The organism is Klebsiella sp. 1SOBk10mer (assembly GCF_046602535.1).
GTDB lineage: Bacteria > Pseudomonadota > Gammaproteobacteria > Enterobacterales > Enterobacteriaceae > Klebsiella > Klebsiella quasipneumoniae.
On sequence record NZ_JBKIUP010000007.1, the window covers coordinates 115344 to 171106 of the forward strand.

Consider the following 55763-nt stretch of genomic DNA (forward strand, 5'->3'; position numbering starts at 1 on the left):
GCGTCCGCCGCCGGGAATGGTCCATGCCAGCCCGGACAGGGTGTCATACACCGGGTGGTTAATCGGAATCGACTCCTCTGACACCAGATAGCTCACGCCGCGCAGGAAGAACATGCCGGCGAGGGTGATGATAAAGGCCGGGATCTTCAGGGCGTCAATCAGCAGCCCCATAAACGCGCCGAAGGCGCAGCCCATCACCAGCACCAGCGGAAACGCCACCAGCGGTGATATTCCCCAAAAGCCAATCGCTTTGGCGAGAAAGACGCCGGTAAAGGCGATCACCGACCCGACAGACAGATCGATCCCGCCGGAGAGGATCACGAAGGTCATGCCCACGGCGATGATCCCGAGGAAGGCGTTATCCGTCAGGATATTGCAGATCACCCGCGTCGAGGCAAAGCCGGGGAATTGCGTCAGGCAGTAGAGATAGCCCAGCACAAACACCGCGAGGGTGATCATCAACGGTAAATTACGTTTTATCATGGCCGCGTACCCCTTTCAGTAAACCGATAAAGCGCGGCGACTGGACAATCAGTACGCACAGCACCACCACCGCTTTCACCACCTGGTTGAGCTCCGGCGGGAAGCCGGAGAGCAAAATCCCGGTGTTCATGCCCTGGATAATCAGCGCCCCCACCACCGACAGCAGCAGGTTGAATCGCCCGCCCATCAGCGAAGCGCCGCCGATGACCACCGCCAGAATGGCGTCCAGCTCCAGCCATAGCCCGGCGTTATTGGCATCCGCGCCGCGAATGTCCGCCGCCACGATGATCCCGGCGATCGCCGCGCAGACGCCGCTCAGGACATAGGCCAGCATCACCACGATGCGGGTATTAACGCCGGCGTTTTTCGCCGCGCGGATATTGATCCCCACCGCTTCGATAAACATGCCCAGCGCCGTTTTACGGGTAAACAGCCAGAACAGCAGCAGCGTAGCAGCGGCGACGATCACTGGCGTCGGAAACAGCAGAAACGATCCGCTGCCAAGCCACGCCAGCGCAGGGGAATCAAAGGTGACGATCTGCCCGGCGGTGATCAACTGCGCTACCCCGCGTCCGGCCACCATCAGGATCAACGTCGCCACAAAGGGCTGGATCTTAAGGACCGCCACGAGGATGCCGTTCCACAGCCCGGCCAGCGCGCCCGCCGCCAGCGAGGCCAGCAGCACCACCGCCAGGCTGTGTCCGGCGACGGTCATCGAGGCGGCCGTCGCGCCGGCAATCGCCATCACCGCCCCCACCGACAGGTCGATTCCGCCGGTGGCGATCACCAGCGTCATGCCGATGGCCAGCAGCGCCACCGGAGCGGCGCGGTTGAGAATATCGATTGGGCTGCCAAACAGGCGGCCATCCTGGAGCACCACCTGATAAAAATGGGGCGCCACCAGGCTGTCGACCAGCAGAACCAGCAGCAGAGCAATGATCTGCGGGGTGCCCTTCGGCCAGGTGAAGCGTCGCTTCTCCGGGCCGGTTTGCGAAAGAGATCGAGGCATCATGAGTTACTCCTTATGCCGCAATAGCGTTCATGATCGCCGGTACAGAGAGCTCGGCGAGCGGGATCTCGGCCACCTGCCGGCGATCGCGCATGATAATGACCCGATCGGCGTAACCCACCAGCTCCTCCAGTTCAGAGGAGATGACCAGCAGCGCCAGACCATCGGCGCAGAGGGTTTCAATCAGGCGAATAATTTCCGCGTGGGCGCCGACGTCAATGCCGCGGGTCGGTTCATCGAGGATCAGGAACTGCGGTTTGGTCAGCAGCCAGCGAGAAAGTAATACCTTCTGCTGGTTGCCGCCGGAGAGAAACTCGATCGGCTGCTCCGCGCTGGGGGTACGGATCCCCAGCTGGCGAATAAAGCGCTCGGCGATCTCGTTCTGTTCACGCCGGGGTATCGGCCGCAGCCAGCCGCGCTGCGCCTGCAGGGCGAGGACGATATTTTCCCGCACCGAAGCGGCGGCGATAATGCCGTCGGTTTTGCGATCCTCCGGACAGAAGCCGATCCCGAGGCAGGAGGCCTGATGCGGAGAGCGCAGGGTTTGCGGTTTGCCTTTGATCCATGCCTTCCCGCTGTCCGCCGTTTTAATGCCGAAGATCACCTCGGCGGTTTCAGTGCGTCCGGAACCCAACAGGCCGGCGAGGCCGACAATTTCGCCCGGACGGACCTGCAGGTCGAACGGGGCGATGGTGCCTTTCTTGCCGTAGCCTTCGAACGCCGCCACCGGCTTATCGCTCAGCAGGGTTCGGCCCGCCCGCTGCAGGGCGTTGTGGTCCAGTTCGCGGCCCAGCATCATTTTCACCAGCTCAATCTGCGGCAGCTCGCGGGTCTCTCGGCAGCCGACGAAGCTGCCGTTGCGCAGCACGGTAATGCGGTCGCTGACCGCATAGACCTGGTCAAGAAAGTGGGTGACGAAGATCAGGCTGACGCCGTTATCCCTGAGCTGGCGCATCAGGGTAAACAGCATCTCCACCTCCTGGGTATCGAGGCTGGCGGTGGGCTCGTCGAGGATCAGCACCTTGGCCGACAGGTCGATAGCCCGACAGATAGCGACGATCTGCTGCATCGCTACTGAAAAGCGGTTCAGCGGCTCGCGCACATCGAGGGAAAAGCCATAGGAGGCCATCAGCGCCGTCGCCCTGGCCTCCATCTCTTTACGCCGCAGCAGGCCAAACCGCCGCGGCTCACGGCCGATAAACAGGTTGTCCGCCACCGACATATTCGGCAGCAGGTTCACTTCCTGATAAACGGTGCCGATCCCCAGCTGCTGGGCATGGGCGGTATTTTTCGGGGAAATGGCCTGGCCTTCCAGCCAGATGGTGCCGCGATCGGCATGGTAAACGCCGGTAAGCGCTTTGATCAGCGTCGATTTTCCGGCGCCGTTTTCGCCCAACAGGGCCATGATTTCGCCGCGCCGCAGGCTAAAGTTGACGTTATCCAGCGCCTTAACGCCGGGGAAGAATTTACTGAGTCCTTCGGTGCGAAGGATCTCCTGGTGTGCCTCGGCGCTCATAATCGATATCACCTTCAAATGATGTCAGGTTGCCCCGGTTCGCGCTCTGCTTGCCGGGGTTACTGGAACGCTGCCTGTTACCCTCTCCGCTTGCGGAGAGGGCCGGGATGAGGGGCTAGCCACTCAGTAGCCCATATTTTTCTTCTTCTCTAACTCTTCTTTCGCCGTATCCGGCAGATACAGCGTCGATTTGGTAATGGTCAGCTTCTCCGGCAGGGTGCCGTCTTTTTTGTATTTCTCCAGCGCATCAAACGCCGGGCCGGCCATATTCGGCGTCAGCTCGACGCTGGCGTTGGCTTCGCCGGCGATCATCGCTTTATAGATATCCGGCACGCCGTCGATGGAGCCGGTCAGAATATCTTTGCCCGGCTTCAGACCGGCTTCTTTAATGGCCTGGATGGCGCCGATGGCCATATCGTCGTTATGAGCGAATACCATGCAGATGTTTTTGCCGTTATTCTCAGCCTTGATAAAGCTCTCCATAACCTCTTTCCCTTTGCTGCGGGTGAAGTCGCCGGACTGAGAGCGGATGATTTTGATATTCGACGCTTTGGCGATGGCGTCAGCGAAGCCTTTCTTACGGTCGATGGCCACGCTGGCCCCGACGGTGCCCTGCAGTTCCACGACGTTACACGGCTTACCGTCGACGGTTTTCACCAGCCAGTCGCCAATCAGCTGGCCTTCCAGCACGTTGTTGGCGGTCACGGTGGTCATGTAGAGATCTTTATCTTTCACATCAATGGAACGGTCGAGGAGGAAGACCGGTATCTTGGCCTCTTTCGCCTCTTTCAGCACCGGCTCCCAGCCGGTGGCCACCACCGGCGCAATGAAGATCGCGTCAACCCCCTGGGCGATAAAGGAGCGCACCGCTTTGATCTGGTTTTCCTGTTTTTGCTGACCATCAGCGATCTTCAGCGTAATACCGCGCTTGGCGGCTTCCTCTTTCGCGACGCTGGTTTCCGCCGCACGCCAGCCGGATTCAGAACCGACCTGCGAAAAACCTACGGTTAGCGGGGCAGCTATCGCCATAGACGACATAGCTGCGGAAACTGCTGTGACAAGAAGTAAGCGCTTCCACATAAGGGTATCCTCGTAGGGTTATTGTTGGTTAAAGTCTCACCTGCGGACAAACTATAGACAATCGGTGATGTAACTGAATGCGTTACATCACACTTCAAAAAAGTAAATGAGATGTTAATGACAGCCCAATAGCCCAGCGGAGAGCGGATAAGGCTTAGCGGGGAGCGCGGCAGCGGCGGTTTGTGACGTTTTTTTGAGCAGTTTGATAAATCAATCACATGCAATGAAAACGGTTACATAAATTTATTCATGATGTGGCTATGTTTATGGATTTTCATGTCATTATGGCGTGCAAAATTCAGAGCACTCCGCGGCGAGATCGGAAAAAAGAAGCGAAGACATTCGATGTGAGTTGGCTATAATACCGAGCACTTGTTTGCCATACATTTTAAAGGAAACAGACATGAGCTTACTCAACGTACCTGCGGGCAAAGATCTGCCGGAAGACATCTACGTCGTGATCGAGATCCCGGCGAACGCAGATCCCATCAAATACGAAGTCGACAAAGAGAGCGGTGCACTGTTTGTTGACCGTTTCATGTCCACAGCGATGTTCTATCCGTGCAACTACGGCTACATCAACCACACCCTCTCCCTGGACGGCGACCCGGTTGACGTGCTGGTCCCGACTCCGTACCCGCTGCAGCCGGGCTCCGTGATCCGCTGCCGTCCGGTTGGCGTTCTGAAGATGACCGACGAATCCGGTGAAGATGCGAAACTGGTTGCCGTACCGCACACCAAGCTGAGCAAAGAATACGATCACATCAATGATGTGAACGACCTGCCGGAACTGCTGAAAGCCCAGATCACTCACTTCTTTGAGCACTACAAAGATCTGGAAAAAGGCAAATGGGTTAAAGTCGACGGTTGGGACAACGCGGAAGCGGCGAAAGCCGAAATCGTTGCCTCTTTCGAGCGCGCTAAGCAGAAGTAATTCTGTCTCAGGCAGGGTCATCCCCTGCCTGATTGCGGCACGGATTGCCGCGATAACACCATGGAGGGTGTCCCGTGAAAAGCGTTCGCTATTTCACTCTTAACTTTTCTGGCTTCACGACCGCCGCCTCTGAAAAACAGGGGTATCTGCGCCTTATCGCCGGCGAGCATGTCTTTTATACCGATAAACGCTATTTTAACGACCCCGCACTTTTTGACCGTCTGAAGATCAATCAGCCCCTGCATCTTGGCGCCCGCCGCCTGGACAACGGCAGTTACTGGATCCACTGGCTCAGCGATGGCGAAACGCTCCTTGAGCCCAGTCAACACGTAAAGCGCTGGGCCCGGCCACTGCTGTTTATCAGCCTGCTGACGCTCATCGTCACCCTTATCCCGCTCCTGGTGAGCGCCTCGGAATGGGGTAGGTTCGGCTGCGGCATTATCGCGATACTGGCCTTCATCGCGCTGTTAACCGGGCTCTACGAGCGACTGTTCCACCCGGCGCTAAAACGGCACCCCGCCATGCGCGATCTGCTGGCGAAGATGGCGCTGGCCCGCCGACGCGACGTCTCCTTTTGCCAGCCGCTACCCGCCACGACGCAAGCCCTCCGCCAGTCGGCAATGCCTTTTACGCAAGTCCTGCCGGAACGCTATGCCGCTCAGGCAGACATCATCATCGACGCCCACTTTAAGAAGTGGTATGCAGGCAATCCAACCCGGGAATATCACGGCCTCGGGATACAATGCGGTTCCCTGCCGCTGGCCTTCTGGTGGCAGGCAGGCTGCGCTAATTTCGCGCTGCATCCGGTGTTTTACCGTTGTCAGCCGCCGTTTCTTGCCACCGGCGCTCGCATCCTCGCCGTATACGAGCGCGACAGCCGGGCGATCCATGCGCTATACAATGCCAGCGACGGCGCGGCTTATATAAAAAACCATCCGCTCTATCCTGGACGCCGACAGCTGTCGCTGCTCTATTACCTGTTTTACGGCCTCGCGCTGGTGATGTATCTGTTATTTCTCGGAGTAGAACTCGTCAGCGCCCTTCAGTTAGGCCGGCGCGTCTGGTGGCAGGTTCAGGATTCGCTGGACATGCTGTCCTTATTGTTACTCTGTTTTGGTGGGGTACTGGCGGTGCTGGAGCTGATAGGCCCAACGGCCTGGTTATTGTCACACCGGGTGGCTGACTGGCTGAAGCTGCGATCGGCGATGCGGCGTTACCTGCGGGGGGCTGCCCCTCCTACCACGCTCGAGGAGGTCATGTAATGTTTAGCACCCCAACACGACGATTATTATTCCTCGCGCTGACGACGCTGGCTTCCACAGCGTGGCTGGCGAAGGATTATCTTCCGCTCTGGTAAGAGGTAGGCGCAGAAAAAAACAACGCCACCCGAAGGTGGCGCTGTCATGGTTAATACTGGTCGCGATCCAACCAGTTGCCGTTCGCTATCAACGTACAACCCTCAACGGAACGTTGATAGACATACATCCATGCGCTGCCGTAAGGCGTCTGAATCAGGTGGCGCGCATACTCGCCCCCCTTGGTGCGGAGCGCATCCAGTTCGGCCAGCGTCGATGCATCAATACGATAAACTTCACCATGTACTGTGCCTTCGCCGGGCACCGCGCCTGGATAGTGGCCCAGGCTGTACAGCTGATAATCGTCGACACTATGAGCGCCCAGCCACTGGGCGTTGGTCATCCAGTGGCTGTTGCCTTGTTTGCGTCGTAAACTGCCGTAAACAAATATTCGCATTGCTAAAACTCAAACTGATAGAGCAAATCGAGCGCCTGGTCGATGCCAGACACCGCTTCCACATATAGCTTAGGCATCAGGCGATAACGTAAAGTCAGCGTCGCCAGGGAATCGAAGATACCGACCCCGTATTTTACCTGCAGACCCGGCAGTACATAGCCGCTGACCACCACCTGGGAAGAGTCGCCTACCCCTTCGGTGTCCAACGCCAAATTGCTTACGCCAAACGTCTCGCCGATTTTACCCACAACCTGACCACTTTGTGCAACCCCCATACCAATAAGCATTGAGGTCATCGCGGCGCTATCGCTCTGTCCGCTGCTCAAACCCTGGCCGCGCAGCAGATAAGACAGCGCTTCCTGCTGGGACATAACCGGGTCAGAGAAGATCTCCGCTTTCGGCTGATCGGCGGAGCCGGTGACGCGAACGCCGGCGATCACGTCGTCTTCGGTGGCATCCGGGTTACGAATTGCTTCGATATTCAGTAATGGCTGATCCGGCGGACCGGAGAACAGCAGCTCCCCTTTGCGCACAATCAAATCCTGGCCATAGGCGTGGAAGCGGCCGTCCGGAATATTGATCTGCCCGTTGAGTCCCAGCCCCTGCTTGTCCTGCGCCACTTTCAGATCGCCGGTCAGACGCGCTTTCAGACCGAAGGCTTCCAGACGAACGTTGTTGCCGACGTGAATGGTCAGGTTGCTGTTGATCGGGATCCCGGCGCTCTGCTGATTAATCGGCTTGAGGTTTTTGTCGAGCATCACTTCATCAGAAGACACGCCAACCGCGCTCTCCGGCACTTCGTTGACCACGATCCGCGCCCAGGGCACATCCACCTTGCCATCGAGGTTGAACAGGCTTGGCGTGGCGGTAAACACCACGTCCGGCGATACATCGAGACGGACCATCGGCGGCACCGTGATCCGCACCCGGCTGCCTTTCGCCGCAATTTGCGCCCGCCAGTTATCGATCTGCGTCCAGTCGGCGTTGCCGCTGAGGGCGATTTGCCCCTGACGGGTGTTCACCGTCCCCTGCAGGGTCGAGCGCGTGCCGTTGAAGTTCATCGCCAGCTGGCTCGGCTGCATATCAAACGGCATAAAGTTGCCGTCGATATCCACCCCGCTTAACTGCATCTGGCCGAACAGCTGCGGACTTTTCACGTTGCCGCCCAGGCGCAGACGGGCGTTGAGCCTTCCCTCCGCCTTTTCACCGCGGGCGAAAATCGGGTTGATCATCGCCAGCGAGAAGTTGCTGATATTGACGTTGCCGCCGAGGTTACGCCGCCCCTGCGGGTCGGTGACCTGCACCTGCCCATCCAGCTGGCCATTGTTGGTCAGGCGGATAAGCCAGCCCAGCTCCGCGCGATTGTTGTGCAGATCGGCGCTGAGGTTCAGCGTATCGAACGCCACCGGCAGCGGGGCGTCATTGACCACCTGGGTCACTTTGACGTTGCGCCCGCTGAGGGTCACTTTACCCTGCGGCAGCCCCTCCTTGGTGGTGTCCCAGCTGACATCGGCATTACCGGTAAAGACGCCGCTGGCCTGGGTCGCCTCCGGCATAAACGGCTTGAGCATCGCCAGGTCGAAGCGGTTGAGATTCACCCGCGCCCGCCCGCTGGCGCCTGCGTCAATGGTCTCAGGCACGCAGAGCTCGGCGTTCGGGTTGGTCCAGCAGTGTGGCCCGATGCTGATTTTCTGCTCCTGGTTGCGGTAGTCCAGCGCGATACTGCGCGTCAGCGCCACCGGCCCCACCGGCGTCTGGAAGCGGGTATCGCTTAGCGCGCCTCTCCAGCGCTCGGCCTGACGATCGAAGCTGCCCGCCAGCGCCAGCTGGCCGGAAACCGGATCGCCCTGCACCCGCAGCCGCAGCTCATGCTGCTTCTCAGTACCTTTGGCATTGAGCTGCACCAGGCGGATATTCACCCCCGGCTGGCTGATGCGATCCACCCGTACGTCCAGGTTGCCGCCAATCTGATCGGTGGATTTCACATCCCCTTTGACGTTGACCTGGGCGATGGTCAGCTCCTGCCAGCGCAGCGCTCGGGCGGTGATGTCCGCCAGCAGTTGCGGCGCATCGACAGTGCCGCGCACTTTCACCAGCCCCTTCGCCGTCCCGCCGAGCCCCGGCAGCGCATTATCCAGGTGCGGCGCATCGATGGTGGCGTCGAGATTCAGATCCTTCACCCCCAGCTCGCCTTTGATATCGGCGCTGTTCGGGCCTAACGCCAGATGCAGCCCCGGGATTTTCCACTGCAGATAGCTGTTGCCCTGCAGCGAGCCCGAAACATCCACCTTGTTCTGTTTCACGTTGCCGGTAATTTTCAGCTCCGGCACCGACATCTGCCAGCTGCCGCCGTACAGGCTGCCCTGGGTCTTGATCCTGCCATTGAGCTTCGATGGCCAGTCCGGCACCTCTTTGGCGGTGTTGATGCCGTCGAGGGTCAGCTCGCCGCGCCAGCTGATCGCCTGCTGCCAGTCGAGGAGCGCTTTCAGCTCGGTTTTCCCTTCCAGGGCATTGACCGTCAGCTTGTCGAGATTGATCTGCCGCTCATTGCCTTTGGCGTTGAGGGCGATTTTCGCCGGCGGCAGCGACTGGCCTTTCACCGCGGTGGAGAAGGCCAGCGCATAGTCGGTCATTTTGCCGCTGAACTTCAGCTGGACGTCGTCGGCCTGGAACTGCTTCTCGCCGCTGAACGGCCAGGCGAGCTGCTTACTCTTCAGCTCCATATTGAGCGGCAGCCCGGCCTCCGCCAGCTGCGCGTCCGCCCGCAGCGTGGCCGCGACCGGCCCGCTTAAGTCCACTCCGACCTTAAGCGTTTTACGTATCTCGCCGCCCACCTTCAGCTGCACCTTCTCCCCTTTCATCGGGTCGACGTTCAGCGTTCCGGCGAGGGTGATGTCTACCGGCCAGTTATCCTGTAGCTGGGCGCTGCCCGAAGCGCTGACCTTGCCCTGATCGGAGTCGATGTCGAGGGCGTCGAGCTTCATCTGCCCGTCGATACTGCTGACTTTCAGCAGCAGGTTGTACACCGTGATATCGGTATCGCCGGTGAGACGCAGCTGCTCGCCGCGGAACGCCTGAATGTTGAGGTTCAGCGGCAGGTGCACATCGGTCATTGCCGGCAGTACCGGCTGCGAGAAGAGGTCGGTCATCGTCTCGCCGAGCGGTTTCTCCTGCGGTCGCGGGTTGTCGATTTTCGGCTCGACCACCTGCTCCTGCGCCACTTTCGCCACCTTCGGCAGAGCGATCAGCAGCCCCTGCAGCGAGGTCGGCGTCAGGGTCAGGTTTTTCTCCTGCCAGTTCAGGCCGGTGGAAAAATCGCGCACGGAGACCGCGGTATCGTCGATTTTGACGTTGACGTTATGCAGCGCGACGCGGCTGAGGGCGATCGGATAAGGGGTGGAGAGATTCAGCGGCCCGCTGTCCTCTTCCTCGACCGGCGCAGAGGGCGGCATCTTCTTCGTATCGACGGCGACGTAAATATCGCGCAGCGAGATGTCGTTTACGCACAGACTGCTGTCCCACAGACAGCGCAGCCTGACGCTGAGATGAAACTGGCCGGCGGTCACCGCCACGCCGGGCTGCTCATAGCGGACATTATCAAGGGTTAAATCACGCCAGCCGCCGGTCACTTTGCCGATTTCCAGCCCCGGCACCCAGCGATCCGCCGCTTTGAACACCAGATGCAAGCCGGTGGTGGTGCCCACCAGGAACCCGACGGTGCCCAGCAGGAGAACCAACACGATTAATACGCCGAGGCTTATCTTCTTCCATAAACTCATAATTCAGGCCCCAGACCGATGTAAAACTGTAAACCATGCTCTTCTTTGTCGCCGATTGGCCGGGCGATATCCAGCTTGATCGGCCCCACCGGCGACTGCCAGCGCACGCCTACCCCGGCGCCGGTTTTGAAATCACTCTCGCGAATATCGCTGACCGCTTCGCCGCTATCGACAAACACGGCGCCCCACCACTTGCCACTGACGTTGTACTGATATTCCAGCGAGCCGGTGGCCAGCTTCGAGGCCCCGATCAGCTTGCCGTCATCGTCCTTCGGCGAGATGGATTTGTATTTATAGCCGCGAATACTGCGATCGCCCCCGGCGAAAAAACGCAGGTCCGGCGGCACCTTGTCAAAGTTGTCCGCTTCGATCCAGCCCAGGTTGCCACGCACCACAAAGCGGTGGCGGTCATAGAGGGTACGGATCCAGACGTCCTGAGCCTGCATCACGATAAAGTTGATGTCCGAGCCCCACATGGTGTTGGAGTAGTCCACCGAGTAGCGCTGCGAATCGCCCCAGGTAGGCATCAGGCCGCCGCGGGAGCGAGTGCGGTTCACCGAGACCCCCGGGTAAATCAGCATGGTGGTGTTGGTGACGTTCGCCTGGGTAAAGTGGTCCAGGCTCCAGCGCAGGTTAATCGCCCGCTGCCAGCCGCTCGACATCTCCCAGAAACGCGACAACCCCAAGGTGGTGGAGTCGGCCTGGGTGTCATTGAGATCGGTACGCTTAAAGCCGCCCTGCATCAGATAGTACTGCTCGAGCGGGCTCTTGAGCAGCGGGACTTTATAGGTGAAGTCAAACTGCTGCTCCGGGGCGGAGAGGCTGACGCTGGAGGTCAGGCTGTGGCCATAGGAGTTCATCCACGGTTTTTTCCACGTGGCTTTCACCCGCGGACCGACGTCTGTGGAGTACCCTACCCCGGTTTCCACGGTGTTCTCTTTGCGTGGCGAGACAACGCCCTGCAGAGGCAGCACCTTGGTTTTCCGTGACTTAGCAAAATCAGGCGCCACCACCACCGAACTGAACCACCCGGTCGCCGCCAGGCGGCGGTTTAGCTCGGCCAGGTCCTGCGAGGTGTAGTAGTCGCCCTCTTTAAACGGCACGAGGTTTTGCAGGTATTCATCGCGAATTTGCGATCCGGAGAAGGTGACGTGGCCAAAGCGATAGCGTTCTCCGCTGTCGTAATCGATATCCCAGAACGCCTGATGACGGTCGAGGGAGACCCCAAGCTGGCTTTTATTGAACTCGCTGTCAAAGTAGCCTTTGCGCAGGGCGACACGGGTCAATGAGCTCTTGAAACCGTCGTAATCGCCGTGGTTGAGCACCGTCCCGATGGCCGGGCGGGTTTTCAACAGCGCCAGATAGTCGCTGTCGGTGCGGGCGCCGCCGCGCAGAATCACCTCGGTTCCGCCAATGCGTACCGGCTCACCTGGGGTCACTTTGGCGATCAGCACCTGACGGCCCCTTTTCGGCGGCGGACGCAGATCAAATTCAATCGTCGGCTCGTAATATCCCAGCGCTTTCAGACCTTCGCGAATGGCGTCATCGACGCGCGCGCGAAAGCGACGATCCGGCGTGACCTCATCACTCTGGATGGTGGAAAGCTGGGCGCGAACGTTTTTCTCCAGCTCTCCGGATAATCCCTCAACCTGCAAACGCACATTCGCTGCGCTGGCGACCCCGCTGACCAGCAAAAGGCTGGTGACACATAACTGGCGGATTTTTAGCACATTTTCTCCTGAATATCCCTGTTTCCCCCTACAGGAAACACTGGCGCCGCTCCACGGCTTAACAAAACCCTAACAACTTAGGGTTGAAAAAGTGGCAATAACCCAAATAATTCTTATGTATTAATCTAGACGTATTACGCGTATTTATTGTGTTAAAAGACACGCTTCGTTACAACCTTAACGACGATTTCTGTATTGAGAGGCCCACCGTGAGTCTATTTGATAAAACGCATCTTGTCGCCCAGGCGGATGCGCTGCCTGGACGCAATACCCCGATGCCAGTGGCGACGCTCCACGCAGTTAACGGCCACTCGATGACCAACGTCCCGGCGGGGATGGAAGTGGCACTGTTCGCCATGGGCTGCTTCTGGGGAGTTGAACGTCTGTTCTGGCAATTGCCGGGGGTTTACAGCACCGCCGCCGGCTACACTGGCGGCTATACGCCCAATCCGACCTATCGCGAAGTGTGCAGCGGCCAGACCGGTCACGCGGAAGCGGTGCGCGTGGTCTACGATCCACAGGTCATCAGCTATGAGCAGTTATTGCAGGTGTTCTGGGAAAATCACGACCCCGCGCAGGGCATGCGACAGGGTAACGACCTCGGCACCCAGTACCGTTCGGCGATCTATCCGTTGACGCCGGAACAGACGGAAGCGGCAAAGGCCAGCCTCGCGCGCTTCCAGGCGGCGATGAACGACGCGCACGATACCCGTCACATCACCACCGAGATCGCCACCGCCAAACCGTTCTACTATGCCGAGGACGATCACCAGCAGTATCTGTATAAGAACCCGCATGGCTATTGCGGCATTGGCGGCATTGGCGTCTGCCTGCCGCCTCAGGCGTAATTCTGATTTCCGCCTCAACAGCGAGGCGGTTAATGAACGCTCTGGCGGCTTTACATTCCCTTACGCTATACTACCCAGTGTGACAGCCGGTCCAGCGCCTTCGGACCGGTTTTTTATGTATTCCACATTTAAGTTATCAACTTCCCTTCCGAGGATCTGACCTCAACGGTCAGAAAAGATATGTTAAACAGTATTTTAGTAATACTCTGTCTGATAGCCGTCAGTGCGTTTTTTTCGATATCGGAAATCTCACTGGCCGCCTCACGTAAAATCAAACTGAAACTGCTGGCCGATGAAGGCAACGTCAACGCACAGCGGGTGCTGAAGATGCAGGAGAACCCGGGCACCTTCTTTACCGTCGTGCAGATTGGCCTCAACGCCGTCGCCATTCTTGGCGGTATTGTGGGCGACGCGGCTTTCTCACCGGCGTTTCATAGCCTGCTCAGCGGGTATTTGTCACCGGAGCTCTCCGAGCAACTGAGCTTCATCATCTCTTTTACCCTGGTCACCAGCTTGTTCATCCTGTTTGCTGACCTGACTCCGAAACGCATCGGTATGATTGCGCCCGAAACTGTGGCCCTGCGCATCATCAACCCGATGCGCTTCTGCCTGTTAGTCTTCCGCCCGCTGGTGTGGTTGTTTAACGGCATGGCCAACATGATCTTCCGCATCTTTAAACTGCCGATGGTGCGGAAAGACGATATCACCTCCGACGATATCTATGCCGTGGTCGAAGCCGGCGCGCTGGCCGGGGTGCTGCGCAAGCAGGAGCATGAGCTGATTGAGAACGTGTTCGAGCTGGAGTCCCGCACCGTTCCTTCCTCCATGACCCCGCGTGAAAGCGTCATTTGGTTTGATTTGCATGAAGACGAGCAGAGCCTGAAGAATAAAGTGGCCGAACACCCTCACTCGAAGTTCCTCGTCTGTAATGAAGATATCGACCACATTATCGGCTACGTCGATTCAAAAGATCTGCTGAACCGCGTGCTGGCGAACCAGAGCCTGGTGCTGACCGGCGGCGTGCAGATCCGCAACACGTTGATCGTCCCGGATACCCTGACCCTGTCCGAAGCGCTGGAAAGCTTCAAAACCGCCGGGGAAGACTTTGCGGTGATCATGAATGAATATGCGCTGGTGGTCGGGATCATCACCCTTAACGACGTGATGACAACTCTGATGGGCGACCTCGTCGGCCAGGGGCTGGAAGAGCAGATCGTCGCCCGCGATGAAAACTCGTGGCTAATCGATGGCGGTACGCCGATTGATGACGTGATGCGCGTGCTGGATATCGACGAGTTTCCGCAGTCCGGGAACTACGAGACCATCGGCGGCTTTATGATGTTTATGCTGCGTAAAATCCCCAAACGCACCGACGCGGTGAAGTTCTCCGGCTATAAGTTCGAGGTCGTGGATATCGATAACTACCGTATCGACCAGTTGCTGGTGACCCGCATCGATAACAAGCCCACGGTGCTGGTGCCCAAGCAGGCGGAAGCGGCGGAAAGCCAGAACGCCTGAGCGTAATCCTTTCTCTCTCTTAAGGGCGGATGATCATCCGCCCTTTTTATTGCCCGAATGTGAAGCGGCTCACGCCCCTCTGCCGATAGCAGATTATTACTGCTCGATAGCGAAACGTTTATGACTCCCCCGTGCGCAAAAAGGTAACGTTGCTCGCGTCTACACGATCATATTCCTGAATAAAGGAAGCGAGGGTTACCATGATAACGTCGAATAAAAATTACTTTATCAGCTGTCTGTTTTTCCTGTTTTTCTTTATAGGCTGGGGATGCTGCTACCCCTATTTATCACTGTGGTTAACGGAAACCATCGGTATTAACTACACGGACGTCGGTCTGGTTTATTCTTTCACCGCCATTGTGGCCGTCTGCGTTCAGCCATTATTCGGTTTTATATCGGATAAGCTGGTGTATCGTAAGAATCTGATGTGGATGCTGGCGATCATTATCACCTTATTCGCTCCATACTGGATCTATGTCTTCGCGCCTCTGTTAAAAATAAATGTGTTCCTCGGCGCGCTGGCTGGCGGTCTCTATATTGGCATGGCCTACGGCGCAGGCTGCGGGATTTGCGAAGCCTACATCGATAAGGTCAGCCGCGCCTCCGGCTTCGAATTTGGTCGGGCGCGGATGTTCGGCGGCATCGGCGCCGCGATCGGCACCTTTGCGGCAGGAAAGCTCTACGGCATCGATCAGAACATGATTTTCTGGTTGGCCAGCGCAGCAGGCGTCTGCCTGCTGGTGATTGTCTGGAAAATGCAGATCAGCACCCATCAAAAGCAGGGGCTGCTGTCCGGCAAAACGTCGCCGGTTACCCTCCGCGATGCCGTCTCGTTGTTAAAAATTAAAAAATTCTGGTTCTTCGCCCTCTATGTCATTGGCGTCGGGGCGGTCTATGAAACCTATGACCAGCAGTTCGCTATCTACTACAGCCATTTCTTTGAGAGTAAAGCCCGGGGTGCAGAAGTCTTCGGTTATTTAACCACGGGTCAGATTTTCCTTGATGCCATCGTGATGTTCTTTGCACCATGGTTTGTGAATAAAATCGGCCCGAAAAATGCGCTGTTATACTGCGGGCTGATTATGAGCTTGCGCATTATCGGTTCCGCGTGGGCTATTGGCCCGGTATCCATCAGCCTGATTAAACTACTCCATGGATTTGAAAGCTCGGTGTTACTCGTCGCGGCGCTTAAATACATTACCGCTAACTTTAACCCCCTGCTTTCCGCGACGGTTTACTTAATTGGCTTCCAGTTTTCAAAAAGCTTTAGCTCTATTTTTCTCTCCACCGGCATCGGCCATATGTACCAGAGCATGGGCTTTACCAGCAGCTATATCGTGCTCGGTAGTATCGCCCTGTGCTTCACGCTCATTTCGTTTATCACGCTGGATAAAGCACGCGTGTTCTCTTCACAACCTGTGCCCGCGAATTAATGTCAGGAGGTAGTCTGCATGTCTCAGTTATTTTATGGCGTGGCGTATTACGATGAATATATGCCGGAAGATCGGCTGGCCAGCGATATCGCCTTAATGCGCGAAACCGGCATTAACGTGGTGCGTATCGCCGAGTCCACCTGGAGTACGCTGGAGCCCGAAGAGGGCCAGTACAATTTCTACCATATCGACCGGGTGCTCGAGGCGATGCATGAGGCCAGCATTGCGGTCATCGTCGGGACGCCCACCTACGCGGTCCCGGCCTGGCTGGCGGCGAAACATCCCGATATTCTGGTCACCACCGTCGCGGGGCAGCAAAAATATGGTCCGCGGCAGATCATGGATATCGTCAACCCGACCTTTCGCCGCTATGCCGAAAAAATTATCCGCACGCTGATGGCCCATGTGCAACACCATCCGGCGATTATCGGCTGGCAACTGGATAACGAAACCAAGCATTACGACAATATTGGCCGCTATATGCAGGAGGGCTTCGTGCGCAGCCTGCAGGAGAAATATCCAGACCTCCGACAACTGAATCACGATTTCGGTCTGGATTACTGGAGCAACCGCATTGACCGCTGGCAGGATTTTCCGCCGGTGGAAAACACCATCAACGCCAGCCTCGCCTGCGCCTTCTCCCGCTATCAGCGCCAGCAGGTCACCGAGTATCTGGCCTGGCAGGCGGAGATTGTGCGCGAGTACGCCCAACCGCACCAGTTCGTCACCCACAACTTCGATTTTGAATGGCGCGGTTACTCTTACGGCGTGCAGCCGCGAGTCGACCATTTTGCGGCGGCGCAGGCGCTGGATATCGCCGGCGTCGATATCTATCACCCGAGCCAGGCACACCTGACCGGGCGGGAAATCGCCTTTGGCGGCGCCATCACCCGCTCGCTTAAGCCGGGCCAGAACTACTTCGTGCTGGAAACCCAGGCGCAGGGCTTCGCCCAGTGGACTCCCTACCCGGGCCAGCTGCGCCTGCAGGCGTTCAGCCATATCGCCTCCGGCGCCGCCATGGTCTCCTACTGGCACTGGCATTCGATTCATAACGCCTTCGAAACCTACTGGAAGGGGCTGCTCAGCCACGACTTCTCGCGTAACCCGACCTGGCAGGAGGCCACCACTATCGGGGCTGACTTTGCCCGCCTGTCGCCGCAGCTGGCGGAGCTGAAGGCCGAAAACGACGTTGCGCTGCTGATAAGCAATGAGGCAATGGACGCCCTCAATCACTTCCGTCCTGGCGATGCCGAGGGCAACATTTATAACGATATCTTTCGCCGCTTCCACGATGCGCTGTATGACCACAATATCAGCCTCGACATCATCCACGATGTAAACGAGGAAACCTCGCGCTACCGAGTGCTGATCGTTCCCGGCCTGTACGCTGCCGATGATGGCCTGCTGGCGCGGATCAATCACTATATCGCCGAGGGCGGCAGAGCGCTTATCGGCTTTAAATCGGGCTTTAGCGATGAAAACGTCAAGGTACGCCGCAGCGCGCAGCCTGGGATCCTGCGGCAGAGCTGCGGCGTCAGCTACAGCCAGTTCACCCTGCCGGAAGGGACGACGGTAAGCTCTTGCTGTGCAGAGATTGATTGCCGCAATGACAATCAGGCTGAGCTGTGGATGGAATTGCTGACGCCCGATGATGGGACCCGCACCTTGCTGCGCTATCAGCATCCGGCATGGGGCGAATACGCCGCCGCCACCGAAGCGGATTATGGCCGGGGACGAGCGATGTATGTTGGCTTCCTGCCGCAGAAGGGATTGATTAGCCAGCTGTTTGATGTACTAACCGCCGATATCGCATTGCGCTCGCGCACTTCCGCCTATCGCTTCCCATTAGTGGTCAAAAAAATGCGTAATCGCGCCGGGAAAACCACCCACTTCCTGTTCAATTACTCCGGCGAGACGCTGGAATTTGTCAGCGAGACCGCGGGTAGCGCGCTGCTGAGCGGGGAGACAGTATACGTCGGCCAGCCGTTGCGCCTCAGGGCCTGGGAATTTACTATCATCGAAAGCTAACGACGCGGCGGCGCTCAGGTGGGAGAGAGAATGGAACTGGATATCAATGAGCTACTCAATTTCTCTCCATTGATGAAGACCTTTACCTTCAATGCCTGGGTCGTCGCAGGCTTCACGCCGATTACCCGCGGCTCCACGCTGGACTACTACATTAACCGCCCGCAGGGGATGAAAGGTTACATCATTAATCTGACCCTGCGCGGCCAGGCGCGGGCGAAGGCGGGCGATGGCTTCCTTCTGTGCCGGGAAAACGATCTGCTGCTGTTTCCTCCCGGGGTGCCCCATCACTACGGCAGGGACGAGCACAGCGAGTATTGGGACCATCTGTGGATCTACTTTATCCCCCGCCCCTACTGGATAGACTGGCTAAAGTGGGACCAAACTACTCACGGTATCGGCAAAACAACCATTAACGATCCCGAACAGCTCCAGCAGCTGCGCGATCTGTTCTACGAAGTGATACGCCATCACTCGGCATCCGCGCCGCTGTCGGAAGCGCTGGCGATGAACGCCCTGGAAAGATTGATCCTTCACTGTTTTCAGCGACAGCCCATCAGCAACCGTCACGCCCACGACCCACGGATTAACGCCGTCTGCGACTACCTCAACGCCCATATTGCGCAGGAGGTAAAAATCGAGACCCTGGCGGCGATGGTATTTATCTCCCCTTCACGTCTGGCGCACCTTTTCAAAAATGAACTGGGGCAAACGGTTTATGCATGGCGGGAAACGCAACGCATCAACCGCGCCAGGTGGCTTATTCAGAGCACCTCGCTCCCGCTTAACAAAATTGCTTTATCGGTAGGCTACAGCGATCCGGTCTATTTCACCCGCTTGTTTCGTAAACATAACGGTATTCCACCGGGCGAATATCGCAAACGCTATGCGGAAATGAAGGGCTAAAAACATCAACGGCTCCCATCGGGAGCCGTCTTTTACCTACTACGTACTGCTACGTTTCAGGTTATGCCATCTCAGTTTGCAGACGCAACACCTGACGATTGACTTCGGACATCACTGACAGATGCAGCTTGTCCTTGACCTTCGGGATAAGGATTTTGCCCTTATCAAATTCAAATGCGCCAACGTCCTTGATGTACAACCGTCCACGAAACAGGATCTTCACGTACTTCGCCACTTGCAGCGGATTGTAGCGTTGGAAAATTTTCATTCTTCTCTCCTGCCAGGGTTACGCTCCTGTGGTGCCACAGTTAGCCCACGTATCGGGAGCGCAAATTTTAATGCCCTAAAACTATAGTCCAGAATCTCAGAGGGACCCAGTATGTATAAGTTTATTTACCCTTTGATGACAATAATTCAGAATTTTCGTTTCAGACATACGATGAAGTAAGTATAAGTCGCCGTTTTTCGACTAATTTGTGCGTCAACACGCAAACTGGCATCCTCATTGCGGGTAATCACCACCAATCGCACTTATGATTAAACGAGACCAAGTGGTCGGATCACCTGCACAAAAAATGATTAAGGAAACCGTATGACCCTACGTAGCATACTGGCCGCCTCGTTACTCCTCGTGCCGCTGCTGGCCTCAGCGCATAACTTTGTCGATGGCCAGCGCGTGGCGCCGGTCGGCGTCGCGGATCGGGGCGAATTAATTCTGGATAATGATAAGTTTAGCTATAAAAACTGGAATAGCTCGCAGCTGGCGGGAAAAGTGCGCGTCGTCCAGCACATCGCCGGACGCTCGTCAGCAAAAGAGAAAAATGCCAATCTGATCGAGGCGATTAAAGCGGCGGGCTTCCCGCACGATCGCTATCAGACCACCACCATCGTCAATACCGACGATGCCATCCCGGGCACCGGTATGTTTGTGCGCAACAGTATCGAAAGCAATAAAAAGCTCTTCCCATGGTCGCAATTTATCGTCGACAGCAATGGATTGGTGCGAAAAGCCTGGCAGCTGGACGAGAAGAGCTCGGCGATTGTGGTGCTGGATAAGAGCGGGCGCATCCAGTGGGCCAAAGACGGCGCGCTCACTCAGCAAGAGGTGCAGCAGGTGATCGACCTGCTGCATAAATTGCTTAATAAATAGAGACCCGGAAGCCGGGATTGAGGAAGGATTCACGCGGCGTGTAGTCGAGGGTTTTGCCCTGCCAGTCGTGAACATGCGCCCCGGCGGCGACCGCGACGGCATGGCCGGCGGCAGTGTCCCAGGTGCTGGTCGGCCCGAAGCGCGGATAGAGCTGGGCCTGGCCTTCCGCCACCAGGCAGAACTTCAGCGAGGAGCCGATGGAAGTGGTCTGGTGCTCGCCCAGCTGCTCAAGGTACTCCTGCAGCTCCGGATCGTTGCCATGGGAGCGGCTGATCACCACCAGCGGTGGACGGGCATCGCGGACCTGGATCTGCTTGCGCACGCCGCACTCTTCTTTCCAGGCTTTGCCTTTTTCCGCGCTGTACATCACCTTCATCACCGGCGCATAGACCACGCCCAGCGTCGGCTTGCCGTTTTCAATCAGCGCGATATTAACGGTGAACTCGCCGTTACGCTTAATAAATTCTTTGGTGCCGTCCAGCGGGTCGACCAGCCAGTAGCGCTGCCAGTGCTGGCGCACTTCCCAGGCCGGCGGGTCCTCTTCCGACAGAATGGGAATGGTGGCATCCAGCGCCTGCAGGCCGCTGACAATGACTTTATGCGCCGCGAGATCCGCCGCCGTGACCGGAGAATCATCTTTCTTGCTGGCGACGTTGATCGGCTGGTTTCCATCGTAAACTTCCATGATGGCATCGCCCGCGTTCCGTGCAAGCTGACATACTTGTTCTAACATTCTCCACCTCGTCTGGTTACAGTGGCGTTAACTTGTTGTTTTATTTATATCGCATCACCGCAAGTTCCGCTATCTGTGATAACGATGGCGGTTTCTCTGCCCGCTTTTCTGGCAAGATTCACATTTCTGTAAGCAACAGAATATAAATACATTTTCTTCTGTGCTATCGCTCATAAAAAAGGACGCCTCTGATGATTAAGTTTAGCGCAACGCTCCTGGCCACGCTGATCGCCGCCAGCGTCAACGCCGCAACGGTCGACCTGCGGATCATGGAAACCACCGATCTGCACAGCAATATGATGGACTTTGACTATTACAAAGATGCCGCCACGGAGAAATTCGGCCTGGTGCGTACCGCCACCCTGATTGAACAGGCGCGGGCAGAAGCGAAAAACAGCGTACTGGTGGATAACGGGGATGTCATCCAGGGGAGCCCGCTGGGCGACTACATGGCCGCCAAGGGACTGAAAGAGGGCGATGTTCATCCGGTGTATAAGGCGATGAATACCCTGAATTATGCCGTCGGCAACCTGGGCAACCATGAATTCAACTACGGCCTCGACTTCCTGCACAAGGCGCTAGCCGGGGCGAAATTCCCCTACGTGAACGCCAATATCATCGATGCCAAAACCGGCAAACCGCTGTTCACCCCGTACCTGATCAAGGATACCCCGGTTCAGGACAGCGAAGGTCAATCCCACACCCTGCGCATCGGCTATATCGGCTTTGTGCCGCCGCAGATCATGACCTGGGATAAAGCCAATCTTAGCGGCAAAGTGACGGTCAACGACATTACCGAAACCGCGCGCAAATATATCCCGGAGATGCGGGCGAAAGGGGCTGATGTGGTGGTAGTGGTCGCTCACTCCGGCCTCTCCGCCGACCCGTATCAGGCGATGGCCGAGAACTCAGTCTACTACTTAAGCCAGGTGCCCGGCGTTGACGCCATCATGTTCGGCCACGCCCACGCGGTATTCCCAGGCAAAGACTTCGCCAACATTAAAGGCGCGGATATCGCCAGAGGGACGCTGAACGGCGTACCGGCGGTGATGCCGGGAATGTGGGGCGATCATCTCGGGGTGGTCGATCTGGTGCTGAACAACGACAGCGGCAAATGGCAGGTGACTCAGAGTAAAGCGGAAGCACGGCCAATCTACGACGCGGTGGCGAAGAAATCGCTGGCGGACGAAGACGGTAAGCTGGTGGCGGTGCTGAAAGCCGATCACGACGCTACTCGCGAGTTCGTCAGTAAGCCGATCGGCAAGTCCGCCGACAACATGTACAGCTATCTGGCGCTGGTGCAGGACGACCCGACGGTGCAGGTGGTCAACATGGCGCAGAAAGCCTACGTTGAACACTACATTCAGGGCGACCCGGATCTGGCGAAACTACCGGTACTCTCCGCTGCCGCGCCGTTTAAAGTCGGCGGGCGTAAAAACGATCCGGCGAGCTTCGTGGAAGTGGAAAAAGGCCAGCTTACCTTCCGCAACGCCGCCGACCTCTATCTCTACCCGAACACCCTGGTGGTGATGAAGGTCAGCGGGAAGGAGGTCAAGGAGTGGCTGGAGTGCTCCGCCGGGCAGTTTAACCAGATCGATCCCGCCAGCAGCAAGCCGCAGTCGCTGATCAACTGGGACGGCTTCCGCACCTATAACTTCGACGTGATTGACGGGGTGAACTACCAGATCGACGTCACTCAGCCGGCCCGCTACGACGGCGAATGTCAGATGATCCATCCGCAGGCAGAGCGTATTAAGCACCTGACCTTCAACGGCAAACCGGTCGATCCGCAGGCCACTTTCCTGGTCGCCACCAATAACTATCGCGCGTACGGCGGTAAATTCGCTGGCACCGGCGAAAGCCATATCGCCTTCGCCTCACCGGATGAAAACCGTTCAGTGCTGGCGGCATGGATTGGCGCGCAATCGAAGAAGGATGGCGCGATCCATCCGGCGGCGGATAACAACTGGCGTCTGGCGCCGATCCACAGTAAGACGCCGCTGGATATTCGTTTTGAGACCTCGCCTGGCGACAAAGCCGCGGCGTTTATCAAAGAGAAAGCCCAATATCCGATGCGCCAGGTGACCACCGATGATATCGGCTTCGCCATTTATCAGCTGGATTTGAGTCAGTAATCCCTGTTCCCCGGTGGCGCTGCGCTTACCGGGGCTACAAACCGGAGCTGACGGGTAGCCCGGATAAGGCGCCAGCCGCTATCCGGGAATATCTCCCCGGTGGCGCTGCGCTTACCGGGGCTACAGGGAGTGATACATTTTCACTCCTCGTGGCTAGCCAGCACCGCCGGCAGATTAACCTCGATCCAGTCCGCCAGGGCCGCCACCTTCTCGCTCACCTGCAGGCCGAGCGGCGTCAGGCTATATTCAACGTGCGGCGGCACCACCGGATAAGAGACGCGGTCGATAAAACCATCCTGCTCCAGGGCCTGCAGCGACTGCGCCAGCATCTTTTCGCTGACCCCGCCCATTTTGCGCCGCAGATCGCTGAAGCGATGGGTTCCTTCGCGCAGCGCCACCAGAATCAACACGCCCCAGCGGCTGGTGACATGTTTAAGCACATCGCGCGACGGGCACTGTTCCGCAAACAAATTGCCATTGCGCAGTTTCTCGCTCAGCGTCGGTTCGGCCATTTTCACACTTACCTTTTTGTACGTACTTACTAAAAGTTAGTTAAGGTGTTAGCTTACCACAACTGCCACTAAACACGAAGGAGAAGACTAATGATCGCTCTTACCGGTGCCACCGGCCAGCTTGGCCACTACGTTCTGCAAGATCTGCTTAAAACCGTCCCTGCCGGCCAGATTGTGGCGATTGTCCGCAACCCGGCCAAAGCCCAGACTCTCAGCCAGCAGGGCGTTGTCGTCCGCCAGGCCGACTATAGCGACGAAGCGGCGCTGACCGCCGCGCTGCAGGGCGTGGATAAACTGCTGTTAATCTCCTCCAGCGAAGTCGGCCAGCGCGCCGTACAGCACCGCAACGTCATCAACGCCGCCAAAGCCGCTGGGGTGAAGTTCATCGCCTACACCAGCCTGCTGCACGCCGACACTTCGCCGCTGGGCCTGGCCGCAGAGCATATTGCAACTGAGCAGATGCTGGCCGACTCGGGTATCGCTTACGCCCTGCTGCGTAACGGCTGGTATACTGAAAACTATCTGGCCAGCGCGCCGCCGGCGCTGGAGCACGGCGTGTTTATCGGCGCCGCCGGCGAAGGTAAAATTGCCTCCGCTACCCGCGCAGATTATGCCGCCGCGGCCGCCCGCGTTATCGCCGGTGAAGGCCATGCAGGGAAAGTTTATGAACTGGCGGGTGATAACGCCTGGACGCTGAGCGACCTGGCTGCTGAGCTGAGCAAGCAAAGCGGTAAAAACGTGGTCTACCAAAACCTCAGCGAAGCCGACTTTGCCGCCGCGCTGAAAAGCGTCGGCCTGCCGGCGGGTCTGGCCGATATGCTGGCAGACTCCGACGTCGGCGCCTCGAAAGGCGGGCTGTTTGACGACAGCCGCACCCTGAGTACGTTGATCGGCCGTCCGACCACCTCCCTTGCCGAAAGCGTGAAAGGCATTCTGTAACCGCCCCTCTCAGCTTTTGCGGTTGCGTCCCGGCGGTTCCTCTCTCATATTGAAGAGATTAATCGTCGGGAGGCAGGCATGCAGGGCGTACCACCCCAATTTAGTGATGAAAAAGATCGCGCGCGCTTTCGCCATCTCGAACAGCTGCCCGGGGTAGAGCTTTACCACGCCCATATCTCCCGCTACGCCTTTGAACCCCATACCCACGAAGCTTTCGGCATTGGCGTGATTGAGCAGGGCGCCGAGCGCTTTCGCTACCGCGGCAGTCAGCACATTGCCGCCGCCAATGCCATTGTCACCATGAATCCCGACGAGTTGCACACCGGCGAAGCGGAAACCGCTGACGGCTGGCGCTACCGGATGATTTATCTGGAGCCGGACCGTCTGGAAGCCATCACCGGGGTGCGCGACTGGTGGTTCAGCGAGGTGGTCCGCGAGGATCCCCTGCGGTCCCGGCGGATTGGCCAGCTGATTTACGGTCTGTGGCACAGCGAAGATGCGCTGGCCCAGCAGGGAATGCTGCTCGACCTCATCGACACCTTCCGCCCTCTGGCCCACCATGCCTCGGCGCAGGGTGAGGCCGGGCATCGCTTCGACCGCGTGCGCGACTACCTGCATGATAACTATATGCGCTCCATCACCCTCGACGAGCTGGCGCAGGTGGCGGCGCTGAGCCCGTACCACTTTCAGCGCCAGTTTAAAGCCCACTATCACGTAACGCCCCATCAGATGCTGATGGCCATCCGCCTGTGGCGCGCCAAAGCATTTCTCACCCACGGCATGCCCGCCGCCGAAGTGGCGATAGCCGTCGGCCTCACCGACCAGTCTCACCTGACCCGCACCTTCACCCAGCGTTACGGCATTACGCCGGTACGCTATCAGAAGCAGGTCGCCAGGCGCTGATGCGCAATCTCATACAATATTCCCGCCCGGCCTCCTTCTACACTGCAGACAACAGTGATGACAATGGATGCAATGATGATTAGTGGTGTGTTGTATGCCCTGCTGGCGGGGCTGATGTGGGGTTTAATTTTCGTCGGGCCTTTGCTGGTGCCAGAGTATCCGGCGATGCTGCAGTCGATGGGACGCTATCTGGCGCTGGGTCTGATCGCCCTGCCGCTGGCATGGCTCGGGCGCGCGCGTTTGCGCCAGCTGAGCCGGAACGACTGGTGGACCGCGCTGGGTCTGACGATGATGGGAAATCTTATCTATTACGTCTGCCTGGCCAGCGCCATTCAGCGTACCGGGGCGCCGGTCTCCACCATGATTATCGGCACGCTGCCGGTGGTATTGCCGGTCTTCGCCAATCTGCTCTACAGCCAGCGCGACGGAAAGCTGCCATGGCGGCGCCTGTTTCCGGCGCTGGTCTGCATTGCCGTCGGCCTGATCTGCGTTAACGTCGCGGAACTGCGCCAGGGGCTGCCTGATTTTAGCCCGTGGCGCTACGGCTCCGGCATTGCGCTGGCGCTGGGGTCGGTGGTCTGCTGGGCCTGGTATGCCCTGCGCAACGCCCGCTGGCTTCGGGAGAACCCGCATCAACCGCCGATGATGTGGGCTACCGCTCAGGCGCTGGTGACGCTTCCGGTTTCGCTGGCCGGCTATCTCGCCGCCTGCGCCTGGCTGCACGGTCAGCAGGCCGGGTTCCCCCTGCCCTTCGGCCCGCGCCCGGCGGTGTTTATTACGCTGATGCTGGCCATCGCGGTGCTCTGCTCATGGGTAGGCGCGCTGTGCTGGAATATTGCCAGTCAACGATTACCGACGGTGATCCTCGGGCCGCTTATCGTTTTCGAAACCCTGGCCGGGCTTCTGTATACCTTTCTGTTGCGGCAAAGTTTACCGCCGCTGCTGACCCTGAGCGGTATCCTGCTGCTGGTGCTCGGCGTGGTCTCCGCCGTCCGCGCCAGGCCGGAAAAACCAACGTTGCAACCGCTGACGAACGAAAAAAAGTAGCCGGGCCCTATTAAGGGGTATTCCCTCGCCAAAAAGATGCATTTAAAATACATCTTATATTCCTGATGACGAGGTAACTGCTATGGCTTTCCGTGACCAACCTTTAGGCGAGCTGGCGCTGACCATCCCGCGCGCCTCCGCCCTGTTCCGTCAATACGATATGGATTACTGCTGCGGCGGCAAACAGACGCTGGCGCGCGCCGCATCGCGCAAAGCGCTGGATGTCGCGGTGATTGAGGCCGAGCTGGAGAAACTGGCCGGGGAGCCTATCATCCGCGACTGGCGCGCGGCGCCTCTGGCGGAGATCATCGACCATATCATCGTTCGCTATCATGACCGGCACCGCGAACAGCTGCCGGAGCTGATCCTGCAAGCCACCAAGGTTGAACGGGTCCACGCCGATAAACCGAATGTGCCGAAAGGGCTGACGAAGTACCTGACCATGCTGCAGCAGGAGCTCTCCAGCCACATGATGAAAGAGGAGCAGATCCTGTTTCCGATGATCAAACAGGGGATGGGCGCCCAGGCCGGGGGCCCGATCGGCGTAATGGAAAGCGAGCATGATGAAGCGGGCGAACTGCTCGAGGTAATCAAACATATCACCCATAACGTGACGCCGCCGCCGGAAGCCTGCACCACCTGGAAGGCAATGTATAACGGTATCAACGAGATGATCGACGATCTGATGGAGCATATCAGTCTGGAAAATAACGTGCTGTTCCCGCGTGCGCTCGCCGGTCAGTAAAGAAAAAGGCGCCCGCAGGCGCCCTCGACATTGTCCGTCTTATTTGGCCACTTTGAGTGGCCTTTTTTATGACGATCCGTTGCAAGCAACGTTAAAATTTTCGTTTATTTCGCCAGACGTTTTTTGCCGGCAAACAGCCAGCCCGCACCCAGCAGAACAAACCACAGCGGGGTGACCATCAGCGCTTCACGGGTATCATCTTCGAGGGTCAACAGCACCAGTACGAAGACGAAGAAGGCCATGCACACCCAGCACATTAATTTGCCCAGCGGCATCTTATACTTGGACTTCTCGTGCAGCTGCGGACGCTTTTTACGATAGACCAGGTAAGAGCAAAGGATAATCGTCCAGACGAACATGAACAGGATCGCCGACACCGTGGTGATCATGGTGAACGCGGCGATCACGCTCGGGTTGACCATCAGCATCACCACACCGCCCAGCAGGCACATGCAGGAGAAGGTTAAGCCCTTCGCCGGCACCGCACGCTTCGACAGTTTGGCGAACATCTTCGGCGCCTGACCATCCTGCGCCAGACCGAACAGCATACGGCTGGTGGAGAACACGCCGCTGTTGGCTGAGGAGGCTGCGGAAGTCAGCACCACGAAGTTAATCAGGCTCGCTGCCGCCGGCAGACCGACCAGCACGAACAGCTCAACGAACGGGCTCTTGCTCGGCACCACGGAGCTCCACGGCGTCACCGACATAATCACAATCAATGCGAAGACGTAGAACATAATGATACGCAGCGGGATGGAGTTAATCGCCCGCGGCAGGGATTTTTCCGGGTCTTTGGTCTCAGCCGCAGTGGTACCGACCAGCTCAATCCCCACGAAGGCGAATACCGCAATCTGGAAGCCGGCGAAGAAGCCGCTCAGCCCTTTAGGGAACCAGCCGCCGTCATTCCACAGATGCGCGAAAGAGGCTTCGACGCCGGTCGGCGATTTAAAATGCATCATGACCATCACCAGGCCGACCACGATCAGCGCCACGATGGCGACGATTTTGATCATCGCGAACCAGAACTCCATTTCGCCAAACATTTTGACGGTGGCAAGGTTCAGGCCCAGCAGCAGCAGGATCACCGCCAGCGACGCGACCCAGTCGGAGAGTCCGGGAAACCAGAACTGCGCGTAGGCGGTGATCGCCACCACGTCCGCCATCCCCGTCACCACCCAGCAGAACCAATAGGTCCAGCCGGTAAAGTAGCCCGCCCAGGGGCCCAGCAGATCGGCCGCGAAGTCGCTGAAGGATTTATATTCGAGGTTCGACAGCAGTAATTCGCCCATGGCTCGCATAACGAAAAACAGCATAAAACCGATAATCATATAAACAAAAATAATGGATGGCCCGGCAAGGCTGATGGTTTTGCCAGAACCCATAAATAATCCAGTGCCGATCGCCCCGCCAATTGCAATCAGCTGAATATGTCGGTTTGTGAGATTTCGCCGTAGCGATTGTTCAGTCGGCTCCTGCTCGATAGCAGCGACTTTAACCTGATCTACCATGTGATTTCTTCCTGTTGTACCTGTCTGTGTTGTTCAGGCTCTGATGGCCTGTCGTCTGTCATTAACCCCAGCAAGGGCTAGTCGATATTAGGTAAGAATCGGAGGGATGAATACTATGATTTAGATATAATGTTAATTTTATGTTTAAAGTGAGTGTTATATCACTCATCTAACGCGAAATAGCTCACAAAAATACACCCATATGCGATGAATGCAAAACATAATTCCAATTAATTTTTAACTTAAGGATTTTACGCTATTTTTGTGGCTTCCCCCGCCGCTGGGGAAGAGGAAGCCTCTGCTGTTTAGATAATATCCAGCAGTTCAACTTCGAAGATCAGGGTGCTGAACGGAGGGATCGACGCGCCAGCGCCGCGCTCGCCGTAGGCCAGGTTGTGCGGGATGGTCAGTTCCCATTTGGAACCTACCGGCATCAGGGTCAGCGCTTCAATCCAGCCGCCGATTACGCCGGTCACCGGGAACTCTGCCGGTTCGCCGCGGGCGACGGAGCTGTCGAAGACGGTGCCGTCGATCAGTTTGCCGGTGTAGTGCACGCGTACGCGGTCGGTACGGGCCGGGATCGGGCCTTCGCCCTGGGTCAGCACGCGGAACTGCAGGCCGGACTCGGTGCTGTTCACACCCTCTTTCTCGCGGTTTTCATCAAGGTACTTCTGGCCGTCAGCGGCCATCGCCTGGAAACGCTCGCGACGCACGGCGTCGGCGCGCTCGTGGATTTCACGCAGCGCACGGTGGACGGCTTCTACCGGCACCTGCGGCTGGTTACCTTCCAGCGCATCGGCGATACCCGCCACCAACGCTTCCGGCAGCAGCCCCTGCAGGCCGGATTCGCTCAGCTGTTGTCCAACCTGCAAGCCGATACCGTAACTTGCCTGCGCTTCGATAGTGTCAAAAGTTGGGGTTGCCATCTTTGTTCCTTTTTTGGGTGATAAACATCAAGAGAAAAGCGTCCGGAAGCATAACAGCCATAGCGAAATGGGTAAAACTTTGTCGGCGGATGATGACAAATCTCAGCGAAAAAGAAACAATAGGCGGCATCAGGTTAACTTCACTTTGTTCCGGTCATCAGGACGTTAGCCATCTATACTCATAGGCAGGATAAAAATATGCGGAGCAGGAGGAAAGCCATGCCCGGGCGCTTTGAACTGACATCTACCCTGGCGAAAATCTGGCACGCCCCGGATCATTTTCGCCTCCTGGACCCACTGCCCCCGATGCACCGCCGGGGAATTATTGCTGGCTTCCTGTTGGTTATCATCGGCATTCTGCTTCCCTCTGACGATAGCCAAAACCCGGCGACCAGCAGCCGTGAAGCAAACCTGAATCTGCAGTCGCAGTCCCAGCCGCAAGCTGGCGGCAATCAGGCTGTTCCCCTGCCGCCGATCACCAATACGCCTACCGTGAGCGATGCCGACCAGATGGCACCGGTCGCCCCGGAGCCGATTCAGGATGAGCAACCGGACCAGGCGCAAACGCAGCAGCCCGCCGCCTCCCAGCCCTATCATTCTTCATCGCAGCAGTCCGCGCCGGGCATTGAGCAACAGTGGCGAACCTATCGCATCGAGTCGGGCAAAACCCTGGCCCAGCTGTTCCGCGATCATGGGCTGCCGGCCACCGACGTCTACGCCATGGCGCAGGTTGAAGGCGCAGGTAAACCATTAAGCACGTTGCAGAGCGGACAGACGGTGCAGATTCGGCAGAACGCCAACGGCGTGGTCACCGGGCTCACTATTGATACCGGCAATGGTCAGCAGGTGCTGTTTACCCGCCAGTCGAATGGCAGTTTTGTGCGTGCGCGCTAGCAGAGAAGACGACAGCGAGCGTTACGCCGCCGCAAAATGAAGGGCTCTGGAAAGCAAAACGCCGGCACAAGGCCGGCGGTTTGTTGTTACCAGAACGTCAGATGCCGATTACTCAGCAACCACGTTGATGATAACTTTAGCGAATACTTCGCTGTGAACCTGGAAGTCCACTTCGTGCTCGCCAACGTTACGCAGAACGCCGTTCGGCAGGCGAACTTCGCTCTTAGCAACTTTAACGCCTGCTGCAGTGACAGCGTCAGCGATGTCGCGAGTACCGATGGAACCGAACAGTTTACCTTCGTCGCCAGCTTTAGACGCGATGGTTACGGATTCCAGGGCGTTGATCTGCGCAGCACGAGCTTCAGCAGCTGCCAGAACGTCAGCCAGTTTGGCTTCCAGTTCAGCGCGACGCGCTTCGAAGAATTCAACGTTTTTCTTGGTAGCAGGAACAGCTTTACCCTGCGGGACCAGGAAGTTACGAGCATAGCCCGCTTTAACGTTAACCTGATCACCCAGGCTACCCAGGTTTGCTACTTTATCAAGCAGAATAACTTGCATTACCTTATCCTCTCAAAGTCGTATTAATGGACCGTGACCGATTACTGATGACGATCAGTGTACGGCAGCAGGGACAGGTAGCGAGCGCGTTTGATAGCGCGTGCCAGCTGACGCTGATATTTTGCACGGGTACCGGTGATACGGCTCGGGACAATCTTACCGCTTTCGGTGATGTAGTTTTTCAGCGTAGCGATATCTTTATAGTCGATCTCTTGAACGCCTTCCGCGGTGAAACGGCAGAACTTGCGACGACGGAAATAACGTGCCATATGGCTAGTCTCCAGAATCTATCAATTCAATCTGCTCGGCATGCAGAACCATTTTGCTCAAGCCGTTCTTTGCCTTATGGCAAGAGATGAACCCTCGAACGGTTACTGCGCTACCGACCGTTATACTGTGAGTAATGGCCTGGTTCTCGTGACCGCTAATAATAACGGGCATCTGACACCATGCCTGCCGGTGAAAACCGGCTTCCTCCTGCACTGAACGATGCTCAAGCACGAACTGGCAGTGAGGAATTCCTGACGGGCTGACCTTACGAAGTGGAGTCCTGCAAATAATGCCGGACAGCTCCAGACGGTTGGTCATCAGGATTACTCTTCAGAATCCCCAGCTTCAGAATCATCTGCGGTTTCGTTGGCGAAATCTTCGCGACGCTCACGGCGCTCGTCTTTCGCTTTAACCATCGGAGATGCTTCGGTAACAGCGTGCTTAGTACGCATTACCATGCTGCGGATAACGGCGTCGTTGAAGCGGAAGTTAGTTTCCAGCTCATCGATCGCTTCCTGCGGCGCTTCAACGTTCATCAGAACGTAGTGAGCTTTGTGCAGTTTGTTGATCGGATAAGCCAGCTGACGGCGGCCCCAGTCTTCCAGACGGTGGATCGTACCTGCTGCTGCAGTGATTGCACCAGTGTAACGTTCGATCATGCCCGGAACCTGTTCGCTCTGGTCAGGATGGACCATAAAAACGATTTCGTAATGACGCATCGAATTGCTCCTTACGGATTATTCAGCCTCCTGTCTGGGTCAGCCGCGGCCCATGGAGGCAAGGAACGTGTTAAAGGGCGGCTGAAAAATTGACGCGTCATTCTAATGGCGGCCCCCCAGGAACACAAGCGCATTTGCACAAATAATTCGCACTATGCGTCAAGTTGCGCTAAGTGGGTGATTTAAAATTAACCAGCAAAGGAAGCGGCATTTTTTTGAACAACTGCATCAGAAAAGGTCGCCATGCGACGAACGCGCAGCGATTACACTTATATCAAAGCCCAACGACCACAGGAGAGCCCCCGAGTCAGCGTCAGGACTGTCAGTCAGGAGCGTAGTATATGAAACTGAAAATCATCGCCATGATGGCTGCGCTTTTCTTCAGCGCCAACGCGCTGGCAGCTATCCAAATCACCGAACGACAGGCCCGCAACATGGACGACGTGCAGAGCCTCGGCGTTATCTATATCAATCACAATATGGCCACTGAGCACGAGGCTGAACAGGCCCTTAGCCAGCTGAGCGATGCGCAGGGGGCGAAATACTTCCAGCCCATCCTGATGCATGAACCAGAAACCAACGGCCCGCTTCGCGCCAGCGCGGTGATATACCGCTAACGCCGGGCCCATTCTTCGCCTCTCCTCGCGAGGGGCGAAGCGAAACCCTCACCTAAACGCAATTGAGAATTATTTTATAAACCGACTTATCAGCGTCATTGCAACCTGATTTAATCATCAGTCTGTTTTTTGATAATCAGGAGTAATGGATGGTTCCGCGTTTCGCCACCTTAGGCCGCATCCCCAAAGGCGTTTGGGTGCTCGGCGGCGTCAGCCTGCTGATGGATGTGTCGTCCGAGATGATCCACAGTCTCTTACCGCTGTTTATGGCCACCACCCTCGGCGCCAGCGTGATCATTATCGGTCTTATCGAGGGGCTGGCGGAAGCCACCGCCCTGATCCTGAAAGTCTTCTCCGGCGCGATCAGCGACTACGTCGGCAAGCGCAAAGGGCTGGCGCTGCTGGGCTACGGCCTGGGCGCGCTCAGCAAGCCGCTGTTTGCCATCGCCCCGACCGCCGGCGTGGTGTTTAGCGCCCGCATGATAGACCGCGTAGGCAAAGGCATTCGCGGCGCGCCGCGAGACGCGCTGGTCGCCGACGTCACCCCACCGGAGATCCGCGGCGCTGCCTACGGGCTGCGTCAGGCGCTGGATACCATTGGCGCCTTTCTCGGCCCGCTGCTGGCTGTGCTGCTGATGTTTCTCTGGGCCAACGATTTTCACGCCATATTCTGGGTGGCGGTTATTCCCGCCGTGCTCTCCATTCTCCTGCTGGGTTTTGGTCTGCAGGAGCCAAAATCCGCCATCGGTCATAAACGCAGTAATCCGCTGAAGCGCGAAAATCTGCAAAAGCTCTCCGCCGCCTACTGGTGGGTGGTCGCCATCGGTAGCATCTTCACCCTTGCCCGCTTCAGCGAAGCCTTTCTGGTGCTGCGCGCCCAGCAGATGGAGATCCCGCTGTTTACTATTCCGCTGGTGATGGTGGCGATGAACCTCGTCTACAGCGTTACGGCCTACCCGTTCGGCAAGCTCTCTGACAGCATGAGCCACAGCAAACTGCTGCAGTGGGGACTGCTGGTGCTGATCCTCGCCGATATCGTGCTGGCCCTCAGCGGCCACTGGAGCACGCTGCTGGTCGGGGTCGCGCTATGGGGAATTCACATGGGGATGACCCAAGGGCTGTTGGCGGCGATGGTCGCCCATACGGCGCCGCCGGAGCTACGCGGCACGGCGTTCGGTATGTTCAACCTGATGAGCGGCCTGGCGCTGTTGCTGGCCAGTACCTGCGCCGGAGTGCTGTGGGAAACCTTCGGCGCCGCTTCGACGTTTTACGCTGGCGCGATAATTTGCGTGGTCACGCTCATCGGCATGCGCGCTATGCCGTCAGTTTATCGTCAGGGCTAAAAAACAGCTCCGGGGCCAGACCAGTTGTTTCACCGTGACGGTGAAAGCCCCGGAGCGCGTCGTTTACTTCTGCCCGTAGTAGGCGTTCGGCCCGTGTTTACGCAGAAAATGTTTTTCCATCAGCCAGCTATCAATCGGCTGCAGCTGCGGATTAATGCCGCGGGCAATCCACGCCATGCGCGCCACCTCTTCCATCACTACCGCGTTGTGCACCGCCTCGTGGGCGTCTTTCCCCCAGGAGAACGGCCCATGCTGATAGACGACGATCCCCGGCGTATGCAACGGGTTTGTCTCGCCCAGCGTTTCGATAATCACCTTCCCGGTGTTCAGCTCGTAGGCCTCATCCACCTCCTGCGCGCTAAGCGCCCGGGTGCAAGGGATATCACCGAAGAAGTAGTCCGCATGAGTGGTGCCGAGCGCCGGGATCGCCAGCCCCGCCTGCGCCCAGGCGGTAGCGTGCGTCGAGTGGGTATGCACCACCCCGCCAAGGCCGGGATAACGGCGATAGAGCGCCAGATGGGTAGCGGTATCAGAGGAGGGACGCCAGCGTCCTTCCACCACGTTGCCCTGCAGATCGACCACCGTCATGTCATCGACGGTCATGGCGTCGTAGGCCACGCCGCTGGGTTTGATCGCCACCAGCCCGCGCTGCCGGTCAATCGCGCTGACATTGCCCCAGGTGAAGGTCACCAGGCCGTAGCGCGGCAGATCCATATTGGCCTCGAACACCTGCTGTTTCAGTTGTTGCATTACGCCGCCTCCATCAGCCCGGCGCGGGCCATCCGCGCTTTCACCCAGTCGCGCGCCTTCGCCACTTCCGCTAGCGGATCCGCGCTGCTTTCACTCCACATCTCAATCAGATACGGGCCGCAGTAGCCGGTCTGTTTGAGGGTTGCGAAGCAGCGTTCAAAATCGACGACCCCTTCGCCGAACGGCACGTTTTTAAAGACGCCGGGCCGGGTATCTTTGACGTGCACCGCCACGATGTGCCCCATGCCGGCCTGCAGCTCCATCTGGACGTCGTTATCCCACGCCGACAGATTGCCGATATCGGGATAAAGCTGGAACCACGGATTATTCAGGTAATGGGCGTAGCCCAGCGCTTTGCTGATCGAGTTCATCAACGGGTAGTCCATAATCTCCATCGCCAGGGTTACCTGGGCCCGGCTGGCCATCTCGACGCTCTCTTTCAGGCCATCGCGAAAGCGGCGCCGCGTCTCATCGTTCGCCTGCTGGTAATAGACGTCGTAACCTGCCAGCTGGATCACCCGGATCCCGACATCCTGCGCCAGCTGGATGGCTTTGCGCATGATTTCCAGCCCCTGAAGACGCACCGCGTCATCTTCGCTGCCCAGTGGAAAACGGCGATGGGCGCTCAGGCACATCGATGGCACCCGGACGCCGGTTTCGGCCACCGCCTTGACCAGCGCCAGACGCTGCTCCGGGCTCCAGTCCAGCCGTGCAAGGCGAGCGTCCGTTTCATCGAGGGACATTTCCACAAAATCAAAGCCCAGCGCTTTCGCCAGCTTTAGCCGCTCCAGCCAGCACTCCCCGGCGGGGAGCGCTTTTTCATAGATGCCGAGCGGAATTTGTTTCGCCAACATAGCCGCTCCTTAACCCCACAGCTGGGCGATAGAGCGTTTAAACTGGCGCGCCGCTTCCACCGGCGAAGCGGCATCGCGGATGCTGCGCCCGGCAATAAAGACGTGGATGGGGATGCCGGCGAACAGCGGCAGGTCCTCCAGCGCCAGGCCGCCGGTGACGGTCACTTTGAAGCCCATATCGGACAGACGCTTAATTGCGCTGATATCCGCCTCGCTCCACGCCACGCCCGCCGCCTGCGCGTCGCGGCTGCGGTGATAAACCACCTGCTGAATGCCCGCCTCGCGCCATGCCTGCGCCTGCTCCCAGGTCCAGAAGCCGGTTAGCTCGATCTGAACGTCGCCGTTGAACTCTTTGGCGACATCCAGCGCCCCTTTGGCGGTATTGATATCGGCGCAGCAGATCACCGTGACCCAGTCGGCGTTGGCTTCAAAGCACATTCGCGACAAAATCTTGCCGGCGTCGGCGATTTTGGCGTCCGCCAGCACAATTTTATGTGGATACAGCGCTTTCAGATCGCGCACCGCACGCACCCCTTCGCCGACGCAAAGGATGGTGCCGACTTCAATGATATCCACCTCTTCGGCGATCAGGCGGGTGGTCTCGTAGGCGCTGGCCAGCGTTTGGTTGTCCAGTGCGACCTGTAACATAGGTAATGACATGATAGTGTTCCTTTTAAACAGCCGCTGCGGTGGCGTTTTTAATTAAATCCAGCACTTCCTGCTCGCTGCGACAGGCGCGTAAACGGTCGAAATTGGCTTCATCATCAAACAGGTTAACGATCTGCATGATGCCCACTTCCTGGTGGGTGGTGGCGTCAACCGCCGCCATGGTGATCAGGATGTCGACCGGGTCGTTATCTTCGTGGTTGAAAATTAGCGGTTTCTTTAGCGTGACCAGCGCAAAGCCGGTTTTTTTGACGCCCTCTTCCGGCCGCCCGTGCGGCATGGCTAATCCCGGAGCGATCACAAAATAGGGGCCGTGCTGCGCGACGCCGTCGAGGATTGCCTGGTAGTAGCGCGGTTCCACGACGTCGGCGGCCACCAGCAGATCGACGCCGATTTTTACCGCCTCCTGCCAGGTTTCCGCTTCCGCCTGCAGGCGGATGGAGTGGTTCTGCGCCAGCGATTCATGAAGTTTCATGGCCGCTCCTTATTTCACGTCCTGCGGGAAGTGAGCTTTAATCACCTCCAGCAGCTTGGGACCGAAATCCGCTGGCGAAAGCATGTTACGCACGCCCACCACATGTTTATTACCGGAGACGGTAATCTCCCCCGCGATATGGGTTGAAGCGATGATGATATCCGCGCCGTTCAGCTCGCTTTTGTATTCACCTACCGCGCAGCTGTTTACCGTGTGGTCGATGTTGGATTGCGTCAGAAACTGGTCCACCTTCATTTTCATGATCATGGAACTGCCTTGCCCGTTACCACACACAGCCAGAATACGTACGGTCATAATCAGAACTCCTTATTGGGCAGAGGCCTCTGCCAGTTGTTTTTCCGCGTCCTCCTCGGCGCGCAGCGCGCGGCCGGCGAAGAACATATAAGCCAGTGCAATCAGGATGATGACGGCCATAAACGCCAGCCCGACGGAGGCGAAGCCCTGCATCATCGGCGGCGCCAGAATCGACCAGTCCGCCATCCCCATCCAGGCGCTCATGCCGGTGAGTTTCACCGCCCATACGCAACCGAATATTTCAATCATGCCCATCACCAGGCAGATTTTGAGCGCCGCGCGCCAGCCGCCAAAGTGGTTGGCAAAAACGCCAATCGTCGCGTTGGAGAAGAACATAGGGATAAAACCTGGAATAATCAGAATCGGGGAGCCGACGCCGACCAGAATGCCGACGGCAATCAGCTGACCGATGGTGCCCCACATAAAGCCCCAGACCACCGCATTCGGCGCGAAGCTATAGATAGCGGCGCAGTCGATCGCCAGCACCGCCCCGGGGATCAGACGCTGCGAGATACCGTTGAAGGCTTCGGACAGCTCGGCGACGAACATCCGCACGCCCTGAGTGATGATGAAAATCGCCACCGCGAAGGAGAAACCGGTCTGCAGGATATAGACCGTCCAGTGGGTTTTACCCGCCATCGCCTGCACCACGTCAATGCCGAAAGAGAGCAGGATCGCACCGAAGAAGATAGTCATCACAATCGCGGTGGAAACAATGTTGTCGTGGAAGATGTTCAGCCAGCCGGGCAGCTTGAGGTCTTCGACGCTCTCCTCTTTTTTCCCCAGCCAGGGAGCCACTTTGTAGGCAATCCACGAGGCGAACTGCTGCTGGTGCCCGATAGAAAAACCGCAGCCGTCGGTGACCAGCTGAGTAGGCTTGTACATCATATTGGAGGTAATGCCCCAGTAGAGTGACACCAACACCGCGGTGCAGATGATGGTGGTCCACATGGAGTAGCCGAAAATAAAGAACGAGACCGCAATCAGCCCCGCCTGCTGAAACATGATATGGCCCGTCAGCATGATGGTGCGGATGCCGGTAATCCGGCGCAGCAGGACGTAACAGATATTCAGCGCCAGCGCCAGCAGCACCGCGTAGCCCACCCAGCTATAGGCCTCGCCCATCCGGTCGATGGTCGCCATCATCGAGGCATAGGTGTCAGAGATGGCGCCGTTAATGCCGTACACCTCTGACATTTTCGCCACCACCGGTTTAAAGGTGCTGGTGAGGATGCCGGAGCCGGCTTGTAACAGCATGAAACCGATAATGGTTTTGATGGTGCCTTTGATAATCACGCTGACGCTTTTACGCAGCAGGATATAGCCCAGGCAGGTCACGATACCCAGCAGTAGCGGGGCATTAGTCATCACCTGATTAAAGAAAACGGTAAAGATGTTGTAGAGGATTGCCATAACACACTCCCGATGGTGAAGGCGCTGAACGCGCCTTACGCTCAGCATTTCTCGCTGCTCACTCTAATAATCAAAAATAATCACAACAAGATTAAATTTGATTAAATGTGACGCACGCCGCAATAATCCTTTCCTTCACTCAGGTTATTTCCATTCATTTATAATGAAATAAAAATAAACATTTTAAATCATATAGATAAAACAAAAACCAAGGCGCATAAGCTGTGAAAAAGACGGGAGATCATGCGTATCAGATCGCAAAAGGGATGGAAAACATGATTGCAATCCTGGAAGCACAGTGACAACATAAATCAAAACCAATCAAATAATGATTACTTTTGAAAATGCACGAGGAAGACCGCGATGAGTAAAGTACAGACCATCACCCGTGAATCATGGATCCTGAACACCTTTCCGGAATGGGGTAGCTGGCTGAATGAAGAGATTGAGCAAGAGCAGGTTGCGCCCGGCACCTTCGCCATGTGGTGGCTGGGCTGTACCGGCATCTGGTTGAAATCCGAAGGCGGCGCCAACGTCTGCGTCGATTTCTGGTGCGGCACCGGCAAGCAGAGCCACGGCAATCCACTGATGAAAACCGGCCATCAGATGCAGCGGATGGCAGGGGTGAAGAAGCTCCAGCCCAATCTGCGCACCACCCCGTTCGTGCTCGATCCATTCGCCATTCGCCAGATTGACGCGGTCCTCGCGACCCACGATCACAACGATCATATTGACGTCAACGTCGCCGCCGCCGTCATGCAGAACTGCCCGGCCGATGTGCCGTTTATCGGCCCGAAAACCTGCGTCGATATGTGGATCGGCTGGGGCGTGCCGAAAGCGCGCTGTATCGTCATGAAGCCCGGCGATGTCGTGAAGATTAAGGACATTGAGATCCACGCGCTCGACGCGTTCGACCGTACCGCGCTGATCACCCTCCCGGCGGATCAAATAGCCGCCGGCGTGCTGCCGGACGGGATGGACCAGCGCGCGGTCAACTATCTGTTTAAAACACCGGGCGGCAACCTGTACCACAGCGGCGATTCCCACTACTCCAACTACTACGCGAAACACGGCAACGAGCATCAAATTGACGTCGCCCTCGGCTCGTATGGCGAGAACCCGCGCGGGATCACCGACAAAATGACCAGCGCCGATATCCTGCGTATGGCGGAGTCGCTCAACGCCAAAGTGGTGATCCCGTTCCACCATGATATCTGGTCGAACTTTCAGGCCGATCCGCAGGAGATCCGCGTCCTGTGGGAGATGAAAAAAGATCGTCTGAAGTACGGCTTCAAGCCGTTTATCTGGCAGGTCGGCGGCAAATTTACCTGGCCGCTGGATAAAGACAATTTCGAATATCACTACCCGCGCGGCTTCGACGACTGCTTCACCATCGAGCCGGATCTGCCGTTCAAATCCTTCCTGTAAACCGCCTCCGGCAGGCCCTGCCTGCCGGAAATACCCCGCCTGAGGGTTAGTATTTTCACATGATTTCAAATATCATCTTTGCCGTTCACTTTTAATCGGATTCGCTCATGACGGAAGCGCAAAGGCACCAAATTCTGCTGGATCTGCTCGCCCAAACGGGGTTTGTTACCGTAGAGCAGGTGATGTCGCGGCTCGGGATCTCACCCGCAACGGCCCGACGTGATATCAACAAGCTGGATGAAAGCGGCAAACTGAAAAAGGTACGCAATGGCGCGGAAGCCATTAGCGAGCAGCGCCCCCGCTGGACGCCGATGAATATCCACCAGGCGCAGAATCTGGATGAAAAAGTGCGTATTGCGCGCGCCGCTTCGCAACTGATCGCGCCGGGTGAGAGCATCGTCATCAACTGCGGCTCCACCGCCTTTCTGCTGGGGCGTGAACTGTGCGGCAAACCGGTGCAGATCATCACTAACTATCTGCCGCTGGCCAACTACCTGATCGACCAGGAACACGACAGCGTGATTATCATGGGCGGGCAGTACAACCGCAGCCACGCCATCACCCTCAGCCCCCACGGCAGTGAAAACAGCCTCTATGCCGGGCACTGGATGTTCACCAGCGGCAAAGGGTTAACCGCCGAGGGGTTATACAAAACAGATATGTTGACCGCCATGGCCGAGCAGAAAATGCTCAGCGTGGTCGGCAAGCTGGCGGTGCTGGTCGACAGCAGCAAGATCGGCGAGCGCGCCGGAATGCTATTCAGCCAGGCCGGGCAAATTGACGTGGTGATCACCGGCAAACAGGCCGATGCCGCGATCCTCAAGCAGCTTGAGGACCAGGGCGTCAGCGTGATCCGCGTTTAAAGATGCTGCTGAAAAAAGGCGACCGTCGTGGCCAGCGCCTCCGGGGTGATGCGATGGCGGACGCCTTTCTGCCAGACGCAGGTCAGCCTGGCTGCAAGGTCGCTCTGCCTGAGCGCTTGCTCAAGACGGAAGGTCTCTTCCGGCGGCACCACGTCGTCGGCATCGCCATGCCAGAGCAACAGCGGCCGCCGGGCGAGCGACGCCAGCTGATGGCTGACATCCCATTCGCTGAGGCTGTCGCCATCAAAGCCAGGCGAGGGAAACAGGGTTTGCGACAGCGAACGAAAATAGCCTGATCCCATCAGGCAGGCGACGCTGTTCAGCTCGGGATGGTGCGTCATGATACCCAGGGCCGTCATTCCCCCCATCGACGCCCCTGCCACCGCCAGTCGCTCTCCTTCCAGCCAGCCTTCGGCGATAATCGCCTCGCGCAGCGCGGGAAACTCGCTGAAATTCTGCTGCAGGATCGGCCAGAAGCGCTGCATCCGCCCGGTCTCATCACCGTGATAGCGCGCGCCATGCTCCGGCGCGTCCGGCATAATCACCCGGAAACCCGCCTGGGCCAGCGCCACCGCAAAGTAGCTGTAAACCAGTTTCGACGAGGTAAAGCCATGATAAAAGACGATACAGGGCAGTGGTTTGTCCAGACTCTCCTGCGGGCAGGCATGCAAAATTTCGCCACCGCCGAGGTTGCGCATTTCTAGTGCAATCATTTATCGTCTCCCTTCTCTATTGTGGTTAGGCGGCATGGGAAAATGCATTCACCAGGCAACCCAGTTTGCTACGATTCATAATGTTGAGAACCCGGTTACGCTTTCACAACATTTTCATTCGAAAATCGCGTCAGAGATAACAGTTCGGGAACATTCCCCGGAAATCCTGTTAAGGCTACCACTACACTATCACTATCAGGAAACGAGATATGGTTATGCGCAGGTTGTCTCCGTGGTTACTGGCTATCGTCCTCAGCGGGTGTAGTGCTCTGCAGGGAACGCCGGAAGCCCCGCCGCCCGCCACCGACCATCCGCAGGAGATCCAGCGCAACCAGACGGCTGGCCTGCAGAAAATGGCCACGGTGAGCGTACTGATGTACGGTTCGCCGATGGATGTCGAAGCGGCGCTGAAGGCCAAAGCAGAAGCGGCCAAAGCCGATTACTACGTCATCATCATGATCGATGACACCATGGTACCCGGCCAGTGGTATTCGCAGGCGATCCTCTATCGTCGATGACGAGGCGGCGTCTTTAAATCTGCTTTACACAGCTTTGCGTCCATTCACGTTCTCCTGTGCATAATAACGTTCGGCCAGCCACCTGGCAGGACGTTAGCAACGGACTGCCCTTGGGACTACGTGAAATGGAGCTGACGATGAAACGATCTTTTACCCTATCCAGCCTGCTGTTAACCACTGCGACGGCCAACACGTCCGCGCAGTCAGCCGAATTCGCCAGCGCGGATTGCGTTACCGGCCTGAATGAAATCGGTCTGATCTCCGTCGCTAATCTTTCCGGCAGCCAACAGGATGTGGAGCACGCCATTGCCCGCAAAGCGGACGAGCAAGGCGCCTCCTGGTATCGCATTATTCAGATGTACGAGGAACAACAGCCGGACAGCTGGCGCGTGCAGGCCATTCTCTACGCCTGAGGTGCCTGGCGCCCCCGCCCCATGGCCCGCAGCAGCAGGTCGTCGAGGGTCGGCGCGTCAAGACGTATGCCGCCGCGCGTGTCGAGCATCATCCGGCACCAGGCTTCGGCCAGCGGCGGCGAAGCGAAACGCAGCATCTGCGCCCCCGCCCCCAGACGATAGACCAGCCGGGCAATCTCTCTGCCCTGCTCTTCGGCGGGTCGTTTCAGCAATTGCTGCAGCTGACGCCATGCGCGGTCGAGATGGCGGTTTTGTCCTTTCACCTCCGCACACTCCGCGGCCAGCAGCTCCATCGCCGCCGGCTGCTTGCTCAGCACCCGCATCACATCGAGGCACATAATATTGCCGGAGCCTTCCCAGATGCTATTGACCGGCATCTCGCGATACAACCGCGGCAACTCACTCTCCTCGCAATAGCCGATCCCTCCCAGGACTTCCATCGCCTCAGCGACAAACGGGATACCGGCCTTGCAGATGGCAAACTTGGCCGCAGGCGTAAACAGACGCGCCCAGGCGCTTTCCCGGGCATTATCCCGACGGTCCCAGGCTCGCGCCAGACGAAACAGAAACGCGGTCTGTCCTTCAAGACGGAGCGCCATTTGCCCCAGCAGCTGGCGCATCATCGGCTGATCGACCAGATTTTTACCGAACGCCTGACGCTGTAGCGCATGATACAGCGCTACGGAGAAGGCCCGGCGCATCAGGGCATGGCTGCCCAGCGCGCAGTCAAAGCGGGTGAGACCGCCCATCCTGAGGATCTGCCGCACGCCGTCGCCCTCGTCGCCCACCAGCCAGCCGCAGGCGTCATAAAACTCCACTTCGCTACTGGCGTTGGAGCGGTTGCCGAGCTTCTCTTTTAAGCGCTCCAGACGCACCCCGTTGCGCTGCCCGTCGGGCAGCAGGCGCGGCACAAAGAAGCACGACAGACCCGCAGGCGCCTGGGCCAGCACCAGGTGCGCATCGCTCTGCGGCACCGAGAAGAACCATTTGTGTCCCACCAGCCGGTAAAACCCTTCCGCTGTTTTCTCCGCGCGGGTGGTATTGCTCAGCACATCGGAGCCCCCTTGCTTCTCGGTCATCCCCATGCCAATCAGCAGACCGCGCTTCTGGTCGCCCGGCGCGAGGTGGGGATCGTAACGGTCGCTCAGCAGCGGCGACAGCCAGTCGCCAAAAGGCGCGGGCAGGGCGCGCTGCAGCAGGGGCGTCGCGGCGAAGGTCATGGTTATCGGGCACAGCGTTCCGGCCTCTACCTGGGCGTGAAGCAGAAAGCGAGCGGCGCGCGCGACAAACGCGCCTTCACGGGCATCCTCCTGCCAGGCAAGATTATGCACCCGGTTCGCGCACAGCCCCTGCATCAGCAGGTGCCAGGCGGGGTGGAAGCGAACGTCGTCCAGTCGGGCGCCGGTGGCGTCATAGCGCAGCAGCTCCGGCGGGTTGCTGTTGGCCAGGCGTCCCAGCTCCAGCGATTCTGCGGTCCCCAGCTGCTGGCCAATGCTGGCGAGCAGATCGCCATCCCAGCCGGCACCTTCGCGGACCACCGCTTCACGTAGGGCGGTATCGGACAGGAACAGATTGCTGTTATTCAGCGGGGTCGGTTGATTAAAAACGGTGTGGGTTTGCCAGTGCATCGTGTCTCCCTCCATCAATGGCGATAAGCCTAAGTATGGTTATCCGGGGGGATACTCGCCCGCGAGAGCGGTCACAAAAAAGCCATCCCGAAGGATGGCTTTTTAGTTTCGTCAGCGGGTCAGCTTAGCTGCGCTGGCGTACCGCCTCAAACAGGCAGATGCCGGTGGCCACCGAGACGTTCAGCGAAGAGACGCTGCCCGCCATCGGAATGCTGATCAGCTCATCGCAGTGCTCGCGGGTCAGGCGGCGCATGCCTTCGCCTTCCGCGCCCATCACCAGCGCCATCGGCCCGGTCATTTTGCTCTGGAACAGCGTATGGTCGGCTTCACCTGCGGTTCCAACGATCCAGACGTTCTCCTCCTGCAACAGACGCATGGTGCGCGCCAGGTTGGTGACGCGGATCAGCGGGACGTTCTCCGCCGCGCCGCAGGCCACTTTCTTCGCCGTCGCATTCAGCTGCGCGGAACGATCTTTTGGCACAATCACCGCGTGCACGCCGGCAGCATCGGCGCTGCGCAGGCAGGCGCCGAGGTTATGCGGATCGGTCACACCGTCAAGGATCAACAGGAACGGCTGATCGAGCTGCGCCAGCAGATCCGGCAGATCGTTCTCCTGATACTGACGCCCCGGCTTCACGCGGGCAATGATCCCCTGGTGTACCGCGCCTTCGCTCTTCTCATCGAGAAACTGGCGGTTGGCCAGCTGAATCACCACGCCCTGCGCTTCCAGAGCGTGGATCAGCGGCAGCAGGCGCTTATCCTCACGGCCTTTCAGAATATAAACTTCCTGAAAACGCTCAGGTGCGCGCTCCAGCAGTGCCTGCACCGCATGGATGCCGTAAATCATTTCACTCATTGATGTACTCGTTTTAGGTTCTGTTATCCGCCCTTCACCCCGTCCTGCGTCAGCAGACTTCAGGATGAAGGGTGGTCAATCACTCGGCGCTCTTCTTCTTTGCCGCGCGCTTGGCTTTGGTGGCGGCGGCGATTTTCTGCGTTTTCGCCGACGGTTTTTTCGCTTTCTTCTCGCCTTTCGGCTTCGCTTTCGCCTGGTCTTTTTCTTTGCGGAACGCGCTGTCCGGCTCGAAGTTCACCTGCTTACCGACCTGACGACGACGGCCGCCCGGTTTGCCGGAGGTGCTCTTTTTCGCTTTCTCACGGGCGGTTTTGCCGACATTACGCGGCGCGCGCTCGCTGGAGATTAGGGTAAAGTCGATTTTACGCTCGTCCATGTTGACCGCTTCCACACGGACTTCCACGCGGTCGCCCAGGCGATAAGTCTGCCCGCCGGACTCGCCGATCAGACGCTGCCCCACCTGGTCGAAACGATAGTAGTCGTTATCCAGAGAGGAAACATGCACCAGGCCGTCGATAAACAGATCGTTGAGACGGACGAAGAAGCCAAAGCCGGTCACGCTGGCGATAACCCCGGAGAAGATGTTGCCTACCTGATCCTGCATGAAGTCGCACTTCAGCCAGTCGGAGACTTCGCGCGTCGCTTCATCAGCGCGGCGTTCGGTCATCGAGCAGTGCTCGCCCAGCTGCAGCATCTCTTCCATGCTGTAGTGCCAGCCGCCGGTCTCCGTGCTGTTGCCTTTATGCCCCTGCTCTTTGGCCAGCAGATATTTGATGGCGCGGTGCAGCGACAGATCCGGGTAACGACGGATCGGCGAGGTGAAGTGGGCATAGGACTGCAGCGCGAGGCCAAAGTGCCCGCGGTTTTCCGGATCGTAGACCGCCTGCTTCATCGACCGCAGGAGCATCGTCTGAAGCATTTCCGCATCCGGGCGATCGGCGATGGAGGTCAGCAGTTCGGCGTAATCGCGCGGCTCCGGCTTGTTGCCGCCAGGCAGTTCCAGCCCCAGCTCCGCCAGCACGCTGCGGAACGCGGTAATCGCCTCGGTGCTCGGCTTATCGTGAATACGGAACAGCGCCGGCTCCTGCGCCTTCTCAACGAAGCGCGCGGCGGAGATGTTCGCCAGGATCATGCACTCTTCAATCAGCTTGTGCGCATCGTTCCGCTGGGTCTGTTCGATACGCTCGATACGGCGCTCGGCGTTGAAGATGAATTTAGCTTCTTCACTTTCAAATGAGATACCGCCGCGCTCTTCGCGGGCGCCATCCAGCACCTTGTAGAGGTTATGCAGTTCTTCAATATGCTTCACCAGCGGCGCGTAGTGCTCGCGCAGCTCCTGGTCGCCCTGCAGTATATGCCACACCTTGGTATAGGTCAGGCGAGCATGTGAACTCATCACCGCTTCATAGAATTTATAACCGGTCAGACGGCCTTTTGACGAAATCGTCATCTCGCACACCATGCACAGGCGATCGACCTGCGGGTTCAGCGAGCACAGACCGTTAGACAACACTTCCGGCAGCATCGGTACCACCTGCGACGGGAAATAGACCGAGGTTCCACGGCTGCGCGCTTCCGCGTCCAGCGGCGTCCCCGGACGCACGTAGTAGCTGACGTCGGCAATGGCTACCCACAGGCGCCAGCCGCCGCCGCGTTTCTTCTCGCAGTACACTGCGTCATCGAAGTCGCGGGCATCTTCACCGTCAATAGTGACCAGCGGCAGGGAGCGCAGATCGACGCGCCCGGCTTTCGCCTCTTCCGGCACCTGCTCTTTCAGGCCGGAAACCTGATTTTCTACCGCCGGCGGCCAGACGTACGGAATTTCATGGGTGCGCAGCGCCATATCGACAGCCATGCCGGTACCCATGTTGTCGCCCAGCACTTCGACGATTTTCCCCACGGCTTTGGTGCGGCGGGTCGGGCGCTGGGTCAGCTCGACCACCACCACGTAGCCCATCCGCGCGCCCATAATCTCTTCCGGCGGGATCAGGATATCGAAGCTGAGGCGACTGTCGTCCGGGACGACGAAACCGACGCCAGCGTCGGTAAAGTAGCGGCCAACAATCTGGCTGGTTTTCGGCACCAGGACGCGGACGATGCGCGCTTCGCGGCGGCCCTTGCGGTCCGCGCCCAGCGGTTGGGCCAGCACCTGGTCGCCATGAATACAGGTTTTCATCTGCTCTGACGACAGGTACAGATCGTCTTTGCGCCCTTCAACACGCAGGAAACCATAGCCATCACGGTGACCAATAACGGTTCCTTTGAGGAGATCAAGGCGCTCCGGCAGCGCATAGCACTGACGGCGGGTGAAGACCAGCTGACCGTCGCGTTCCATCGCGCGCAGGCGGCGGCGCAGCGCTTCGGTTTGCTCTTCGCCCTCGATATTTAACTCGATGGCCAGCTCATCGCGGCTGGCGGGCTTTTCCCGTTTGGTTAAATGTTCGAGGATAAATTCCCGGCTCGGGATTGGGTTCGCGTACTTCTCAGCTTCGCGTTCCTGGAATGGATCTTGTGACATATCGGTTCCTCCGTTGTCATCTCCGGCAGAGTGGCGTCACTCCACCAGCAATAATTTATAAAGCGGTTGATTCTTCTCAACCAAATCAGCCAGCGTATAGTTATCCAGTTCCTTGAGAAAACTCTGCGCGGCTTCAGCTAGTGCCTGTTTCAGACGACAGGCTGGTGTAATGTGGCAAAACTCGCTGCTGCAGTTGACCAGCGATAAGGGTTCCAGGTCGCGTACCACGTCACCGACGCGGATCTGTCCAGCTGGTTTGCCGAGGCGAATGCCCCCGTTCTTCCCCCGCACGGCAGTCACATAGCCCATGCGACTTAACTGATTGATTATTTTAACCATATGATTACGGGAGACGCCATAGACCTCGGTTACTTCCGAGATACTGGTCATCCGTCCTTCCGGCAGCGACGCCATATAAATCAGCGCCCGTAGTCCGTAATCGGTGAAACTCGTTAACTGCACATAAACCTCAGGGAAAAGAAAACAGGGTATGTCGAGCGACATCATTATTATTGATGATAAACCAGCCAGCGCTCAGGCCGCTAATTTATTTAAAATGGGGCGGGCGAACAGCAAAAACAAGGGCGCCTGAACGGCGCCCCTTGCGAGTGATTATGCGTCGAACGGGTCGCGCAGAATCATGGTCTCGGAACGGTCTGGACCAGTAGAGATGATATCAACCGGTACGCCGGTCAGCTCTTCAATACGCTGGATGTAGTTCAGCGCTGCCTGCGGCAGGCCGCTGCGCTCTTTCACGCCGAAGGTGGTTTCAGACCAGCCCGGCATGGTTTCGTAGATAGGCTCGATACCTTCCCAGTTGTCGGCTGCCAGCGGAGTGGTGGTCACTTCGCGGCCATCCGGCATACGGTAGCCGACGCAGATTTTCACTTCTTTCAGGCCGTCGAGGACGTCCAGTTTAGTCAGGCAGAAGCCGGACAGGGAGTTAATCTGCACCGCGCGACGAACCGCGACGGCGTCCAGCCAGCCGGTACGACGACGACGACCGGTGGTGGCGCCGAATTCGTTACCCTGCTTGCAGAGGAACTCGCCGGTCTCATCAAACAGCTCGGTCGGGAACGGACCCGCGCCGACGCGAGTCGAGTAAGCTTTGATGATACCCAGAACGTAATCTACGTAACGCGGGCCCAGGCCGGAGCCGGTCGCCACGCCACCCGCGGTGGTGTTGGAAGAGGTTACGTACGGATAGGTGCCGTGGTCGATATCCAGCAGCGTGCCCTGTGCGCCTTCGAACATTACGAAGTCGCCACGTTTACGCGCCTGATCCAGCAGGTCGGAAACGTCCACCACCATGCCGGTCAGGATGTCGGCAATCGCCATCACATCGTCCAGCACTTTCTGGTAGTCAACCGCTTCTGCTTTGTAGAAATTCACCAGCTGGAAGTTGTGATATTCCATCACTTCTTTCAGTTTATCGGCGAAGGTTGCTTTATCGAACAGATCGCCAACGCGCAAACCGCGACGAGCGACTTTATCTTCGTAAGCCGGGCCGATGCCGCGACCGGTGGTGCCGATCGCCTTCGCGCCGCGCGCTTTTTCACGCGCCACGTCCAGCGCCACGTGATAGTCAAGGATAAGCGGGCAGGCTTCAGAGAGCAGCAGACGCTCGCGAACCGGGATACCACGGTCTTCCAGGCCCTTCATCTCTTTCATCAGCGCAGCCGGAGACAGCACGACGCCGTTACCGATGATGCTGGTGACGTTTTCACGCAGAATGCCTGATGGAATAAGATGGAGAACGGTTTTTTCACCGTTGATTACGAGAGTATGGCCGGCGTTGTGACCACCCTGGTAGCGCACAACATATTTAGCCCGTTCTGTCAGGAGATCGACGATCTTCCCTTTACCTTCGTCACCCCATTGGGTGCCCAGTACGACGACGTTGTTACCCATTTTTCAAAATCACCGTTTGCTTAAAAATGGATTCTACCATCGCTTTTTCAGAGTTACAGCACTTTTTGCATCCAAAATAAGGCAAATCCGACCACTTTTTGATCAGCCAATCGATTTCCTCAACATGTAGTAGATCACAATCCCGGCAACCACAAGTCCGCCGCCAAAGCGCCGCAATAAATTATCCGGAAGCTGGCTCAGGCTGGCGACCATCTTGCGCCAGGCTCGCGGATAAAGTAGCGGGCCAAGCCCTTCGAGTACTAAAACCAGCGCCAGCGCCAGCCAAATGGTGGAGTTCATCGTCAACCCTAATTGAAAATTATTATCGCCGCCTTCGCAGGTGTCATCGGCCAGCATAGTGAATGCATTCACTCAATTCACATTGTCCCGTATTTCCTCTTCATTATGAACCGGAAAGGTGAAACAAAATTCATAACCAGTTGTATTGCTGTCTATTTTTTAAATTGCAACTATGCCGTCGCGTACTACAACCCGGTACGTCTACATAATCAGGAAGATTATCATGAGAGAATTAACCGCAGTTGAAATCGAAAATGTGAGCGGCGCTGGCTGGTTACAGGATGGCCTGGCAACCTTAGGCAGTAAGGTTGGTGCCGCCGTATGGACGATGGGCACCGATGCCCTGAGCATCAACCTGCCGCTGATTGGCACCATTAATCTGGCCGATCTGGCGCCGGACCTGGGCAAAACCCTGGGCGAAAGCGTTGGCTCATCTATCGGCGGCACCATCGAGAGTACGCTGGCGAGCCTGCCGGTGATCGGTGGCCTGCTAAACAAGCTGCTCGGCAATTAATTCCGCCCTCAGAGTATGAAAAAGGCGCCTGTTTCAGGCGCCTTTTCGCGTTGACACTTCAGGTTTACACCCTCTCCGGCTTATTTACGCGCCGAATCCGGTGAACGCATATAGCGGAAGAAATCGCTATCCGGGCTCAGGACCATGACATCCTGATTGCTCTGGAAGCTCTTCTCATAGGCGCGCAGGCTACGAATAAAGGAATAGAAGCCCGGATCCTGACTGAACGCGTCGGCAAACAGTTTTGCCGATTCCGCATCGCCTTCACCACGCAGGATACGACCCTGCCGCTCGGCTTCCGCCAGCGTCTTGGTGACTTCATAGTCCGCGGTCGCGCGCAGTTTTTCTGCCTCTTCCTGGCCCTGTGAACGGTGACGACGGGCAACCGCTTCACGCTCCGCGCGCATACGGTTATAGATCGCTTCCGACACTTCCGCCGGCAGGTTGATCTGTTTGATACGCACGTCGACCACTTCAATACCCAGCGCCGCCATACTGTTCGGGTTGATCACCTGCACTTTGCCGTTGGTTTCCGCTTCCACGCGCTCTGCCGCTTTGGCAATCGCATCGTCAGCCGCCGGCGTGCTAACCTCGTCTTCCGTACCGGCCGACCCTGAGTTCAGCGCATCACGCACTTCCAGCGTCAGGCGGCCACGGGAATCGGTGACGATGTCTTTCACATCCAGACGACCAATTTCAGAACGCAGACGGTCCGAGAATTTACGCTTCAGCAGCACCTCGGCCTGGGAGACGTCGCCGCCGCCGGTGGCCAGGTAGTAACGGCTGAAGTCGCTGATACGCCACTTGATATAGGAGTCGACGATCAGGTCTTTCTTCTCTTTAGTAACGAAACGGTCAGCCTGGTTGTCCATGGTCTGAATACGCGCATCCAGCATCTTCACCGATTCGATAAACGGGATCTTGAAGTGCAGGCCTGGCGCATACACCAGCGGCTTGTTTTCGTCGTCGCGCAGAACTTTACCGAAACGCAGCGTGATACCGCGCTCGCCTTCCTTGACGACAAAGACAGACATGTAGAGCACTACCAGCACGATGACAATGATTGCGATAACAGATTTACGCATCGTTATTCCCCCTGACGCTGGTAGTCGTTACGCTGCGCGTTAGCGCGGCGTTGGTCCATAATGCTACCCCCGGTTGAGCTCGAGGTTGATGAGGTGCTGGCGCTGCTTGAGCTGGATGCTGGCGGCAGGCGCAGCAGATCGCTGGCGTCACTGCTATCGCTCTTTGCTGCCGGCGCAGCGGCGCCTTTCAGCATCTGATCCAGCGGCAGAACCATCAGATTGCCGTTTTTGCTGTCATTGACCAGCACTTTACGGGTGTGGCTCAGCACTTTTTCCATGGTTTCGATATACAGACGCTCGCGGGTAATTTCCGGCGCAGCTTTGTATTCCGGCAGGATCTTGGCAAAGCGAGCCACTTCACCCTGGGCTTCCAGAACGGTCTGGGTCTTATAGGCGCGTGCCTCTTCGAGGATACGCTGCGCCTGACCATTCGCCCGCGGCTGGACTTCGTTGGTATACGCTTCCGCTTCACGAATGTACTGCTGCTCGTTCTCACGCGCGGCAATGGCATCGTCAAACGCGGCTTTCACCTCTTCCGGCGGACGTGCCGTCTGGAAGTTGACGTCCAGCAGAGTGATGCCCATGTTGTACGGGCGAATCGTCTCTTCCAGCTCACGCTGAGTATCGCTACGGATCACGGTACGACCTTCGGTCAGAATGCGATCCATAGTGTATTTACCGATCACCCCGCGCAGCGCGCTGTCGGTGGCCTGACGCAGGCTGTCGTCCGCGCTGGTGACGCTAAACAGATAGCGCTCCGGATCGGTGACGCGGTACTGCACGTTCATCTCAACGCGCACCACGTTTTCGTCAGAGGTCAACATGACGCCGGACGCCGCCAGTTCACGTACCGACTCCACGTTTACTGCCTGCACGTTATCGATAAAGGTCGGCTTCCAGTTCAGGCCCGGCTCAACCAGATGGCTGAACTTACCAAAGCGGGTGACCACGCCGCGTTCGGCTTCTTTAATAGTATAGAAACCGCTGGCCGCCCAGATAATCACTGCCGCCGCGGCAACGATGCCGACAATACGCCCGCCCATCGGTCCGCGAGGTCCCTGCGCGCTATTGCCGCCGCCCAGTCCGCCCTTGCCGCCGCCGAGCCCGCCAAGTTTTTTACTTAACTTGCGGAAGATATCATCCAGATCCGGCGGCCCCTGCTCGCGACCGCCTTTGTTGCCATTTCCCTCAGAGTTGCCGCCAGGTTTGCTGCTCCCCCACGGGTCGCGGTCCTGTCCGTTATTACCGGGCTGATTCCACGCCATGTATATGCTCCATATTTGTTTTTGATATCCCCACAGGGGTCAATATCTTCAGGCAAGCTGCAAGGTCAAACCACATAGTCAACAAGCGTTGGCTCTTGCTTACAGAGGCGCCGCCAGTCAACGATCGGCATGCGCACCTGCAGACTCACGCTGCCGTCATCCTCCATCCACTCTTTTTCTATCGCCTGAAGCTGATAGAAACGGCTTCTCAGTCGCCCTTCTTTCGGCGGTAAGCGCAGCGTATGCTGGGCCACTTCACCGGAAAGGCGCTCCGTTAACGCCTGAAAAAGCAGTGGTACGCCAACCCCGGTCTGAGCGGAAAGCCAGACCCGAATCGGTTTATTTTCATCGTCGCGATCGATGCGCGGTTCAAAATCGTCCAGCATGTCGATTTTGTTCATCACCAGCAGCGCCGGGATCTCATCGGCCTCAATTTCAGCGAGAACCGTATTTACCGCATCAATGTTTTCCTGCACGCGGACATCCGCAGCGTCAATCACATGCAGCAGCAGCGTCGCCTGACGCGTCTCCTGCAACGTCGCTTTAAACGCGGCCACCAGATCGTGCGGCAGGTGGCGAATAAAGCCGACGGTATCGGCCAGCACCGTTTCGCCGACGTCAGGGACGTCAATGCGGCGCAGCGTCGGGTCCAGGGTCGCGAACAGCTGGTTCGCGGCATAGACCTCGGCGGCGGTGATCTGGTTAAAGAGCGTTGATTTTCCGGCGTTGGTGTAGCCCACCAGCGACACGGTTGGAATATCGGCTTTCGCGCGCGACCGCCGCCCCTGCTCACGCTGTTTTTCGACTTTTTCCAGCCGCGACAGGATCTGCATGATGCGGTTACGCAATAAACGACGGTCAGTTTCGAGCTGGGTTTCACCCGGGCCACGCAAACCGATCCCGCCCTTTTGTCTTTCAAGGTGGGTCCAGCCGCGGACAAGGCGGGTCGCCATATGGCGCAGCTGCGCCAGCTCGACCTGCAGTTTCCCTTCATGGGTGCGCGCGCGCTGAGCGAAAATATCTAAAATAAGACCGGTACGATCGATAACCCGGCATTCGCACAGGCGTTCCAGGTTGCGTTCTTGCGCCGGACTCAGGGCATGATCGAAGAGCACGACCGAAGCGCCGGTCGCTTTAACGGCTTCCGCAATTTCGACTGCCTTACCTTCACCAACAAAATACTTCGGGTGCGGTGCTTTACGGCTACCGGTAATCACCTGCATTGCTTCGACACCGGCGGAAGAGGCCAGAGTTTCAAACTCCTGGAGGTCTTCCATATCTTTGTCTTGCAAAAAATAGATGTGTACCAGTACCGCCTGCTCACCGGCGTCATAACGGTCAAACAAGCGTAAACCCCTTATAAAATACCAGCGGGGAACGCAGAAAACCTGGCTCCCCGGCGTGGAAAAACAGCACTAGCCTTATTCGGCGTCGTCGCTGTCTTGTTGTGGCGCAGAAGAGCCCTGCGCGCTACCACCGTGGTGATAGTTACTGGAACCGCCGCCAGCATTGTTGCTGTGGTGAGACACCGGGCGAGACGGGACAACAGTAGAAATTGCGTGCTTATAGACCATCTGGCTGACCGTGTTCTTCAACAGGATCACGAACTGATCGAAAGACTCAATTTGCCCTTGCAGCTTGATACCATTCACCAAATAAATAGAAACCGGAACGCGTTCCCGACGCAAAGCGTTCAGGAACGGATCTTGTAAAGATTGCCCCTTAGCCATTCTCTCTTTTCCTTATATGTATGCTTGTTTTGTACTCAGAACCTTACGATTCTCAAAAAAAATTACGCACGATACCGTTTAATTGTACACGTTCAGTTCTGGCTCGCACCAACAACCTGTAATACTTTGTTGAGCGCTTGTTCAGGTTGTTCACTGTCTAACCAATGCACACCTTCCCAACCGCGCAGCCAGGTGACCTGACGTTTGGCTAACTGTCTCGTGGCGCAAACACCTCGATAAACCATCTCATCATATGGGATCTCGCCATTGAGATATGACCACATCTGGCGGTATCCGACACAACGGATGGAAGGCATATCCGTATGCAAATCTCCGCGGGCAAAAAGCGCCCGTACTTCTGCTTCAAAACCTGAAGCTAACATCTGATGAAAACGCTGTTCTATGCGTTGATGGAGCAGTTCACGGCTCGCCGGGGCGATGGCGAACTGATGCACCTGATATGGCAGAGCGTCTCCTGACGTTTGCGTCAGTTCCGTTAAAGTTTTACCCGAAATGAAAAAAACTTCCAGTGCCCGGGAAAGCCTTTGCGGATCATTTGGATGAATACGCGCAGCCGCTACGGGATCGATCTCCTGTAACTGCTGATGTAACGCGTTCCACCCCTGCTCTGCGGCCTGTTGCTCAATCCGCGCTCTGACCTCTGGGTCAGCGGACGGTAAGGGCGACAATCCTTCCAGCAACGCTTTGAAATACAACATCGTCCCGCCGACTAACAGCGGAATTCGCCCGGCGGCGACAATTTCCGCCATCGCCGCCAGCGCATCGCGGCGAAAATCCGCCGCGGAATAGGCCTCTGCAGGATCCAAAATATCCAGCAGCCGGTGCGGCGCGGCGCTCAGCTCTGCGGCATCCGGTTTGGCGGTGCCAATATCCATTCCCCGATAAATGAGGGCGGAATCAACACTAATCAACTCTACTGGCAAAACTTTACGTAAGGCTATCGCCAGCGCGGTTTTGCCGGAGGCCGTCGGGCCCATTAAAAAAATTGCCTTGGGCAGGCTCGCCTCGGTTACATCATTCATCTTTCAGGGCATTCATCGCCGAATGGAGATCTACAGGTTGTAACAGGCCACCCGGCGGCGTTCTCACCAGCTGCGGGCAAAGACGCTCAACGTCCGCCAGCAGCGCAATCGCCTGCGCCATATTCCATGACGTCTGTTCGCTCGTCAGATTACGCGCCATCCATTGGGCGATATTGCCGACGTCGAATGCGTTTTGCTGCGCCAGGTAGCCTATCAGTTCAGGAATCAAGATTTGTAAATTTTGTTGTCTTAAGGGTAAAGGGACCGCGCGCACCGTCACGTGCAGGGCATCGGTATGCATATCGATCCCCAGTTGCGTCAGCGCCGGATGCGCGGCGGCCAGCGCCTGTTTTTCCCCTTCCGTCACTTTTAACCGCAGGGGGATCAGCAGCGGCTGGGCACAGACGGCCTCTGCTTCCGGGGTCAACTGCGCCTGGCGCAGCCAGCGCTCGGCAACGGTCAACGACAGCAGCGCCAGGCCGCCCTCGCGCTC

56 protein-coding genes (2 of these 56 cut by a window edge) are annotated in these 55763 nt (G+C 57.6%); 21 read left to right on the forward strand and 35 right to left on the reverse strand.

The features are described 5' to 3' along the window. The 4 genes from yjfF to ytfQ all read right to left on the reverse strand — a co-directional run. Positions 1 to 483, reverse strand: the start of a protein-coding gene (yjfF, locus tag ACLH1I_RS18670) for a galactofuranose ABC transporter, permease protein YjfF (protein ID WP_002886825.1). Its footprint begins 516 nt before the window's first position; the window shows 483 of its 999 coding nt (coding positions 1–483); the start codon lies at positions 481 to 483; its stop codon lies beyond the left edge, outside the window. Then, positions 470 to 1495, reverse strand: coding sequence for a galactofuranose ABC transporter, ATP-binding protein YtfT (ytfT, locus tag ACLH1I_RS18675; protein ID WP_004206491.1), 1026 nt, complete (start codon positions 1493 to 1495; stop codon positions 470 to 472). Before ytfT ends, yjfF begins: the two co-directional genes overlap by 14 nt. 10 nt (positions 1496 to 1505) lie before the next feature. After that, on the reverse strand, positions 1506 to 3008 hold the full coding sequence (gene ytfR / locus ACLH1I_RS18680) for a galactofuranose ABC transporter, ATP-binding protein YtfR (RefSeq protein WP_008807146.1): 1503 nt from the start codon (positions 3006 to 3008) through the stop codon (positions 1506 to 1508). Positions 3009 to 3131: 123 nt separating this feature from the next. Then, on the reverse strand, positions 3132 to 4088 hold the full coding sequence (gene ytfQ / locus ACLH1I_RS18685; RefSeq protein WP_002886769.1) for a galactofuranose ABC transporter, galactofuranose-binding protein YtfQ: 957 nt from the start codon (positions 4086 to 4088) through the stop codon (positions 3132 to 3134). A gap of 403 nt (positions 4089 to 4491) precedes the next feature. Between ytfQ and ppa the strand changes: the two genes are divergently transcribed. Next, positions 4492 to 5022 carry an inorganic diphosphatase gene (gene ppa / locus ACLH1I_RS18690; protein ID WP_002886766.1) on the forward strand — a complete coding sequence of 177 codons (531 nt, stop codon included), beginning with the start codon at positions 4492 to 4494 and terminating at the stop codon, positions 5020 to 5022. Positions 5023 to 5096: 74 nt separating this feature from the next. Then, entirely contained in the window at positions 5097 to 6284 is a 1188-nt protein-coding gene (locus tag ACLH1I_RS18695; protein WP_198079901.1) for a hypothetical protein, read from the forward strand. 145 nt (positions 6285 to 6429) lie between these two features. Here ACLH1I_RS18695 and ACLH1I_RS18700 read toward each other — a convergent pair whose 3' ends face one another. Genes ACLH1I_RS18700 through tamA form a run of 3 tightly spaced genes read right to left on the reverse strand, consistent with a single transcriptional unit; the run spans position 6430 to position 12283 of the window. Beyond that, entirely contained in the window at positions 6430 to 6774 is a 345-nt protein-coding gene (locus ACLH1I_RS18700) for a gamma-glutamylcyclotransferase (protein ID WP_002886724.1), read from the reverse strand. A 2-nt stretch (positions 6775 to 6776) separates the two neighbouring features. After that, complete coding sequence (gene tamB / locus ACLH1I_RS18705; RefSeq protein ID WP_151629297.1) at positions 6777 to 10553, reverse strand: autotransporter assembly complex protein TamB; 3777 nt, start codon at positions 10551 to 10553, stop codon at positions 6777 to 6779. Beyond that, entirely contained in the window at positions 10550 to 12283 is a 1734-nt protein-coding gene (tamA, locus tag ACLH1I_RS18710) for an autotransporter assembly complex protein TamA (protein ID WP_043519304.1), read from the reverse strand. Before tamA ends, tamB begins: the two co-directional genes overlap by 4 nt. A 209-nt stretch (positions 12284 to 12492) precedes the next feature. Between tamA and msrA the strand changes: the two genes are divergently transcribed. The 5 genes from msrA (at position 12493) to araC (ending at position 19013) form a co-directional block, all read left to right on the forward strand. After that, positions 12493 to 13131: a peptide-methionine (S)-S-oxide reductase MsrA gene (gene msrA / locus ACLH1I_RS18715; RefSeq protein ID WP_032456893.1), complete on the forward strand. Its 639-nt coding sequence runs from the start codon at positions 12493 to 12495 to the stop codon at positions 13129 to 13131. A gap of 180 nt (positions 13132 to 13311) precedes the next feature. Continuing rightward, positions 13312 to 14649 (forward strand): hemolysin family protein, encoded by a 1338-nt coding sequence (locus ACLH1I_RS18720; RefSeq protein WP_004206485.1) that lies wholly within the window; start codon positions 13312 to 13314, stop codon positions 14647 to 14649. Positions 14650 to 14849: 200 nt separating this feature from the next. Next, positions 14850 to 16082 carry an oligosaccharide MFS transporter gene (locus tag ACLH1I_RS18725; protein ID WP_017900583.1) on the forward strand — a complete coding sequence of 411 codons (1233 nt, stop codon included), beginning with the start codon at positions 14850 to 14852 and terminating at the stop codon, positions 16080 to 16082. Between the two features lie 18 nt (positions 16083 to 16100). After that, entirely contained in the window at positions 16101 to 18110 is a 2010-nt protein-coding gene (locus tag ACLH1I_RS18730; RefSeq protein ID WP_032456890.1) for a beta-galactosidase, read from the forward strand. A 30-nt stretch (positions 18111 to 18140) separates the two neighbouring features. After that, positions 18141 to 19013: an arabinose operon transcriptional regulator AraC gene (araC, locus tag ACLH1I_RS18735; RefSeq protein ID WP_004206480.1), complete on the forward strand. Its 873-nt coding sequence runs from the start codon at positions 18141 to 18143 to the stop codon at positions 19011 to 19013. Positions 19014 to 19074: 61 nt separating this feature from the next. On the opposite strand, the gene ACLH1I_RS18740 is transcribed toward araC, so the two are convergent. Beyond that, positions 19075 to 19281, reverse strand: coding sequence for a DUF1107 domain-containing protein (locus ACLH1I_RS18740; RefSeq protein ID WP_002886707.1), 207 nt, complete (start codon positions 19279 to 19281; stop codon positions 19075 to 19077). Between the two features lie 324 nt (positions 19282 to 19605). Here ACLH1I_RS18740 and ACLH1I_RS18745 point away from each other — a divergent pair, with 324 nt between their 5' ends. After that, positions 19606 to 20163, forward strand: a complete 558-nt coding sequence (locus ACLH1I_RS18745) for a YtfJ family protein (protein ID WP_004206478.1) — start codon at positions 19606 to 19608, stop codon at positions 20161 to 20163. Here ACLH1I_RS18745 and cysQ read toward each other — a convergent pair. Next, positions 20153 to 20896, reverse strand: coding sequence for a 3'(2'),5'-bisphosphate nucleotidase CysQ (gene cysQ / locus ACLH1I_RS18750; RefSeq protein WP_004206477.1), 744 nt, complete (start codon positions 20894 to 20896; stop codon positions 20153 to 20155). The two genes, ACLH1I_RS18745 and cysQ, sit on opposite strands and share 11 nt — an antisense overlap. Before the next feature lie 191 nt (positions 20897 to 21087). Here cysQ and cpdB point away from each other — a divergent pair, with 191 nt between their 5' ends. Beyond that, complete coding sequence (cpdB, locus tag ACLH1I_RS18755) at positions 21088 to 23031, forward strand: 2',3'-cyclic-nucleotide 2'-phosphodiesterase (RefSeq protein ID WP_198079899.1); 1944 nt, start codon at positions 21088 to 21090, stop codon at positions 23029 to 23031. 140 nt (positions 23032 to 23171) lie between these two features. Here cpdB and ACLH1I_RS18760 read toward each other — a convergent pair whose 3' ends face one another. Further along, on the reverse strand, positions 23172 to 23543 hold the full coding sequence (locus ACLH1I_RS18760) for a winged helix-turn-helix transcriptional regulator (RefSeq protein ID WP_004206475.1): 372 nt from the start codon (positions 23541 to 23543) through the stop codon (positions 23172 to 23174). Between the two features lie 90 nt (positions 23544 to 23633). On the opposite strand from ACLH1I_RS18760, the gene ACLH1I_RS18765 reads away from it, so the two are divergent. The 4 genes from ACLH1I_RS18765 (at position 23634) to ytfE (ending at position 27177) form a co-directional block, all read left to right on the forward strand. After that, entirely contained in the window at positions 23634 to 24482 is an 849-nt protein-coding gene (locus ACLH1I_RS18765; RefSeq protein ID WP_048294053.1) for an SDR family oxidoreductase, read from the forward strand. 78 nt (positions 24483 to 24560) lie between these two features. Further along, complete coding sequence (locus tag ACLH1I_RS18770) at positions 24561 to 25385, forward strand: AraC family transcriptional regulator (RefSeq protein ID WP_080838438.1); 825 nt, start codon at positions 24561 to 24563, stop codon at positions 25383 to 25385. Positions 25386 to 25460: 75 nt separating this feature from the next. Further along, positions 25461 to 26432: a DMT family transporter gene (locus ACLH1I_RS18775; protein ID WP_004206472.1), complete on the forward strand. Its 972-nt coding sequence runs from the start codon at positions 25461 to 25463 to the stop codon at positions 26430 to 26432. An 82-nt stretch (positions 26433 to 26514) separates the two neighbouring features. After that, positions 26515 to 27177 carry an iron-sulfur cluster repair protein YtfE gene (ytfE, locus tag ACLH1I_RS18780; RefSeq protein WP_198079897.1) on the forward strand — a complete coding sequence of 221 codons (663 nt, stop codon included), beginning with the start codon at positions 26515 to 26517 and terminating at the stop codon, positions 27175 to 27177. Between the two features lie 104 nt (positions 27178 to 27281). Here ytfE and cycA read toward each other — a convergent pair whose 3' ends face one another. Both cycA and fklB read right to left on the reverse strand, forming a co-directional pair. Continuing rightward, positions 27282 to 28685, reverse strand: a complete 1404-nt coding sequence (gene cycA / locus ACLH1I_RS18785) for a D-serine/D-alanine/glycine transporter (protein WP_004206470.1) — start codon at positions 28683 to 28685, stop codon at positions 27282 to 27284. A gap of 305 nt (positions 28686 to 28990) precedes the next feature. After that, positions 28991 to 29611, reverse strand: a complete 621-nt coding sequence (fklB, locus tag ACLH1I_RS18790) for an FKBP-type peptidyl-prolyl cis-trans isomerase (protein ID WP_002886687.1) — start codon at positions 29609 to 29611, stop codon at positions 28991 to 28993. 219 nt (positions 29612 to 29830) lie between these two features. Here fklB and ACLH1I_RS18795 point away from each other — a divergent pair, with 219 nt between their 5' ends. Further along, entirely contained in the window at positions 29831 to 30505 is a 675-nt protein-coding gene (locus ACLH1I_RS18795; RefSeq protein WP_198079896.1) for a LysM-like peptidoglycan-binding domain-containing protein, read from the forward strand. Between the two features lie 108 nt (positions 30506 to 30613). Here ACLH1I_RS18795 and rplI read toward each other — a convergent pair whose 3' ends face one another. The 4 genes from rplI to rpsF are packed head-to-tail and all read right to left on the reverse strand — an operon-like array spanning position 30614 to position 32052. Then, on the reverse strand, positions 30614 to 31063 hold the full coding sequence (gene rplI, locus ACLH1I_RS18800; protein WP_004206464.1) for a 50S ribosomal protein L9: 450 nt from the start codon (positions 31061 to 31063) through the stop codon (positions 30614 to 30616). Between the two features lie 41 nt (positions 31064 to 31104). Further along, positions 31105 to 31332 (reverse strand): 30S ribosomal protein S18, encoded by a 228-nt coding sequence (gene rpsR, locus ACLH1I_RS18805; RefSeq protein WP_000135199.1) that lies wholly within the window; start codon positions 31330 to 31332, stop codon positions 31105 to 31107. A gap of 4 nt (positions 31333 to 31336) precedes the next feature. Then, positions 31337 to 31651, reverse strand: a complete 315-nt coding sequence (gene priB, locus ACLH1I_RS18810) for a primosomal replication protein N (protein ID WP_002885722.1) — start codon at positions 31649 to 31651, stop codon at positions 31337 to 31339. Between the two features lie 5 nt (positions 31652 to 31656). Continuing rightward, complete coding sequence (gene rpsF, locus ACLH1I_RS18815; protein WP_002885691.1) at positions 31657 to 32052, reverse strand: 30S ribosomal protein S6; 396 nt, start codon at positions 32050 to 32052, stop codon at positions 31657 to 31659. Positions 32053 to 32393: 341 nt separating this feature from the next. Here rpsF and ACLH1I_RS18820 point away from each other — a divergent pair, with 341 nt between their 5' ends. Continuing rightward, positions 32394 to 32669, forward strand: coding sequence for a DUF1471 domain-containing protein (locus ACLH1I_RS18820; RefSeq protein WP_004206463.1), 276 nt, complete (start codon positions 32394 to 32396; stop codon positions 32667 to 32669). A gap of 149 nt (positions 32670 to 32818) precedes the next feature. Beyond that, on the forward strand, positions 32819 to 34012 hold the full coding sequence (locus ACLH1I_RS18825) for an MFS transporter (protein ID WP_065878176.1): 1194 nt from the start codon (positions 32819 to 32821) through the stop codon (positions 34010 to 34012). 63 nt (positions 34013 to 34075) lie between these two features. Here the strand turns inward: ACLH1I_RS18825 and ACLH1I_RS18830 are convergent, their stop codons facing one another. The 6 genes from ACLH1I_RS18830 to ulaA are packed head-to-tail and all read right to left on the reverse strand — an operon-like array spanning position 34076 to position 38485. Next, positions 34076 to 34762: an L-ribulose-5-phosphate 4-epimerase gene (locus ACLH1I_RS18830; RefSeq protein WP_043519299.1), complete on the reverse strand. Its 687-nt coding sequence runs from the start codon at positions 34760 to 34762 to the stop codon at positions 34076 to 34078. Next, positions 34762 to 35616, reverse strand: a complete 855-nt coding sequence (locus ACLH1I_RS18835; protein ID WP_017900591.1) for an L-ribulose-5-phosphate 3-epimerase — start codon at positions 35614 to 35616, stop codon at positions 34762 to 34764. The genes ACLH1I_RS18830 and ACLH1I_RS18835 overlap by 1 nt, the downstream gene beginning before the upstream one ends. A 9-nt stretch (positions 35617 to 35625) precedes the next feature. After that, positions 35626 to 36276 (reverse strand): 3-keto-L-gulonate-6-phosphate decarboxylase UlaD, encoded by a 651-nt coding sequence (gene ulaD / locus ACLH1I_RS18840; protein ID WP_008807179.1) that lies wholly within the window; start codon positions 36274 to 36276, stop codon positions 35626 to 35628. 13 nt (positions 36277 to 36289) lie between these two features. Further along, the gene (gene ulaC / locus ACLH1I_RS18845; protein ID WP_002885683.1) at positions 36290 to 36757 is read right to left on the reverse strand and encodes a PTS ascorbate transporter subunit IIA; all 468 of its coding nucleotides are present in this window, start codon (positions 36755 to 36757) and stop codon (positions 36290 to 36292) included. A gap of 9 nt (positions 36758 to 36766) precedes the next feature. Next, the gene (ulaB, locus tag ACLH1I_RS18850) at positions 36767 to 37072 is read right to left on the reverse strand and encodes a PTS ascorbate transporter subunit IIB (protein ID WP_002885682.1); all 306 of its coding nucleotides are present in this window, start codon (positions 37070 to 37072) and stop codon (positions 36767 to 36769) included. A 12-nt stretch (positions 37073 to 37084) separates the two neighbouring features. Continuing rightward, positions 37085 to 38485, reverse strand: coding sequence for a PTS ascorbate transporter subunit IIC (ulaA, locus tag ACLH1I_RS18855; RefSeq protein ID WP_023319569.1), 1401 nt, complete (start codon positions 38483 to 38485; stop codon positions 37085 to 37087). A 363-nt stretch (positions 38486 to 38848) separates the two neighbouring features. On the opposite strand from ulaA, the gene ulaG reads away from it, so the two are divergent. Together ulaG and ulaR are read left to right on the forward strand one after the other, a co-directional pair. Then, positions 38849 to 39913, forward strand: coding sequence for an L-ascorbate 6-phosphate lactonase (ulaG, locus tag ACLH1I_RS18860; RefSeq protein WP_049003758.1), 1065 nt, complete (start codon positions 38849 to 38851; stop codon positions 39911 to 39913). Between the two features lie 107 nt (positions 39914 to 40020). Beyond that, positions 40021 to 40776 carry an HTH-type transcriptional regulator UlaR gene (ulaR, locus tag ACLH1I_RS18865; RefSeq protein WP_004206453.1) on the forward strand — a complete coding sequence of 252 codons (756 nt, stop codon included), beginning with the start codon at positions 40021 to 40023 and terminating at the stop codon, positions 40774 to 40776. Here ulaR and yjfP read toward each other — a convergent pair. Further along, entirely contained in the window at positions 40773 to 41489 is a 717-nt protein-coding gene (gene yjfP / locus ACLH1I_RS18870; protein WP_004206452.1) for an esterase, read from the reverse strand. The two genes, ulaR and yjfP, sit on opposite strands and share 4 nt — an antisense overlap. A 209-nt stretch (positions 41490 to 41698) precedes the next feature. Between yjfP and bsmA the strand changes: the two genes are divergently transcribed. Both bsmA and yjfN read left to right on the forward strand, forming a co-directional pair. After that, a complete protein-coding gene (bsmA, locus tag ACLH1I_RS18875) occupies positions 41699 to 42007 on the forward strand; it encodes a biofilm peroxide resistance protein BsmA (RefSeq protein ID WP_004206451.1) in 309 nt (102 codons plus the stop codon). A gap of 137 nt (positions 42008 to 42144) precedes the next feature. Continuing rightward, the gene (gene yjfN / locus ACLH1I_RS18880) at positions 42145 to 42420 is read left to right on the forward strand and encodes a DUF1471 family protease activator YjfN (protein ID WP_004206450.1); all 276 of its coding nucleotides are present in this window, start codon (positions 42145 to 42147) and stop codon (positions 42418 to 42420) included. Here the strand turns inward: yjfN and ACLH1I_RS18885 are convergent. The 6 genes from ACLH1I_RS18885 to ACLH1I_RS18910 form a co-directional block, all read right to left on the reverse strand. Beyond that, complete coding sequence (locus tag ACLH1I_RS18885) at positions 42411 to 44048, reverse strand: isovaleryl-CoA dehydrogenase (RefSeq protein WP_049092062.1); 1638 nt, start codon at positions 44046 to 44048, stop codon at positions 42411 to 42413. The genes yjfN and ACLH1I_RS18885 overlap by 10 nt on opposite strands. Before the next feature lie 124 nt (positions 44049 to 44172). Next, positions 44173 to 44904, reverse strand: coding sequence for a 23S rRNA (guanosine(2251)-2'-O)-methyltransferase RlmB (rlmB, locus tag ACLH1I_RS18890; protein ID WP_002885669.1), 732 nt, complete (start codon positions 44902 to 44904; stop codon positions 44173 to 44175). A gap of 79 nt (positions 44905 to 44983) precedes the next feature. Further along, positions 44984 to 47422: a ribonuclease R gene (gene rnr, locus ACLH1I_RS18895; RefSeq protein ID WP_004206447.1), complete on the reverse strand. Its 2439-nt coding sequence runs from the start codon at positions 47420 to 47422 to the stop codon at positions 44984 to 44986. Between the two features lie 36 nt (positions 47423 to 47458). Beyond that, positions 47459 to 47884, reverse strand: coding sequence for a nitric oxide-sensing transcriptional repressor NsrR (gene nsrR / locus ACLH1I_RS18900; RefSeq protein WP_002885667.1), 426 nt, complete (start codon positions 47882 to 47884; stop codon positions 47459 to 47461). Between the two features lie 150 nt (positions 47885 to 48034). Further along, positions 48035 to 49333 carry an adenylosuccinate synthase gene (locus tag ACLH1I_RS18905; protein WP_004206445.1) on the reverse strand — a complete coding sequence of 433 codons (1299 nt, stop codon included), beginning with the start codon at positions 49331 to 49333 and terminating at the stop codon, positions 48035 to 48037. Positions 49334 to 49435: 102 nt separating this feature from the next. Next, positions 49436 to 49633, reverse strand: a complete 198-nt coding sequence (locus ACLH1I_RS18910; protein WP_002885664.1) for a DUF2065 domain-containing protein — start codon at positions 49631 to 49633, stop codon at positions 49436 to 49438. Positions 49634 to 49856: 223 nt separating this feature from the next. Between ACLH1I_RS18910 and ACLH1I_RS18915 the strand changes: the two genes are divergently transcribed. Continuing rightward, entirely contained in the window at positions 49857 to 50147 is a 291-nt protein-coding gene (locus tag ACLH1I_RS18915) for a hypothetical protein (RefSeq protein ID WP_004206444.1), read from the forward strand. 80 nt (positions 50148 to 50227) lie between these two features. Here the strand turns inward: ACLH1I_RS18915 and hflC are convergent, their stop codons facing one another. From hflC to mutL, 6 genes are all read right to left on the reverse strand, one after another. Continuing rightward, the gene (gene hflC, locus ACLH1I_RS18920; RefSeq protein WP_002885662.1) at positions 50228 to 51232 is read right to left on the reverse strand and encodes a protease modulator HflC; all 1005 of its coding nucleotides are present in this window, start codon (positions 51230 to 51232) and stop codon (positions 50228 to 50230) included. A gap of 2 nt (positions 51233 to 51234) precedes the next feature. Beyond that, entirely contained in the window at positions 51235 to 52497 is a 1263-nt protein-coding gene (hflK, locus tag ACLH1I_RS18925) for an FtsH protease activity modulator HflK (protein ID WP_004146726.1), read from the reverse strand. Between the two features lie 65 nt (positions 52498 to 52562). Beyond that, a complete protein-coding gene (gene hflX / locus ACLH1I_RS18930) occupies positions 52563 to 53843 on the reverse strand; it encodes a ribosome rescue GTPase HflX (RefSeq protein ID WP_411302879.1) in 1281 nt (426 codons plus the stop codon). A 75-nt stretch (positions 53844 to 53918) separates the two neighbouring features. Further along, positions 53919 to 54227: an RNA chaperone Hfq gene (hfq, locus tag ACLH1I_RS18935; RefSeq protein WP_002885659.1), complete on the reverse strand. Its 309-nt coding sequence runs from the start codon at positions 54225 to 54227 to the stop codon at positions 53919 to 53921. Between the two features lie 92 nt (positions 54228 to 54319). Continuing rightward, a complete protein-coding gene (gene miaA / locus ACLH1I_RS18940) occupies positions 54320 to 55270 on the reverse strand; it encodes a tRNA (adenosine(37)-N6)-dimethylallyltransferase MiaA (RefSeq protein ID WP_004206442.1) in 951 nt (316 codons plus the stop codon). After that, positions 55263 to 55763, reverse strand: partial view of a DNA mismatch repair endonuclease MutL gene (gene mutL / locus ACLH1I_RS18945; RefSeq protein ID WP_198079894.1) — the final stretch only. 1359 nt of this gene lie beyond the right edge of the window; 501 of the gene's 1860 nt are visible here — the last part of the coding sequence; its start codon lies off the right edge, out of view; it ends in the stop codon at positions 55263 to 55265. Before mutL ends, miaA begins: the two co-directional genes overlap by 8 nt.

What these genes read in the sequence shown, in the direction of transcription:
- hflC (WP_002885662.1), bottom strand. Translation starts at nt 51,232, where the DNA reads ATGCGTAAATCTGTTATCGCAATCATTGTCATCGTGCTGGTAGTGCTC.
- ulaR (WP_004206453.1), top strand. Translation starts at nt 40,021, where the DNA reads ATGACGGAAGCGCAAAGGCACCAAATTCTGCTGGATCTGCTCGCCCAA.
- ACLH1I_RS18730 (WP_032456890.1), top strand. Translation starts at nt 16,101, where the DNA reads ATGTCTCAGTTATTTTATGGCGTGGCGTATTACGATGAATATATGCCG.
- ytfT (WP_004206491.1), bottom strand. Translation starts at nt 1,495, where the DNA reads ATGATGCCTCGATCTCTTTCGCAAACCGGCCCGGAGAAGCGACGCTTC.
- yjfN (WP_004206450.1), top strand. Translation starts at nt 42,145, where the DNA reads ATGAAACGATCTTTTACCCTATCCAGCCTGCTGTTAACCACTGCGACG.
- ACLH1I_RS18745 (WP_004206478.1), top strand. Translation starts at nt 19,606, where the DNA reads ATGACCCTACGTAGCATACTGGCCGCCTCGTTACTCCTCGTGCCGCTG.
- ppa (WP_002886766.1), top strand. Translation starts at nt 4,492, where the DNA reads ATGAGCTTACTCAACGTACCTGCGGGCAAAGATCTGCCGGAAGACATC.
- ytfE (WP_198079897.1), top strand. Translation starts at nt 26,515, where the DNA reads ATGGCTTTCCGTGACCAACCTTTAGGCGAGCTGGCGCTGACCATCCCG.
- rpsF (WP_002885691.1), bottom strand. Translation starts at nt 32,052, where the DNA reads ATGCGTCATTACGAAATCGTTTTTATGGTCCATCCTGACCAGAGCGAA.
- cycA (WP_004206470.1), bottom strand. Translation starts at nt 28,685, where the DNA reads ATGGTAGATCAGGTTAAAGTCGCTGCTATCGAGCAGGAGCCGACTGAA.
- ACLH1I_RS18700 (WP_002886724.1), bottom strand. Translation starts at nt 6,774, where the DNA reads ATGCGAATATTTGTTTACGGCAGTTTACGACGCAAACAAGGCAACAGC.
- ACLH1I_RS18820 (WP_004206463.1), top strand. Translation starts at nt 32,394, where the DNA reads ATGAAACTGAAAATCATCGCCATGATGGCTGCGCTTTTCTTCAGCGCC.
- ACLH1I_RS18775 (WP_004206472.1), top strand. Translation starts at nt 25,461, where the DNA reads ATGATTAGTGGTGTGTTGTATGCCCTGCTGGCGGGGCTGATGTGGGGT.
- yjfP (WP_004206452.1), bottom strand. Translation starts at nt 41,489, where the DNA reads ATGATTGCACTAGAAATGCGCAACCTCGGCGGTGGCGAAATTTTGCAT.
- ACLH1I_RS18725 (WP_017900583.1), top strand. Translation starts at nt 14,850, where the DNA reads ATGATAACGTCGAATAAAAATTACTTTATCAGCTGTCTGTTTTTCCTG.
- ACLH1I_RS18770 (WP_080838438.1), top strand. Translation starts at nt 24,561, where the DNA reads ATGCAGGGCGTACCACCCCAATTTAGTGATGAAAAAGATCGCGCGCGC.
- bsmA (WP_004206451.1), top strand. Translation starts at nt 41,699, where the DNA reads ATGGTTATGCGCAGGTTGTCTCCGTGGTTACTGGCTATCGTCCTCAGC.
- ACLH1I_RS18760 (WP_004206475.1), bottom strand. Translation starts at nt 23,543, where the DNA reads ATGGCCGAACCGACGCTGAGCGAGAAACTGCGCAATGGCAATTTGTTT.
- ACLH1I_RS18765 (WP_048294053.1), top strand. Translation starts at nt 23,634, where the DNA reads ATGATCGCTCTTACCGGTGCCACCGGCCAGCTTGGCCACTACGTTCTG.
- rplI (WP_004206464.1), bottom strand. Translation starts at nt 31,063, where the DNA reads ATGCAAGTTATTCTGCTTGATAAAGTAGCAAACCTGGGTAGCCTGGGT.
- ACLH1I_RS18910 (WP_002885664.1), bottom strand. Translation starts at nt 49,633, where the DNA reads ATGAACTCCACCATTTGGCTGGCGCTGGCGCTGGTTTTAGTACTCGAA.
- hflK (WP_004146726.1), bottom strand. Translation starts at nt 52,497, where the DNA reads ATGGCGTGGAATCAGCCCGGTAATAACGGACAGGACCGCGACCCGTGG.
- ACLH1I_RS18795 (WP_198079896.1), top strand. Translation starts at nt 29,831, where the DNA reads ATGCCCGGGCGCTTTGAACTGACATCTACCCTGGCGAAAATCTGGCAC.
- miaA (WP_004206442.1), bottom strand. Translation starts at nt 55,270, where the DNA reads ATGAATGATGTAACCGAGGCGAGCCTGCCCAAGGCAATTTTTTTAATG.
- ulaA (WP_023319569.1), bottom strand. Translation starts at nt 38,485, where the DNA reads ATGGCAATCCTCTACAACATCTTTACCGTTTTCTTTAATCAGGTGATG.
- ytfQ (WP_002886769.1), bottom strand. Translation starts at nt 4,088, where the DNA reads ATGTGGAAGCGCTTACTTCTTGTCACAGCAGTTTCCGCAGCTATGTCG.
- tamB (WP_151629297.1), bottom strand. Translation starts at nt 10,553, where the DNA reads ATGAGTTTATGGAAGAAGATAAGCCTCGGCGTATTAATCGTGTTGGTT.
- cpdB (WP_198079899.1), top strand. Translation starts at nt 21,088, where the DNA reads ATGATTAAGTTTAGCGCAACGCTCCTGGCCACGCTGATCGCCGCCAGC.
- rlmB (WP_002885669.1), bottom strand. Translation starts at nt 44,904, where the DNA reads ATGAGTGAAATGATTTACGGCATCCATGCGGTGCAGGCACTGCTGGAG.
- ulaB (WP_002885682.1), bottom strand. Translation starts at nt 37,072, where the DNA reads ATGACCGTACGTATTCTGGCTGTGTGTGGTAACGGGCAAGGCAGTTCC.
- ACLH1I_RS18720 (WP_004206485.1), top strand. Translation starts at nt 13,312, where the DNA reads ATGTTAAACAGTATTTTAGTAATACTCTGTCTGATAGCCGTCAGTGCG.
- ulaD (WP_008807179.1), bottom strand. Translation starts at nt 36,276, where the DNA reads ATGTCATTACCTATGTTACAGGTCGCACTGGACAACCAAACGCTGGCC.
- ACLH1I_RS18835 (WP_017900591.1), bottom strand. Translation starts at nt 35,616, where the DNA reads ATGTTGGCGAAACAAATTCCGCTCGGCATCTATGAAAAAGCGCTCCCC.
- ACLH1I_RS18740 (WP_002886707.1), bottom strand. Translation starts at nt 19,281, where the DNA reads ATGAAAATTTTCCAACGCTACAATCCGCTGCAAGTGGCGAAGTACGTG.
- cysQ (WP_004206477.1), bottom strand. Translation starts at nt 20,896, where the DNA reads ATGTTAGAACAAGTATGTCAGCTTGCACGGAACGCGGGCGATGCCATC.
- rnr (WP_004206447.1), bottom strand. Translation starts at nt 47,422, where the DNA reads ATGTCACAAGATCCATTCCAGGAACGCGAAGCTGAGAAGTACGCGAAC.
- ACLH1I_RS18915 (WP_004206444.1), top strand. Translation starts at nt 49,857, where the DNA reads ATGAGAGAATTAACCGCAGTTGAAATCGAAAATGTGAGCGGCGCTGGC.
- fklB (WP_002886687.1), bottom strand. Translation starts at nt 29,611, where the DNA reads ATGGCAACCCCAACTTTTGACACTATCGAAGCGCAGGCAAGTTACGGT.
- hfq (WP_002885659.1), bottom strand. Translation starts at nt 54,227, where the DNA reads ATGGCTAAGGGGCAATCTTTACAAGATCCGTTCCTGAACGCTTTGCGT.
- ulaG (WP_049003758.1), top strand. Translation starts at nt 38,849, where the DNA reads ATGAGTAAAGTACAGACCATCACCCGTGAATCATGGATCCTGAACACC.
- ytfR (WP_008807146.1), bottom strand. Translation starts at nt 3,008, where the DNA reads ATGAGCGCCGAGGCACACCAGGAGATCCTTCGCACCGAAGGACTCAGT.
- ulaC (WP_002885683.1), bottom strand. Translation starts at nt 36,757, where the DNA reads ATGAAACTTCATGAATCGCTGGCGCAGAACCACTCCATCCGCCTGCAG.
- ACLH1I_RS18905 (WP_004206445.1), bottom strand. Translation starts at nt 49,333, where the DNA reads ATGGGTAACAACGTCGTCGTACTGGGCACCCAATGGGGTGACGAAGGT.
- ACLH1I_RS18830 (WP_043519299.1), bottom strand. Translation starts at nt 34,762, where the DNA reads ATGCAACAACTGAAACAGCAGGTGTTCGAGGCCAATATGGATCTGCCG.
- priB (WP_002885722.1), bottom strand. Translation starts at nt 31,651, where the DNA reads ATGACCAACCGTCTGGAGCTGTCCGGCATTATTTGCAGGACTCCACTT.
- rpsR (WP_000135199.1), bottom strand. Translation starts at nt 31,332, where the DNA reads ATGGCACGTTATTTCCGTCGTCGCAAGTTCTGCCGTTTCACCGCGGAA.
- ACLH1I_RS18885 (WP_049092062.1), bottom strand. Translation starts at nt 44,048, where the DNA reads ATGCACTGGCAAACCCACACCGTTTTTAATCAACCGACCCCGCTGAAT.
- araC (WP_004206480.1), top strand. Translation starts at nt 18,141, where the DNA reads ATGGAACTGGATATCAATGAGCTACTCAATTTCTCTCCATTGATGAAG.
- ACLH1I_RS18825 (WP_065878176.1), top strand. Translation starts at nt 32,819, where the DNA reads ATGGTTCCGCGTTTCGCCACCTTAGGCCGCATCCCCAAAGGCGTTTGG.